Origin of the sequence: Prevotella sp. P5-50, assembly GCF_002251295.1 — a bacterium.
Lineage (GTDB): Bacteria > Bacteroidota > Bacteroidia > Bacteroidales > Bacteroidaceae > Prevotella.
The window spans coordinates 1-50630 of sequence record NZ_NPJA01000030.1 but is presented as its reverse complement, the minus strand read 5'-3'; the positions used below and the strand labels follow the sequence as shown (position 1 = coordinate 50630).

Below are 50630 nucleotides of genomic sequence, written 5' to 3'. Positions count from 1 at the left end.
TGGCCAAATGGTACAACAAGGTCGAAGAGGCTGGATTCCATTCCTTCAACGTTATTGCGGCTACGTTCTACGAGCACTATGATGACATACTCAACTTCTACAATAACAGGTCGTCTAACGCAGCAGCGGAGTCTTTCAACGCCAAAGTCAAGTCCTTCAGGGCAGCACTAAGGGGAATTAGGGATGAGAAATTCTTTCTCTACAGACTTTCCATGATATACGCTTACCCCCACTAATTATCTACTGAGCCACGATATAATCATCATGGTCAATAGGAAGCAACAGGCAGAAGAAAAAAAGAAAATCGGATTCCAAAAGATTGGAATCCGATGGTGGGCGCTGAGGGATTCGAACCCCCGACCCTCTGCTTGTAAGGCAGATGCTCTAAACCAGCTGAGCTAAGCGCCCTTAAAAATCCCGGAGGGTGAAAACCTCCGGGATTGAAGTCTATCGTTGGTTGAAATTATTTGATTTCAACAGTAGCACGACGGTTGTAAGATACAGGTGAGAGAGTATTTACACCACCAGCACTAACAACTTCGATGTTGTCGCGGCTTACGCCCATGTTAACGAGAGCGTCAGCAACGGTCTGAGCACGCTTCTCAGAAAGGTTCTTGTTGAATGCAACGCTACCAGTCTTGCTATCAGCGTAACCAGTTACAACGATCTTAGCGTTGTTAGCCTTTGCTGCGTCAGCAACAGCCTTAACATTCTGGAGATCCTTCTTAGAAGCAACCTTAGCCTTACCAATGTTGAAGAATACTGATACAGGAGCAGAAACCACCTTAGTAACTGCTGATACAGGAGCTACAGACTGCTGCTGCTTCTGCTCTGCGAGCATATTCTTCAGACGGTTGTTCTCAGACTGAGCGTCAGCAAGCTGAGCGTTCAGAGCATCGATCTGACCCTGTGAGAGAGCCTTGATAGCCTCTACGTCTGGAGTCTTGTTGAAGGTTGCCTTACCAAGGTTGTAGGTCAAACCAACTTCAACGTTCAGAGTACGGTCGTGATTTGCTACGAGACCCTTGAATGAACGAGAGTCGTAAGGTTTAGCACCGGGGAGCGAACCCTCGAAACCATCGTAGTCTGAAGTACCAAGCATGTAGTTAACGTCGAGGTTAACAGCCCACTTGTTGTTGATCTTGAATTCGTTCAGGATACCGATACCTGCTACAGGAGCATAGCAGTTAGCGCTCATGTTACGGTTAACACCTACGCTTGCGTAAGGAATGAAGTCCCAAACACGGCTCTCGTTGTAACCCAGCAGCATGTTGCTGAGGTTGAACATTACCTGCTCGCTGAGAGTCCAGTATTTGTTAGCATTGGTTTTCTTGTTCTCAGAAACGACTGTACGACCCCAAGCACCGTTGAACTTAGTGCGGAGACCGAGACCAGGAGTGAACCACTTACCAACAGCTACAGAGAAGCCAAGATTGTTGCGGAAACCCTTGAGAGGGCTCTTTGAGAAATTGTTACCTACTTCCTGGTTACCCCAGAATGCAGTACCAGCAACGTTAGCCTGTACGAACCAGTTGCTCCAGAATGAATTAGTAGAAACGCTGAACTTTTCAGTAGGATCAGCATTCTGTGCCATTGAGGCAGCAGAAACACCGGCAAAAGCCAGTACCATTAATAACTTTTTCATACCTATTTAATTAAATATACGTTATATACTTCTATGATTTGTTGTGCAAAATTAAACATTTATTTTGAATCCACAAACTTTTTTATTAGTATTTTGAGTTTTTTGTTGCAAAAATTGATTTTTTTTTAGTCTTTCCCCCATTTCCGCCTTACATTATTATATATTAGCCCAAAAGTTGCTCTATATCGCGCTGGGGGAGAATGCACAGTATGGCTTTGCCATCAGGGGTATAATTGACATTGGAACAGGCGAACAATTGATTGACAACTGCCTCCATTTCCTCATTGCTCAACACCTGTCCATGCGGTATGGCAGCATGGCGCGCCATGCTCAGCGCGAGGGCGGCATGGATGGCATCGGTCTGAGTGGCACCTTTTTCTATAGCATCACTTACCATGTCGCATAGCAATTGCACGCTGTCGAGACCTTCAAGACCGGCGGGAATGGCATTGATGGCATAGGAATACTGTCCCAGATCGGAGAGTTCAAAACCTATAGCTTCCAGTTCGGGCAGTATCTTTTGGAGCATGACAGCATCGGAGGGTGAGAAACGTGCCACTTCAGGAAAGAGCACGCGCTGGCTTGATGCCTGATGGGTGCGCAACTGTTCCATATATTGCTCATAACGAATTCGCACGTCAGCACGATACTGGTCGATTATCATCAGTCCCGATTTGACAGCTGTCATGATAAATCTGCCTTTGTACTGATAGTGCATCGGCGACTTGTCTTCGATGACAGCACGACTGCCCTGTTCTTCAAGTTCCTGTGTCCCGTGTGTAATCTTGTTGGAAGTGATCAGTTCTTCGGCATCATCCTGCGATGTTGGGAAAAGTTCTGGAGCAACAGGTTTCTGTGTAGGCAGATTGCCATAGAGTTGTTCCCATCCTTCCATTCTTGTCGGTTTGGCTGTTTGCTGACGGAATGGATTATAGTCAGGATTAAAGTTCAGAGTGGGTGGAGCCACCTGTTCATCGGGATTGAATACCGGGATATCAGGGCGTCCTTCGGTGTCAAAGTCTATCTGTGTGAGTTCGCAGAACTTGCCGATAGCATCCTTTACCGCAGCGGTAAGAATCTGCCAAATGGCTTGTTCGTTATCAAACTTGATTTCTGTCTTTGTCGGATGGATATTCACATCTATGTCGGCGGGGTTAACTTCGAAATAGATAAAATAGGGTACCTGCATGCCTATAGGCACTAAGCGTTCGTAAGCCTGCATGACTGCCTTATGGAAATAAGGATGCTTCATGAAACGGCCATTGACAAAAAAGTAGTTGTGGGCACCTTTTTTGCGCGCAGACTCAGGTTTCCCCACATAGCCCGAAACTTTGCAGATGGCAGTTTCTACCTCCAAGGGCAACACATCCTGACTATAGCGTTTGCCAAAGACATCGCTGATACGCTGGCGTACAGAGCCTGCACGAAGGTTCATCAGCTCTTGTCCGTTACTATGGAGTGTGAAGTTGATTTCAGGATATACCAATACTATACGCTCAAAAGCGGTGAGGATATTGCTAAGTTCGGTAGCGTTGGTCTTCAAAAACTTGCGGCGGGCAGGCACATTATAGAAAAGATTGTCAACCTTGAAATTGCTTCCCACTGGGCAGCTGACCGACTCCTGTCCTTCTACTTTTGAACCGTAGATGGTAAGACAAGTACCCAGTTCGTCGGCTGCAGTACGAGTACGCAGTTCTACCTGAGACACGGCAGCAATCGAAGGGAGTGCCTCGCCACGAAATCCCATGGTGGTTAGCGCAAAGAGGTCGTCGGCCTTGCGAATCTTCGAAGTGGCATGACGCTCAAAAGCGAGACGTGCATCGGTTTCAGACATGCCTTTACCATCATCGACAACCTGTATCGACGTGCGACCGGCATCAACCACCAGTACACTAATGGTGTGTGCACCGGCATCTACCGCATTTTCTACAAGTTCCTTGATGACCGATGCCGGACGCTGAATAACCTCTCCGGCTGCAATCTGGTTGGCCACAGAATCTGGCAGCAACTGTATTACATCACTCATTTCGGTCCTCCTTCCGCCTTCTTTACCGAGGCAGGTGCTGTGCGACGCACTTGCTCTTTCAACTCCTGTCCTTCTTTCTTTCCGCGCCAGTTGAAGATGTCGTCGCGGTTGAGTGGACGGACATAATCAAACCAAGCATAGCCTGGCAAGAAATATTTCGAAGGTGGTATCTGCGTCATGGGATAGAGCACTCCTGTTGGTTTCTCCATCCATATCTTCTTCATCTTGCGCTTTTCAAGGAACATACGCAGTTTGGGTGTCTCGGTATAGTTGAGTCCTATTAGGGTGCTGTCGGAATCATCCATCGGATAATAAACGATCAGCACATTACCCGTAGCATTGGTTTCATACACTTCACCCTTGTTGAAGAGTGCCATCATCTCTTTCGACGACACTTGGTTGAAGTGTACCGAATCGGCAAGTTGTTCTACAGAGAATGCCTGTCCCACCACATGTACATGGTCGATGGTAGAGTCTTTCATATAGGCACGTATCTCCTCACCAAAGAGTTGTTGGCCGTTGTTCCATACGATAGGGTCACGATACATCGTCATACATGAATCTTGGGAATTATACACCAACGAGTCACATACCGCCTGCACATCGACACGATAGGCGCGCACCTTATTGTAGGCATGGATTTTACGATAGACCGAGTCGGTATTGATATTGAACGTAAACACCTTGAAGGTATCGGCATGCATATAAAGAGAATCGCGCTGCGAATAATCGATAGCAACAGCACGCTTGGTGGTCATGGCATAGCCCGTCTCTTCATTGTATTCACAATAGTCGCCAGTCATCTTGTTTTTATTGACGGAATCAACATAGACTACATTACTATAGGCATGGCTGAGTCCGTTCTTACTGTCGTAATAAACGCTATCGCCCACCAACGAGCGGCCTTTATCTTTCATGACCGAACGACCAAACAGTTCTGACATCTCGGTCTTGGTATTGTAGTAGCCGTCCTCACTATAGATATGACTACTGCCCGATGTTATATTCGACGGTCCCACGATATGTGCACGTGAGAGACGGGTATCGTAGAAGAGAGAATCGGTTGTCAGATAGAACTTCTTGTTGCGCAGGCGTACATCATAATAAAACATCGCCATCTTCGAGTCGGTATGGTACTCACCCCAATCGCTGGTCAGCGTAGAACCGTTATCCACGAGTTTTCCACCTTCGAAGAAGTTGCCGAAACTATACATGCGGTCATAATCCAAACTATCGGTATAGAGTGTTGTCTTGCGATGTTTCAGCACCACATTATATCGCGCTTGTGCAATCTGCTCGTTACCATCATAGTAAGCATAGTCGCTGGTAAGGCTCAGCGTGTCGCCCTGCACCATGCGCACATGACCGAAAGCTTCGAAAGAGTTGGTCTGCTGGAAGAAATTGGCACTGTCGCAATAAAGATTGGCGCCAACATGACGAAAATGAACATGTCCCGTAAGGACCTGGGCATCACCATTCTGATACTGGTTATAACGCAGTTCGTCGGCATGTACCAGATAAACGCGCTTGTCGGGAGCCGTTCTATGATTTTTTGCTGTACGTTTACGCACAGGTTGCATAGCACCTATCAGGCCAATACCCAACAGGCAAAGCATAAAGATGGCAACAGCACGGAGTTTCATCGTATCCAACCCTGATATTCGAAATCACAATCCCGATAACGGTCATTGATACGGACGTAGGTGTTTTTGATCTTTTCCACCACCCACTGATGAATCTTCTCTTGGCGCAATTTCTCCAGCACAACATTCTTCATCACCTGAAAATCTTCGGTAATGGTGGCTTTATGACCTTCGCTGCGATTCTTCAGTTTGACGATGGCACATACTGTACGACCGTTTTTCATCATCTGGAATGGTTTGGTAACTTCCCCGATCTTCAATCCATCGATGGCACGAGCCACTTCAGCAGGAAGATCTTGCAGTTGGAAACGTGAAGTACGTGTGCCCATGTCATCGTGGAACATCACACCTTTGTTGTTACGGGTATCTTTATCGTCAGAGAGCACAGAGGCAGCCTGATCAAAGGTAAACTTCGCATCAGCAATATCGGTACGCAGAGAATCGAGTTGGCTCAACGACTTCTCAATAGCCTCGTTACTAACAACAGGGCGACGGAGAATATGGCGAACATTGGCTTTCTCACCACGTTTCTCTATCAACTGGATAATATGGAATCCAAATTCAGACTCCACAATCTTCGAGACTTTCTTCGGATCAGTCAGGTTGAAAGCCACAGCAGCAAAGGCTGGATCGAGTTCCATACGCGACATGAATCCCAGTTCACCACCACGACGTGCACTTCCTGGATCTTCAGAATAGAGACGTGCCAGCGTTTGGAACGAAGCATCGCCACGGTTGATACGGTCAGTATAGTCGCGGAGTTCACCTTTCACACGGTTGATCTCTTCCTGTGACACACGAGGAGTTTGTGTGATAATCTGCACTTCCACCTCGGTGGGAACAAAAGGAATACTGTCTGTTGGCATATCCTTGAAGTAGCGGCGCACTTCTGCAGGGGTCACGGCAATATCCTTGACCAGTTGCTGCTTCATTTCCTCTACCATTTGGTTTTCACGATAAGAGTCACGCAGTTCGTTGCGAATCTGTGTCATCGTCTTTTTGTGATACTCTTCCAACTTCTCACGAGATCCGACAACAGAAATCATATAGTCTATCTGGCGGTCAACACCTGCACTAATCTGTGCATCGGTCACCTCGATACTGTCGATGGCAGCCTGATGCAAGAACAGTTTCTGTACAGCTATCTGTTCGGGAATGGCACAGTCAGGATTGCCTGTCCAATGCACTCCCTGCTGCAGGGCCTGCATGCGCATGGCTTCGACATCTGACTTCAGGATAGCCTCATCGCCCACAACCCAGATGACTTCATCTACTGTGCTTTGCGCATTGATACTGTCTTTGTCAGTTTTTGCCTGCATGGCTGTACTTGCCAATGCCAGCATAGCAAATAATATACTGCGAATGCTCATATTCTGTGATGTTTGTTTATTGTTTTTAATACATCTTTATTTATTGTGACCGGATATTTTTCCTTCAAATCTGATATCCAGTGTTTCTCCATTTCAGTACACAAATCGGCTACCACCTGTTCTTCTACTTCAACATAGCTTTTAGGCTTGAAACCTTTCCTGCGATACTTCTTCTTGTTTTTCTTGAAATACCGAGCCATGGCAGTCTTGTCGGTAGCTGCCTGCCGGGCAAGCGATTTCTCTGACAACACGCAGAGCAGTAATCCTTCATAGATGTCGTCAGAAACTGTGGGTAGCGATGCGGTCGTCATTGGTGAAATGGGGCTATTGCCCATATTCGATTCCCGTTCTGCTGATGGCAGACTCGCTTGAACCGGCGATGACGAGATGCCACGCACCATAGACAGCCTTTTCTGTTCTGCTGCCTGCCATTGTTGCAGTTCTGCAAACTTATCGGCAGTTCGTCTGTCGTTAAGCAACAGGATATGATAACCATCGGCAGTAAGGAATGGGCGGCTATAGGTTCCTGGTTGAAGTGTGAAGGCATTGTCTTCCATCTCCTTAAGCAACTGGTTGCGACCATACCATCCCATCAGTCCGCCATTTGCAGCAGAGGCTTTATCCTGTGATACTTGTCGAGCCAACACAGCGAAATCAGCACCTTGTCGCAAAGCATTATAGATGGAGTCTGCCCGTTTGATGGCTTGTTGTAATTCATAACGTTGTCCACGCTGGCGCACCTTCAGATAAATATGCGACAAGCAGACCACTTCGTTATTCATCCCATTGCCGCAGCTTTGGACTATCCGCCTAAGGTCTTCTCCGGTCAAACTACCAGAGGCATTTGCGGTTGTCGATGCAGGCAGACTGTTAGTCGCACAAGCGGCAAGCATGCTTTTAAACATCGACGTTGTGTCAAGGCGCGACTCCCTGGCAGCCTTTACTCTCAACTTATAGTTGATATAAGACTCCAGAAAGTCATCGACCTTACACGGCGCACCAACACGGGCGCCACATATTTTACTATATGCTTGTACAAACTCCGAACGTTTCACGGCAGTTTCACCCACCATCAGAAGCGTAGGGTCATTCTGTGCCCGCACCATCATGGTGCTTGGCAGCAACATGAGTGCAAGCAACAGTCTTTGTATCATCTTAATCGTTGGGGCGTGAATAGTTTGGAGCCTCACTTGTAATGGTGATATCGTGTGGATGGCTCTCGTTCACACCAGCATTGGTGATGCGAGTGAACTTAGCGTCATGCAATTTATCGATAGTTGGAGCACCGCAATAGCCCATACCAGAACGCAGTCCACCTACCATCTGATAGATAACTTCCTGTACAGTTCCCTTATAAGGAACGCGTCCGGCAATTCCCTCTGGTACAAGTTTCTTGGTATCTTTGGTATCTGCCTGGAAGTAACGGTCCTTAGATCCGTGTTCCATGGCTTCGAGTGAACCCATACCACGATAGCTCTTAAACTTACGGCCATTATAGATAATAGTGTCGCCGGGGCTTTCTTCTGTACCTGCTACCAGCGAACCAATCATCACGCAAGAACCACCGGCTGCCAATGCCTTAACGATATCGCCAGAATAGCGGAGACCACCGTCAGCAATCAAAGGTACACCTGTGCCCTGCAAGGCCTGGTAAACATCATATACTGCGCTCAACTGGGGTACGCCGACACCTGCGACAACACGTGTGGTACAGATGGAACCCGGACCAATACCGACCTTAACAGCATCTGCGCCGTTCTCCACCAACATTTTGGCGGCAGTTCCAGTAGCGATATTACCTACTACGATGTCAATATTGGGGAACGAAGCCTTAGCCTCGCGCAGTTTTTCGATAACGCTCTTAGAATGTCCATGGGCAGTATCAATCACAATGGCGTCAACACCAGCATTGACAAGTGCCTGCATACGGTCGAGGGTATCAACGGTAACACCTACACCTGCAGCTACACGCAGACGACCTTTATCATCTTTGCAAGCCATGGGTTTATCCTTTGCCTTGGTAATATCCTTATAAGTAATGAGGCCTACCAAGTGGTTGTCTTTATCAACAACGGGGAGTTTCTCAATCTTATTTTCCTGCAGGATTTGTGCAGCAGCAATCAAGTCGGTTTGCTGGTGGGTTGTCACCAGATTCTCTTTCGACATCACCTCGTCGATAGTACGATCCAAGCGACGCTCAAAGCGCAGGTCACGATTGGTCACGATACCTACGAGATAATTGTTTTCATCTACAACAGGAATACCACCGATATGATATTCAGCCATCAAGGCCAAGGCATCCTGCACCGTAGATCCACGACGGATGGTAACAGGATCATAGATCATACCGTTCTCAGCACGCTTGACGATAGCCACCTCGCGAGCTTGGTTATCTATCGACATGTTTTTGTGGATAACACCGATACCGCCTTCACGTGCAATGGCAATCGCCATCTGACTTTCGGTCACGGTATCCATAGCTGCTGTCACGAAAGGAACATTCAGCTGGATGTTACGCGAGAACTTGGTTTTCAACTCTACCGTCTTAGGCAACACTTCCGAATAAGCGGGAATCAGGAGGACGTCGTCAAATGTAAGGCCGTCCATCACAATTTTGTCTGCAATAAATGATGACATAAATAACTCCTTAAAATTTTATTGCGTGCAAAATTACTCATTTTTTCCGATACCTACAAGCGTTTCACCGATTATTAATACGATTTAACGCAGTATAGTATCAATCGTTGAAATGAGTAAGTATCAGCGCACTCGTACAACAACCTGGCCGTTTTTGTTTGTGGCAACGGCAATCTTCACACGTCCTTGCTGATAGTTGACCTTATCGGTTGTGGTATAACCGTAAGTCTGCAAGTCGCAACGTACCGCATCGAGGTCATCGTTGGCAGTAATGACAAATGCCGTATAGTTTTTCTTAGAACGCGTGAAAACCACATTTGAGTGATAATCGCCAATGGTCAGGGTGGCCTGTGGCGACTTCATCTGGTTCATCTTACCAATCGAATAATCATAGGATGCCAAGAGAGTCTTGGCCGACACTAAGGTGCGGTTTTTAGTCAGGAAGAATACCAATCCCACCAGATCGGTATGTTTCAGCGGTTCTGCCAATCCGTTTGTCAAGACGCGTGGCTTGGCTTCGTATTCACGGTCTTCCATTTCCTGATAGGCCATCGCATAAGCCTTTGCGTCGTCTATGGTAATACCGATAGTATATGACTGTCCCACTCCCGAACTCTCATAATGGAGTGTGGTGGTTCCCAGTCTGCTGATGATGGTATAGGCCTCGCCTCCCCGATCCACATATCCTTGTCCATATACTTTGGCAAGTTGTTGTTTGAGATGCAGGAAGCGTCCTTGCACATCCTTTTTGGTAGGATAGACAGCAACTCCCTCCACATCAACGGCAAATACCCGTTCGGTGTCTTCTGAAGTATAAAGTGTTACGCGAGCTTTTGCACCATACACGTCTCCTTCATAGACATAAGTCTTTGCCGTTTGTTTTCCCTCGGCTTTACGTTCCGTAAATCCTTGTTCCAACAGTTGTTTTTCAAAGCGTTCAGCCTTGATTCCCAATGGTATTCCAAGGAAAGCGTTGCGGTTGTTGGAATTATCGGCAAAGGTTGTCACATCGGCAAGTGCCTGTTGGGCATCGTCGTCAATACCGTCTTTTCCCACTTTAGCTTTCCGCTCTGTACGCGCTTTTTTCTTAAACATTTTCTTTAAGAACTGCGCATCAGCAGGCTGCGCCATCAGCAATAGTGCAGCCAGAGCCATAAGATATGTCGTTGTCCTTTTCATAACCATTGGCAGTATTAGTTGGCCATTTCGCTAATAAACTTGATGCGCACCAGTCTGATTTCATCTTCCGAGCACTCAGAACCCAGTTCGTCAATAGCCGCATCGAGCGAGTCTGTATCGCTTTCAGCAAAATAGTCATAAATATCGTCAATATGGTCTTCGTCCATCACCTCATCGAGGAAATAGTCGATATTCAGTCGTGTACCACTATATACGATAGCCTCCACCTCGTCGAGCAGTTCGCTAAAGTCCAAGCCTTGTGCATTGGCAATATCGTCAAGCGCCACTTGTCTGTCGATGGCCTGAATGATTTTCACTTTCAGCATCGACTTCTTAGCAACAGTACGCACGCGCAGGTCAGCCTGTCGTGTGATGTCGTTCTCTTTACAGTATTTGGCGATCAGATCTACGAACTCCTTTGCATAAGGCTGTTTCACCTTTCCTTCTCCTACACCTTGTATGTTTTTGAGTTCTTCCAACGTGATAGGATAATCGGTAGCCATCTGTTCGATGCTTACATCCTGGAATATCACATAAGGTGGACGCTCCATTTTCTTGGCAACCTTTTTGCGCAAGTCCTTCAGCATGATGCTGAGCGTAGGATCGAGCGCAGTCATAGTTGCATCGTGTTCCGAAGCGTTCTCGTAGTCTTCGTCAAAGTCTTTATCCTCTACAATCATAAATGATTCTGGTTTCTTTAAGAATTTCTTTCCGGCAGCTGTTATTTTCAGCAAGCCATAGTTTTCCACATCTTTCTTTATGAATCCTGCTATCAGAGCCTGCCTGATAACGGGATTCCACAATTTCTCATCCATATCCTCGCCCGCACCAAACAGTTCGTTGTTTTGATGCTTATGCGCCAATATCTCCTCTGTTTCCTTTCCGGTAATAAAGTCGATGACATAGTCAGAACGGAAGTTTTCCTTGATGGTAATCACCGTATTGAGCAGGATTACCAGCTGTTCCTGTGCCTCTATCTTGGTTTTCGGATGCAGACAGTTGTCACAGTTCTGACAGTTGTCCTTGGGATATATTTCACCGAAATAATGGAGTAGCATCTTGCGTCGGCACACAGAAGTCTCGGCATAGGCTGCTGTTTCCTGCAACAGTTGTCTGCCAATATCCTGTTCTGCCACGGGTTTGCCTTCCATAAACTTATCCAGCTTCTGCAAGTCTTTTTTCGAATAGAAAGCGATGCAGACGCCTTCTCCTCCATCTCGACCTGCGCGTCCAGTTTCCTGATAGTATCCTTCCAACGACTTAGGGATGTCGTAATGGATGACAAAGCGGACATCTGGCTTATCGATACCCATTCCGAAGGCTATCGTAGCCACGATAACATCTGTTTTTTCCATCAAGAAGTCATCCTGCGTCTGCGAGCGCAAAGCCGATTCAAGTCCGGCATGATAAGCCTGTGCCTTGATATCGTTGGCGCGTAGGATTTCCGCCAATTCTTCTACTTTCTTGCGCGAGAGACAATAGATGATGCCGCTTTTACCTGGATGTTGTTTAATGAACTTAATGATGTCCTTATCCACATCCTTGGTTTTGTTTCTTACCTCATAATAGAGGTTCGGGCGGTTGAACGAGCTTTTGAATTCTGTAGCATCGCTCATGCCGAGATTCTTCTTGATATCAGTACGCACTTTGTCTGTTGCCGTAGCGGTAAGTGCGATGATGGGTGCCTCACCAATCTGGTTGATGATGGGTCGTATGCGACGGTATTCGGGTCGGAAGTCGTGACCCCATTCGGAGATACAGTGGGCTTCGTCTATTGCATAGAAAGAAATCTTTGTCTTTTTGAGAAAGTTGACATTATCCTCTTTGGTCAACGATTCCGGTGCCACATAGAGCAGTTTAGTCTTTCCGGAACGAATGTCGGCCTTCACCTGGTCTATCGCTGCTTTGTTGAGCGATGAGTTGAGATAATGTGCGGTACCCTCTTCACTCATCATACTGATGGCATCCACTTGATTTTTCATCAGAGCTATCAATGGTGAGATGACAATCGCTGTTCCTTCCATCAGCAGGGAAGGCAATTGGTAGCAAAGGGATTTGCCACCTCCTGTAGGCATCAGCACAAAGGTATCGTTGCCATCCAGTAGATTTTGGATGATGCGCTCTTGGTCACCTTTAAATTGGCTGAAGCCAAAAAATTGTTTGAGTGCTTGGGTAAGATTAACTTTCATTGCAATAGGCTTAATTACTGTAAATGCGATTTATCGAGTTGCTGTTGTGCGTACTCTGCAGTCACTTCAAAGGATTTGGCGCGTTTGGAAGGTACTTCAAACATGGCGTCCATCATAATAGACTCCACGATAGAGCGTAGTCCACGTGCACCGAGTTTGTACTCCATCGCCTTATCGACGATGAGTTTGAGGGCTTCTGGGGCAAATGTCAGTTTGATGCCGTCCATATCAAACAGTTTTTCATACTGCTTGATGATGGAGTTTTTGGGTTCCACCAATATTTTCTCCAGCGCGTCGCGATCGAGCGGATTGAGATAAGTCAGCACCGGCAGACGTCCGATGATTTCCGGAATCAGTCCGAACGATTTCAAGTCTTGGGGCAGAATATACTTCATCAGGTCGCCCTTGTCTATCTTGCGTACATTCTGTACCGAGTTGTAACCCACGACATGGGTATTGAGTCGTTGCGCAATCTTGCGTTCAATGCCGTCGAAGGCTCCTCCACATATAAAGAGGATATTGCGAGTATCCACATGGATGTATTCCTGGTCAGGATGTTTGCGTCCGCCCTGTGGTGGCACGTTAACCATTGTTCCCTCCAACAGTTTGAGCAGTCCCTGTTGCACACCTTCGCCACTCACGTCGCGTGTGATGCTGGGGTTGTCGCTCTTTCTGGCAATTTTATCTATCTCGTCGATAAAGACAATACCACGCTCGGCAGCCTCCACGTTATAGTCAGCCACTTGCAGCAGGCGTGAGAGGATACTCTCTACATCCTCGCCCACATAGCCGGCTTCGGTAAATACGGTAGCATCGACGATGGTAAAGGGCACGTCAAGCAGTTTGGCGATGGTGCGTGCCAGCAAGGTCTTACCGGTTCCGGTAGATCCCACCATGATGATGTTGCTTTTCTCGATTTCGACTCCGTTCTCATCTACAGGCTGTTGCAGTCGTTTGTAGTGGTTATATACTGCTACGGAGAGGAAGCGCTTGGCCTCATCCTGACCTATAATATATTCATCGAGATACTTTTTTATCTCTTTGGGTTTAGGAACTTTCTTGAGTTCCGGAACGGCTTGTTTCTTTTTCGCGTCCTTATCGAATCCGTTAGCCTGCAACACCTGATAGGCCTGAGTCACGCAGTCGCTACAGATACATCCATGGAGACCTGTTATCAACAGGGGGACTTCACGTTCGGTACGTCCGCAGAAATTACATTGTTTCTTCATGCCTTTCTGACCAGTATTTCATCTATCATACCATACTCTTTGGCCTCTTCTGCTGTCATCCAGTAGTTACGGTCAGAATCGTTCCACACCTTATCAAATGGTGTGTGTGAATGGTTGGAGATGATGGTATAGAGTTCTTTCTTGAATTTCATGATTTCTCTGGCCTCGATTTCAATATCCGATGCCTGTCCCTGTACTCCACCCAGTGGCTGATGAATCATCACACGGCTATGGGGAAGCGCCGAGCGTTTGCCTTCTGCTCCAGCCACGAGCAACACGGCTGCCATTGATGCTGCCATACCTGTGCAGATGGTGGCTACGTCGGAAGTAATAAACTGCATGGTGTCGTAGATGCCGAGGCCTGCTGTTACGCTTCCGCCTGGTGAGTTGAGGTAGATACTGATATCCTTGCCGCTATCTACTGAGTCGAGATAGAGCAGCTGTGCCTGTAGTGTATTGGCAGTATAGTCGTCAATCTGTGTACCGAGGAAGATGATGCGATCCATCATCAGTCGTGAGAACACGTCCATCTGGGTAACGTTCAGTTGACGTTCTTCCAAGATATAGGGGTTCAGATACTGTGCCTGTGCGCTCACCACTTCGTCGAGTACGAGACCGTTAATACCTAAATGCTTAGTAGCATATTTTCTAAAATCGTTGTTCATCATTCTTTGGTTTTGAAACAAAAAAGCGAGGTTACCAACCCTTTTTGCGTATATTATAAATACAAAATTACGAAAAAAGTTGGTAACCTCGCAATATTCATGAGGTTTTTTTCTTAAAAATGCTTATTTCTCTTGCAGCATCTTCTGAAAGTCTTCCATTGAAATCTCTTTCTCGTTGAGTTTCACAACATTCTTCAGAGCGTCGATGAGCTTCAGGTCAACGGCACGATCTACGAGTCCATCTACGTTTTCACGCTTTTTCAGCATCTCTGTAGCGTAGTTGTCGAGATATTCCTCTGGAATATTTGCCATTCCGTATTGTGCGAACTGTGCGCGAGCGGCCTCCTTGGCTACATTCTTGATGTCTGCATCGTCAACCTTGATGTTCTGAGCGGCAACGAGCTGCTCTTTGATAAGGTGCCATTCGAGTTCGTTGATGCTGGCCTCGAAGTTTTTTTCTACAAACTCCTCGCCCTTGTCCTTGTTGTTATTGAACATCACGCGCTTGAGCAGAGCCTCTGGGAATTCGAGCTTACCAACCTTCTTCTCCATGTGCTTGCGTACGTCGAGCAGGAACTTATAGTCTGAATCAGACTTGAACTGCTCGCTAATCTGCTCGCTAATCTTCTGACGGAATTCTTTTTCGTCTTTCACATTACCCTCGCCGAAAACCTGATCGAAGAGTGTCTGATTAACCTCTGCCTTTGTGAAGCGTGAGATTTCAGTTACCTGATAGGTAAAGTCTCCTGTGTGCTGAGCAACTTCCTCTTTCTTGATTTTGAGGAGAGAAGAAACCTCTGCGTCGTTTTCAGGATAGGCCTGACGGGGATTCCAAGTGATGATGTCGCCCAGTTTAGCACCATCGAAAAGCTTCTTCTGGTCTTCTACCTTGATGTACTGAGGCATTAGAGAAACGTCGGCAATGGTAATTCCATTTTCCTTAACGTTTCCGTTCTCGTCGAGTTCGCGCAGGTCGCCCTTGAGCAAATCGCGCTGTTCTGCGTCATACTGCTCTGCCTTCTCGTAGTTACCAGAACGCTGCTGATACATTTCCACCTGCTGGTCGATCAGTTTGTCGTCAACGGTGATGTTGTAGTAGTCAACTTTATCCTTGCCAGAGAGGGCTGCCTTGAATTCGGGAGCTACGGCAATATCGAACATGAACTCCAATGGCTCATCGCTTTCGAAGTTGAGTTCCTTCTGTTTGTCGCTGTTGAGGGGTTCGCCGAGCATCTGTATTTTGTTTTCGCGAACATACTTGTAGAGTTCCTCACCCAACATTTTGTTTACCACGTCAACCTTAACGGCAGTACCATACTGACGTTTGATCATACCCATAGGAGTCTGACCAGGGCGGAATCCGGGTACATTAGCGCGTTTGCGATAATCTTTCAGAGTCTTCTCGACTTCTGCTTGATAGTCTTCTTTCTCCAATACGATGGTCATCAAACCATTGATTTTGTCAGGAGCTTCAAATGAAATATTCATCTCTTCTTATACCTTATTTAATTATTATATGCAGTTTTGAGCGTGCAAAGTTACGAATAAGTGAGCAGAATACAAAGGAAAATCGAATTTTTCTTTGGATTATCGAACTGACGAGCGAAGTTTCTCCCACTATCTTCCCATCATCCTCCCATAGTTTTCCGCAAATAATGGGACTTACTTGGGACTTACTTGGGATCTCCCCATCAAGCAACAAACCGACATCCCGAAGGCATCCCGAAGGCATCCCGAAGGAAATACGTGAGTTTTATTGATCAAATACCCACCGAACACCTGTCAAACATCGGTCGTTGGAAAGAAAGTGACCCAATGTTGTTCTAAGATTTTGCCAAACCTCAGGCATGAAGGGTTTCATCTATTCTCTTCGTCTTCCTCCATTTCCTTTCGGCGTTTGGCTTCTGCCATCTCTTGGAAGTTCTTCTTTTTCAGTTCGAAGTTGGTACCCAGATATTTCTCTTTCACCACAGGATTGACCGCTAATTCTTCAGGACTACCTTGAAAGAGAATGCGACCTTCGAAGAGCAGATAGGCACGGTCGGTAATGTTAAGAGTTTCGTGCACATTATGGTCGGTTATCAGAATACCGATGTTGCGATATTTCAGTTGCCAAACTATCTGCTGAATATCTTCCACGGCAATAGGGTCAACGCCGGCAAACGGTTCGTCGAGCATGATGAATTTGGGCTCAATAGCTAAGCAACGAGCAATCTCTGTACGGCGTCGCTCACCACCAGAAAGCTGGTCACCCTTATTCTTTCTCACCTTTCCAAGGCGAAACTCCTTGATCAGGCTTTCAAGTTTTTCGAGCTGATAGTCACGTGGTTTGCCCGTCATTTCCAATACCGAGAGAATATTGTCCTCTACCGACATCTTGCGAAACACAGATGCCTCCTGTGCCAAATAGCCGATACCGGCACGAGCACGCTTATAGACAGGATAGTCTGTCACCTCCTCGTCGCCGAGATAGATGTGTCCGCCATTGGGAACAACCAATCCGGTTGTCATATAGAACGATGTGGTTTTGCCGGCTCCGTTAGGACCCAACAGTCCTACAATTTCACCTTGTTTCACATCGAAACTCACATCGCTCACCACGGTGCGCTTGCCATATTGTTTGACCAGACCCTCGGTGCGCAACACCAACTGTTCCGGCTTATTGTTCTTAATTTCGTCCATTGCCATGTATCTTTTCATGTGCAAAGGTAGTGTAAACTGCGTGAATTTCAAAGAAAAACTTGTTTTTTCTCTCAGTTTACACTACCTTTGCATTCAATTAAGCATATTATCCTATGAAACTATTACACAACTGGCTGACACATTTCGGCCAATTCATCATATTGATGGGGCGCACTTTTTCGCGTCCAGAGCGGATGCGTATGTTCTTCAAGGAATATACGAAAGAGATGGCGCAACTGGGCATCAACTCCATCGGCATCGTACTGCTGATCTCTTTCTTCATCGGAGCTGTCATCTGTATCCAGATGAAACTCAACATCCAGAGTCCATGGATGCCCCGATGGGTCAGCGGCTACACCACTCGTGAGATTATGTTGCTGGAGTTCTCATCAAGTATCATGTGTCTGATACTGGCGGGAAAAGTCGGATCAAACATCGCATCGGAGATTGGCACGATGCGCGTCACCCAACAGATTGACGCACTCGACATCATGGGTGTAAACTCAGCATGCTACCTCATCCTGCCCAAGATTCTCGGCATGGTGACCATCATGCCGCTATTGGTCATCTTCTCATCAGCAATGGGTATCATAGGTGCTTACGGTACAGCATACATAGCCCACATACTCCCACCCGACGACCTCACACTCGGACTGCAACACGATTTCCAACCATGGTTCGTATGGATGAGCATCATCAAGAGCTTGTTCTTCGCCTTCATCATATCGGCAGTACCCTCCTATTTCGGCTACAACGTAGAAGGCGGTTCGGTCAATGTGGGCAAAGCCTCAACAGACGCTGTCGTGTCGTCGAGCGTACTCATCCTATGTTCCGATGTATTCCTCACCCAACTGCTCTCATGAGCCTAACCACAATATTTCCAACATTCCAATACACTTGCAACAATGATTGAGGTAAAAGACCTATATAAGAGTTTCGACGATAAAGAGGTACTGAAAGGTATCAACACCATATTTGAAGATGGAAAAACCAATCTGATTATCGGTCAGAGCGGTAGCGGAAAAACGGTATTGATGAAAAATCTGGTGGGACTGCTTGAACCTACGAGTGGACAAGTGCTATACGATGGAAGAGACTTCGTACAGATGTCGAAACAGGAAAAGGTGATGATGCGCCGAGAAATGGGCATGATTTTCCAAAGTGCTGCACTATTCGACTCACTCACAGTACTGGAAAACGTGATGTTCCCACTCGATATGTTCTCGCCCATGACACTTCACGAACGCACACAACGTGCACGCGAATGTCTCGACCGTGTCAATCTGATTGGCGCTGAAAAAAAATATCCCGGTGAAATCTCAGGAGGTATGCAGAAACGAGTTGCCATCGCACGAGCTATCGCACTCAACCCACGCTACCTCTTCTGCGACGAACCAAACTCTGGTCTCGACCCTAAGACATCATTGGTCATCGACGACCTACTCCACTCCATCACCCATGAATTTGGCATTACCACCATCATCAATACACACGACATGAACTCCGTGACAACCATCGGCGAAAACATACTTTTCATCTACGAAGGTCACAAAGAGTGGCAGGGAGTTTCGGCAGACATCATGCAATCTACCAATAAGCGACTGACCGACTTCATCTTTGCCAGCGATCTGCTCAAAGAGATGCGATCACTCGTCAACGAGCATCGGGCTAAACAGTAACCATCTGCCCTACTGTTGCACACAGCATCAACAGCATGCCCCCCCATAAAGCACATCCACCTTATTATATATAAGGAAAACATAAAAATTCATTTCCAATACTATTCATAACCAAAACTTAAAATGATGAAAAAAACACTATTGACACTCGTCGCAGCAAGCGCACTCACAGCTACGGCACAAAATCCCATCAAGGTCAATCAAGTGGGCTATTATGTCAATGAATCCAAAGTTGCCGTTGTTGAACCAACGGGAAAAAGCAGCAACTTTATTCTGAAAGACCACAACGGACGCAAAGTGTGGAGCGGAAAAGCCGTACGAACACTCAAGTCCCCCTTCAACGACAAAGTACGACAGGTTGTAGATTTCTCTACCGTAACAAAACCAGGCACCTACACCCTGACTGCAGGTAAGAACAAACAAACCATCAACATCGCCGAACATCCATACAACGAGGCGCTGAAGGCTGCCATCAAGGCCTTCTATCTACAGCGCACAGGAACGGACATCGAAGCTAAATACGCTGGAGCCTTTGCCCGAAAAGCAGCTCATCCCGACACTCGAGTTCTCATACACCCATCGGCAGCATCACCCAAGCGCCCTGCCGGAACGGTCATTTCCTCGCCAAAAGGTTGGTATGATGCTGGCGACTACAATAAATATATCGTCAACTCTGGATTCACCATCGGCCTGATGTTACAAGCTTACCAGTTAAACAAAGAACATTTCGAACAGATCGATACGCAAATTCCAGAATCAAACAACAACGTGCCCGACCTCTTGGACGAAATCATGTACAATCTGGAATGGATGCTGACCATGCAGGATCCCGACGACGGAGGTGTCTATCACAAACTGACCACTCCCAATTTCGAAGCATTCGTCATGCCTGTGGATTGCAAACAAGACCGCTATGTGGTGCAAAAGAGCACGCAGGCAGCACTCGACTTTGCTGCTACAATGGCACTCGCAGCACGTATCTACAAGGATTATCCACAATATCAACCATTCTGCAAGATAGCTGCCAACGCTGCACAACGTGCATACGCATGGGCTGTGAGATTCCCCAAAAACTACTATACACAGCAAGACAACAACAGCAAGTATGACCCTGACGTCAACACAGGAACATACGATGACAACGATGCAGACGATGAATTCTTCTGGGCAGCTACAGAAATGTATCTCACAACAGGAGAACAAGGATACCTTGAACAGGCTCGAGCCTTCGCTCCCAAACAGTTCACCCTGCCCACATGGGGCAACGTTGCCGGACTGGGCATCTTCCAATGGCTCAATCAGGAACTGCTACAAACTAAAGAGGCTGGAAAACTCAAGACTTGCTGCATGAAGAAATCACTCAAAACATTCTGTGACGAAGATATCAAGGCGCTCGCCACATCACCCTTCTACTCTATCTTCGGCAACAGCGCATCCGATTTTATTTGGGGAAGCAACTCTGAAAAATGTGCAGGACGAGGCATTGCACAGATGTACCAATACGCCCTTACCAAAGACAATACCTACCGCAAAGCTGCCATCACCACTATCGACCACATCTTCGGACGCAATGCCACGGGCTATTGCTATCTGACTGGCTTTGGCACACAGCGCGTCATGCATCCTCACCAGCGTATTTCGGCAGCCGACGGCATTGAAGAACCACTGCCGGGATTTCTCGCAGGAGGTGCTAATAGTGGTCAACAGGATGCAAAGAATGTGCCTGCTTACCCATCGTCATCACCCGATGAATCATACCAAGATCACGAAGGCAGTTACGCTTCCAATGAAATTGCCATCAACTGGAATGCTTATCTCGTTGCCCTACTTGGTTTCTTGAAATAAGACAAACAGCTTCTATCATACAAGCGCACACCCAAGAATAATAGGTGTGCGCTTATATTTTTTCAAATCGTAAGATCGGGAATATGCTGAAAAACGGCAAACCGATTTCCTATCGGTCAAACAAGATAGAATCAAACGTTCTTTTTCTCCTGACGTTCCTCTTCTATATCCTTGCGCGACTTTGACTTAACCACCAGCCAAACACCGCTGAATACCAGCACCACAGCCAAAACATGAGTTAGCTTCATCGTACTAATACCCATGATGAGTGAAGCCGCAACAGCCACAATAGGTTGCACATAGTTATAGACCGACACCACCGTGGGACGCAACGTGCGCTGACCTATCATGGTCAGAATATAACAGAAGAACGTGCCACACACCACAACATAACCCACTTCTATCCAGGTCAGCAACGGAATAGGCTGGCTGATTACCCCATAGACATGGTAAGAACTAAGCGGGAGAAGCATCAACGTAGCCCATGAGAACATATACTTGTTGACCGTAAACACATTATAACGCTTGATGAGCGGATTGAATAACGATAAATAAAGGGCAAACGAGAACTGCGCAAACAAGCAAAGCAAATCGCCACGTATATCTCCAACACGTGCGTCAGCATGAGCTGCCGAACTCAGAATAAGAATCAAAGCACCGCTGCATCCCATCAACACTCCTAACGCCTTCTTGCCGGTAATGGGTTCACGCAGGATAAGTGCCGCCAATATCATGGCAAAGATAGGCATCGACGTGGTGACGATGCTCGCATTAATAGGTGAAGTGATGCTCAGTCCGATAGTAAAACAACATTGATTGAATAGCAAACCCGTAAGAGCTGCACCGATAAACATCAGACGGTCACGCCATGGCACCTGCTCTTTCGGAGCAAACAACGAAGCAATCCAAAACAGCAGACATGCTCCTGCCACACGAAAGCTAACCATCGTAATACCATCAAATCCATGGAGCATTGCATCTTTGCCTACTGGCGACATTAATCCCCAACCCGCACAAGCTCCAAACATGGCGAGATGGGCTATTAAGGCTTTACTTTTTTTCATGCGGCAAAAGTACTATAATCTGCCGGAATAATGAAACAGAAAGGATAAAATTAGAATCTGAATGGATAAAATTACCTAAAAACAATACTTTTTTCCACAAACATCGAGTGCGAATTTGGAAATTTTCACGAATTACACTATCTTTGCAACAGATAGCCACCCAACAAACCACATAGGTTTGAAAGCATGAAATAACGCTTCTATAAGCATTAACTTAGTGGCAGACATAATAGTGACAGACATAAAACTTAAGACTATGCAGAAGTATGCAGACTATATCAAAACGATAGAGATCGATGCTCTTTGGAGTGGCAAGAAACACATTGTCTGGGACCTCGATCCGAAAGTCAATGTCCTCAGCGGCATCAACGGCGTGGGCAAATCCACCATTCTCAACAAGGTGGTAAGAAGCGTTGGGGTAAACGGCGATATTGTCAACCATCTGTTGAAAGGCGTATATCTGACTACCGCACCCGAAGATGCCACACATATCCGCTTTGACTTGATTCGTTCACTCGACAGCAACCTCTCGCAGACATTCTCCGAGAGTGAGGGATTCATACACCAAGCCTTGTCAGTACTGGCTGGCGTAGGGGGCGGTTCACTACTCGATCTGCAACTCTACCAGCTTCAACGCAAATATCTCGACTATCAGGTGAACATCGGCAACCGTATTATCGAAGCCCTGCAACGGGGCGATGCCCACATGGCTCAGCAGTTGTCAGAACCTAAAAAGCGTTTCCAAGACATGGTTGATGAACTCTTTGCCGAAACAGGTAAGAAGATGGTACGCAAAGAGAATGAAATTCGTTTCACACAGATTGGCGAGACGCTACTGCCTTACCAGTTGTCGAGCGGTGAGAAGCAGATGCTTGTCATCCTACTCACCGTACTTGTAGAGGATCATCAGCCCTATGTGCTCTTCATGGACGAACCAGAAGTGTCGCTACACATCGAATGGCAGAAACGCCTCATCGAGCTCATCGTAGAGCTTAACCCGAATGTTCAGATCATACTCACCACCCACTCACCTGCCGTCATCATGAGCGGATGGTTGGATAAGGTGACAGAGGTCAGCGATATTACGGTATGAGCAGCAGACTGACAGATCATATCAACAGCCAGTATTTCGAAGCCGCCAACAGGCTGACATCGAAACAAGCACGTAGGCGCATTGTGGCTTACGTGGAGAGTTACGATGATATTTATTTCTGGCGGACGGTGCTCAGTCGCTATGAAAATGAGCAACGCTACTTTGAAGTGATGTTGCCCTCACACCGCAAACTGGAACGTGGGAAGAAGTCGGTGCTGATGAATTTTGTAGAAGGACATGTGGGCGAAGACATGATAGCTTGCGTTGATGCTGACTACGACTACCTTATGCAAGGCCGCACTCCTCAGTCGAAAAAGATATTGGAAAGCCCATACGTGTTCCACACCTATGCTTATGCTATAGAGAATATGCAGTGTTATGCGCCATCGCTCCATGAAGTTTGTGTGGCAGTAACCCTCAATGACCATCGTATTTTCGATTTCGAAGATTATTTCCAGCAGTACAGCCAAGCCATCTTTCCACTCTTCGTTTGGTCGGTATGGGCTTATCGCACCGGCAACCACAACCGTTTCTCGCTTACCGATTTTTCAAGAGTTACTGACCCTGGAGGCTTCAGCGTAGGACATCCACAAACCTCTATCGACCATCTGCGCCGTAAGGTTACTTCGCGCGTTCACCTCTTACAGAATCAATTCCCAGGCAATAAGGCTCAATACCTTCAGACCAAAGAAGACATCAAAGCATTGGGAATCACTCCCGACACTACCTATCTCTATATTCAGGGCCATTCGCTCTTCGACAATGTGGTGGTGCCCATACTCACTAAAGTGTGCAATCGACTGCGGCAGGAGCGACAGGATGAGATCATGCGCACTTCCTGTCACCATACCCAACGTAAAAACGAGATGTCCTGCTACGAACACTCGTTGCAGGACATCCGTCAGATGTTAAAGAAGAATACAGGGAGTCAGGTCTCACAACCATTCCTTCGGTTGCTTGCCGATCTGTCGGCTTATCTCGATGCGTCATCTGCTACAACCGACGATAGCGACTCCCCGAATCCCGATATAATGCAATCCTGATATTCAGGAGCACACTTTCTTTGCTCAAGAGAGCACGTAGGTTTCCAAGAATTTGATAGTTCCCTCGCTACGCACCTCATTGGCGGTGGCAGGTACCAATACAGTTTCTCCTTCGCGAAACGGCATATTCTCGCCATCAACAGTCAGCGTACCCTCACCCTTCATGCCTATCAAGATGACAAACGAGTCGAGTTCGCTGTAATCAATGGTCATGGGTTCGTCCAAATCATAGACAGCAGTATTGAAATAAGGACACTCTACCAGCAGTTCCCCCTCGTTTTTGCGTGCCTCATAGCGTGTACGATAGTCGGGAAGCACCGTATAATCAATACTCTCCGAAGCCTCTTGGGTGTGTAGCTGGCGGTAGTTTCCGTCTTTATCCTTTCGCTTAAAATCATAAATACGGTAAGTCACATCGCTGGTCTGCTGTATTTCAGCCAGGAAACATCCGGCGCCAATGGCATGGATGCGTCCCGCAGGAATGAAGAAGCAGTCGCCTTCCTTGACAGGATATTGCGCCAATGCATCACAGATAGTATCATTAGCCACCATCTCTTTATACTGTTCTGGTGTGATTTGCATCTTCAGTCCATTATAGAGTTTGGCCTCTGGTGCAGAATCCATCACAAACCACATTTCTGTTTTACCGCGACTCTTGCCTTGGCGATGGGCTATTTCATCGGTGGGATGCACTTGGATAGAGAGGTCCTGTCGTGCATCGATAAACTTGATGAGTAATGGGAATTCGGTACCGAAACGCTCGTAGTTGGCCTTTCCCACGAGTTTCTCCTTCATATCATTCACCAATTGATTGAGCGAACGTCCGTCACCCACGGCTATGGTTTCATTATCCTTCACTCCCGAAATCTCCCAGCTCTCGCCAACGTTATCCATTTTTGCGTCGAGATGCTTGAAGGGAATGATGCGGTCGCCACCCCAGAGTGTCTGTTTGAGCAGCGGTTGAAATTTGAATGCTTTCATTTTTTCTCTCGTTAATATAAGTTCTTTAGGGTATTTATTCTGCTGTATTCAATTGTCGGTCCAGAAGCCACGAGTGAAGAGCACCATAACCGACATGATTTCCAGACGTCCTACAAGCATGAGAAACGAACAGATCCATTTGATGCCATCAGGCAGTCCTGCCCACGACATCACAGGACCGATCTCTGTTCCGAGAGTTGGTCCGACATTGCTCATACAACTCAGCGCTATCGTAATGGCATTGGTATTGTCAATGCCGGCAGCAATCATAATAGTAGCGGAAATAAGACACATCACCACATAGAGTGCAAAAAAAGCCAATAGCGTCGCCACCTTTGAAGAAGGCACATTCTGTCCGTTGACCTTGATAGGCAGTACGGCACTGGGATGGAGTATCTGCCGAAACTCATTCTGCATGGCTTTGAGTACCATCGAACCGCGGATACATTTGAATCCGCCACTGGTACTTCCGGCACAAGCTCCAAGAAACATACATATGCCGAGTATCACCCAAGTGATATGGGGCCACGCTCCAGCATCGTCGTTGAAGAGTCCTGTGGTGGTAATAAACGACACCACTTGGAACAAGGCACATCGGAAAGCGCGTTCTGTGCCGTAACCATTATTATAGATCAGTATGGCCATGATAACGATAGCTGAGAAAGACACTACAAAGAGATAGAGTCTGAACTCCGAGTTTTGCACCAGTTGTCGCAGTTGCCGTTTAAAGATTACTATATATAATAAGGTAAAGTTGATTCCCGATAGAAATTGGAACAAGAGTGACACATATTCTACGGCAGCACTATGATAGTGTTCCACACTGTCGTTATGGGGTGCAAATCCTCCCGTTGCAGTAGTTGACATTGAATAGTTCACACTGTCAAACCATTCCATCCCCGCCGCATAATACGAAAGGATACAAGCTACAGTAAGCACAAGGTAGATGCTGCAAATCCATTTAGCATTGGTGCTCAACCGTGGGTGCATCTTGGTGCGCACAGGGCCAGTAGCCTCAGCGGCAAACACCTTGACGCTTCCACCCACCAACGAGGGTAGAATGGCAATGGTGAAGAATACGATGCCCAGTCCACCAATCCATTGTGACAGAGATCTCCAGAAGAGTAATGCATGGGGCAGTCGCTCCACGTCGTCGAGAATGGTGGCTCCCGTGGTGGTAAATCCCGACATGGTTTCAAAGTAGGCATCTGTCACGCTGTTGATGTATCCTCCGATGATATAGGGCAACATTCCAAACAAGCTATAGAGCAGCCACGATAGTGTGACTACGAGATAAGCAGTTCGCCGGCTCATGTCGTTGGTTGCGTTACGTCCCAAGTATTTGAATATGAAGCCGCAACATCCAGTGAAGAGAGACGAGATGAGAAATGCCATGATGTCATCCTCTTGGTAGCATCCCGCCATGAGGGCACATCCGCCCATCAGCAGTCCAAGCATGATGAGCAGTGATCCCAGAATCTTGTATAGTAACTTCGCCTCTACCATATTGTCGATGGTTTGAAGTATTTTTCGAGATTTTTCAGGTTGTGCTCATGACAGAACATCATGACAGAATCGCCCGGTTCTATCTGTGTGAATCCATTGACAAGGATTCCTTGATTGTTGCGCACCAGTCCACCGATCGTTACACCAATCGGCAGTCCGAGATCCTTCACTGGCTTTTTGGTAATCTTCGATCCTTCTGCAGCCACAAACTCAGCCACGTCAGAATCGACTATCATCAGCGATCTCACATTGCTGACGTCAGCGTCGAGCATCATCTGATAGATATGGCTGGCAGCAATGGTTTTCTTATTGATAATGGTACCGATGTCCAGACTCTCTGCCATCTCCACATAGTCGAGATTTTCCACCATGGCGATGGTTTTCCTCACGCCCAACCGTTTGGCGGTAAGACAGGCAAGGATATTTGTTTCTGCATTGTCGGTCAGTGCGACAAACGCCTGTGTGTTCTGTATTCCCTCTTCCTGAAGCAGTCCGAGGTCGCGTCCGTCACCGTGAATCACCATGGCATCGGTGTCCAACAGCAGTTCGTTGAGTCGTTCACAGCGTTGTTCGTTCTTCTCTATGATTTTCAGATTCATGTATTCAGGCAGTGTCAGTCCCACGCGCACAGCGGTTTTGCTGCCTCCCATGATAATCACGTTCTTCACATCGGCATAGTGTTCCTTTCCGGTGAATTTTCTCACATAGGGTATGTATTCACTGGTGGTCATGAAATAACAGAGGTCGCCTGTGCGGAGTTCATCATTACCACCGGGGATGAGTGTCTCTCCGTTGCGTTTCACAGCCACTACGTGGTACGGTTCTGTTGGTCCACATAGTTCGCGCAGTGGTTGGTTGAGTATCTCGCAGGTCTCTCGCAGTTTAATGCCGAGCATGACGAGTGCCCCGTTGTGCACATCCCATCGTTGTCTGACCCACGACATTTTGAGTCCGTTGGTAATATCTATGGCTGCCAGAACTTCTGGATAGATCAGCGAGTTGATGCCCATCTTCTCGAAGAAGGGTTTAAGGTTTGGAGCGAGATATTCATAGTTGTCGATGCGTGCCACGGTTTTCTTCGCTCCCAGCGAATGTGCAATGATACAAGCATTCATATTCTGGCTCTCGTCGGGAGTGACTCCCACAAAGAGGTCGGCTTTATCTACATTAGCTTCGCGCAGTATTTTGATACTTGTGGGAGATCCCACAACTGTCATGATATCAAACTTGCTATCGAGGTCAGCCAGTCGTTCGGCATTGGCATCGATAAGCACGCAATCCTGATGGTCGCGTGAAAGCAGTTTTGCCAGGTGCACACCTACGGCACCTGCTCCGACTATTACAATCTTCATGATATAATGGCTTTGCGGATGCCCTCGGCATCCAGTCCTACAAGGTGATCGAGTTGTGCCACAGTTCCATGTTCCACAAAATGGTCGGAGGGCAATCCCCGTCTGATTACTTCGGGATGGTAGTGATGATCTGCCATCCATTCTACTACGGCAGAACCGAGTCCTCCGTCTTTCACTCCATCTTCTACGGTGACGATGCGGTCGAAGTGTTCTGCCACTTCGGCAAGGATATTCTCGTCGATGGGTTTGAGGAATCGCATATCGTAGTGTGCCACATCAAGGTCTTCGATGGCTTTTGTCACATGATTACCAATCGGTCCGATGGAGAGCACTGCAGTATGGTGTCCGTCTTTAAGTTTACGTCCTGTGCCCACTGCGATTTCCTCAAGTGGACAACGCCAGTTGTGCAATACTCCTCCGCCACGTGGATAGCGGATGACAAACGGCCCTTTGTCGGGCAGTTGTGCGGTGTACATCAGCCGGCGCAGTTCATGTTCGTCCATGGGCGATGCGATAGTAAGATGTGGAATGGGTCTGAGTGCTGCCAAGTCGAAGGCTCCATGGTGTGTTGGTCCGTCTTCGCCCACCAGTCCTGCCCGGTCGAAACAGAACACTACATGCAGTTTGAGCAGTGCCACATCGTGTATGATATTATCGAAAGCACGTTGTGCAAAGGCGCTGTAGATATTGCAGAAGGGGATGAGCCCGTCTTTCGCCATTCCCCCTGAGAAGGTCACAGCGTGTCCTTCGGCTATTCCCACATCAAAAGTGCGGTCTGGCATGGCTTGCATCATGATATTCATGGAGCATCCTGTGGGCATGGCAGGAGTCACTCCCACTATCTTCGGATTCTGCTCTGCCAGTTCCAACAGCGTATGTCCGAACACATCTTGATAGCGTTGTGGTTTGTCGGGTGACTGGTCAACGAGTCTTTCTCCTGTGGCAGGATCGAATTTTCCTGGTGCGTGCCAAGTCGTTACGTCTTGTTCTGCTGGTGCATAACCGTGTCCTTTCTGTGTGTGGAGGTGCAACAGTTTCGGACCTTTCATGTCTTTCATCTGTTTCAGTATGCGCACCAGTTCTCCGACATTATGTCCGTCGAACGGTCCAAAATATCTGATGTTCATGCCATCGAAGATATTCTGCTGATGGCTGATGGCAGATTTCATGGCATTCGACAGTCGGATGAGTCCTTTGCGCCGGTCTTCGGGCAGTAGTCCCCATTGATGCAGTTTACTTGAAATCTTAAACCGCAGTGCATTATAGGTTTCGTTGGTACTGAGGTTGAGCAGATATTGCTTCATGCCTCCCACCGACTGGTCTATCGACATATTGTTATCGTTGAGAATGATAAGCATGTCGTTGGGCGACGAACTGACGTTGTTGAGACCTTCAAAGGCGAGGCCGCCGCTAAGTGCTCCGTCTCCTATAACAGCCACCACATGTCTGTTGGTATTTCCAGTTTTCTTTGCTGCAACAGCCATACCGAGTGCTGCCGAAATAGAGTTGCTCGCGTGACCACACGCAAAGGTATCGTATGGACTTTCCTCTGGCGACGGGAAGGGTTTGATGCCTCCGAGTTTTCTATTGGTACAGAACTTTTCGCGTCTGCCTGTCAGTATTTTATGGCCGTATGCCTGATGGCCTACATCCCATACGATGCGGTCTTCGGGAGTATTAAAGACATAATGCAGTGCTACCGTCAGCTCCACGACTCCGAGGCTTGATGCCAGATGTCCGGGGTTGACAGATAGTTCTTTAACGATATCGTTGCGCAGTTCTTTACATAGTAATGGAAGTTGTTCAACTTTCAGTTTGCGCAAGTCATCTGGATAAGTGATATGATTCAGTAAATCCACTTTTTCATTCTATTTGCCTACAAAGGTACGATTAAGTGAGAGAAAAACCAAATAAATTTGAGTTTTTCCGAGCGGGAGTATCTTCGCAACACGGTTGCCAAGGTAGTGCAAACCGAGAATTATCATTACTATTAAAGAGATTTCCATAATATATAATATGTTCGCGCGCAATGCATACAGAAATTTGAGTTTTCAAAAAATTTCGACCACTCGAACACCACTACCGTATAACACGCTGTAGTTCTGAGCATTAAATGGTGGTCGAAGCCCAAGAATTTCGACCACCCTTCGACCACATCGACCACACCTATTGCATCTATCATCAACCCGGACCAACTTAGCGAGCCATGTATATCGATGTATAAATGGGAGTTGTAAGTTTATCACCTTTTCTTCAAACCTTGATAATATTTTTATCAAACGTTGGATAATACCTTTATCAAACGTTGGATAATACTTTTATCAAACGTTGGATAATACTTTTATCAAACGTTGGATAATACTTTTATCAAACGTTGAAAATACCTTTGTCAAACGTTAGGTAATACTTTTGTTAAACGTTGGGCAATACCTTTACCAAACGTTGGACAATACTTTTGCTAACTATTGAACAACACCTTGTCAAAACGTTATTACCCAAAAATTTCAATCAGTTTTATTTCAGAGCGACATCCTTCATTATAGATGGGCATATATGAGGCGGATACGCTTACCACATTCTGTGGTCGATGTGGTCGGATATTTTTGAAAACTGAATTTTTGGTACTTTTATATCTGCCACAGGAGAAAATAAAAAAATATCCACCCCGCGTGTCACAAAACTCGCCCATCATACGTTATATAGATGAGTCACGGAAAGAAATAACATGGATCTCGAAGAGTTCAACAAGCGCATCGTTGTGCTGCGACCAACACTGATGGAAGCTGCTAAACACATGAATGGGAATGACGCCTCAGCCGAAGATTTGGTACAGGAGGTCATGCTCAAACTGTGGAGCATGCGCCAGCAACTCGACAGGCACCCTAACCCGAAGGCACTGGCACTGAACATGATACGCCATAAAACTATCGACGAGCAACGCCACAAGCAATTGGAATACGGGCGACCAACGGCAGAACCATCCTCAGAAGAAACCACCCGACATGTGGAACGACAAGACGAACTGCGACTCATATGCGAAATCATCAATCGGTTGCCTGCCCTACAAGCTCAAGTGCTACGACTGAAAGACATCGAGGGCTACGAGACCGAAGAGATTGCCTCCATCACGGGAGCATCACCAGAAAACATCCGCCAGTGTCTGTCAAGGGCACGAAAGACTATCAGACAGGAATTTATTAAAATGACAATAAGATGATGATCGACAGAAACAAAGTGAAGGTATTGATAGACCGATACATGAACGGCGAGACTACAGCTGACGAAGAGCGACAACTGCGCCACTTCTTCCGCACAGCACAATCTTTGCCCGACGAATGGCTACCGCTGCGGGCCCTCTTTGCCTACGTCGATAGCGAAGCGGAAAAGAGTTGTCTGCCTGCCGAAACACAGGTAAAACACAGAACCATCAGCCTCCACCACATCAGGAAATGGTGGTTGGCAGGAGCTGTGGCAGCATCGCTACTACTGGCTACTGGACTGTTTTGGCCCGATGAAAAAGAAAATCGCAACTTTGCCGTGATTGACGGACAGCGCACCACCAATCAGCACATCGTGGAACAAGAGGCTGAACAGGCACTGCAACTGGTAGCTATCACCGACGAGGAAGCCTTTGGCGCACTCGATGAAATCAACTGACAACGTAAAAATGATACGAGATATGATAAAACGGTTATTATTCACAGTATTATGGACCACCATATCAATGCTTACCGTCCACGCACAGACCGGACTCGAAATAGACAGGGCTTTCACCCGATACGGTCATGAGAAAGGATGCAAAATGGTGGAAATGTACGATGCTCGACTTCGGGGCTATCAACTCCACGTCTATAAGAGTCTGACCTATAAGACACAGGGGAAGGCCATCGACGCACTGCTGAAAACAGACCGAAAGAGGGCGAAGAAAATACGTGAAGTGGTAGAAGACGGACACATCACAGGGGGATACTACATGATGCCCACACTTCCGTCGGGCATGGAGCGCTACATTCTCTTCAGCAACGCTCCCGGTGGACGGGGTGCCCTCATCTATATTGAGGGAAATATCAAGCCCGACGACATCATGAAACTCTGTTACACACGATAAAACGAATCATAAAAGAAACACAAAATATGAAAAAAACAACATTTCTCGCTGCACTGCTCACCATCATAGGAGCAGGCTGCACAATGGCAGAAACTGCACAGGACACCACCTTTGTAGTCAACGACAAACAAATTGTGGTCAACGAAAAAGACGGAGCGACAACCGTGGGCGTTTATAACAACAACGGCAACGAACTGAAGAAAATCAGCGAAACAACCTACGTCGATGGACAGGAAGTGAGTCAGATCTACGTTTCGTCTCCCTTCCTCCGCTCATCATGGGAACGATCCAAACGTAAGAAATTCGAAGCACACAATGCCAACTTCTATTTCGGTTACCGCTATCTGACAAGCGATGCCTTTTCATTCTCTGCAGACCAATCGCTCTACACAAAAAATTCCAACTCCTACGAAATTGGCATTGGCGCCCTCAACGTAGCCATTCCCTTCAACCGTCAGAACAATATCGGACTGGCAATAGGCATGCAGGTGGGATACACACGCCACGCTTTCGACAGCGGACATGCGCTATTCATGGAGGATAATGTGGCAACCGTCAAACCTGTTGAAGCGGAAGAACGCATCCGCAAGAGTTATATGAGTTACTGGTCGATGCGCATCCCCGTCATGTTGGAATACCAGCAATATCTTGGTCGTCGCGATGCTTTCATCGGTGCTGGTTTCTCGTTTGAGTTTCGCGACAAAGAGCATGCACGCTACAAAACCAAGCACGACACCTTCAACTCCGCACGCGATCTGAGCATCCACACAGCAGGAGTCAATTTTGAAGCCTACATGGGATGTGGTGATTTCATGTTTCGCTTCACCACAGGACTCACACCATTATTCAAGGGAGGACAAGGCCCGAAGGCCCACACCTCCAGTATCGGCATCGGTTTCTGCCTATAATCTCTCACCATCCACTCTCAATAATTATTGCCGGAAAGTACAATCCACTTTCCGGCAATTTTATAATATTCTTCGTCTTACTTCATCTTCCATTGTCCTTTCACCTCAACCATGGGGATGGTGATTTCCTCTTTGGTGGAATCGGCAAAATGGAGAAGGAGGAAGGCATGTGTGAAATGGAGGGTGGTGTCGCGTTGCGCACGAACGGCAGTCACTTGATGGAGTCCGCCATGGTTTTCTTTTTGTTCCTCCATGTAGTTGCGATAAACCAGAATCATTTGGCTGCGGTAGTTCTGCGGCATAGAGTCGGCAGTGGCTTTACCGTTGAGAAAAGCCTCGTAGTTGCCCGCAAGGAGTTCGTCGTAGTAACCTTTGGCAGCCTGCAGGGCAAGGTCATCGGGATTAGGTTCCTCGTGGCAAGCGGTAAGTGGCCACAAGCAGAGAAGGCAAAGCACGGAGAGGTGCTTCGCCTTCAGGTGGGTTATCATCGTGATGATGTGTTTCATTGTTTCTGCGGTGTTATTTCTGACGCACAAAGACGTTGATGGGTGTTCCCGTAAGCGTCCAGTTGTCGCGCAATTTATTTTCCAGGAAGCGCTTATAGGGCTCTTTCACATACTGTGGCAGGTTGGCGTAGAACACGAAGGTTGGAATCTGCGTATTGGGCACCTGCGACACATATTTAATCTTGATGTATTTACCTTTGATAGAGGGTGGCGGAGTCGCCTCGATGAGTGGCAACATCACCTCGTTGAGTTTCGATGTTCCTATCTTGATGGTGCGGTTCAGATACACCTGCTTGGCAGTTTCCAACACTTTGAAGATGCGCTGTTTGGTCAGGGCTGAAGCAAACACGATGGGGAAATCGGTAAAAGGTGCCATGCGTTGGCGGATGGCATTCTCAAAGGTCTTCACCGCTATCTGCGACTTATCTTCCACCAAGTCCCATTTGTTGACCACTACTACAAGCGACTTATTATTCTTCTGTATCAATTGGAAGATGTTCATATCCTGAGCCTCAATGCCTCGTGTGGCGTCGATCATCAAGATGCAGACGTCGCTGTTCTCAATGGCACGGATGGAACGCATCACACTATAGAACTCCAGGTCTTCCGACACCTTATTCTTACGGCGAATACCGGCAGTATCCACCAGATAGAAGTCGAATCCGAATTTATCGTATTTCGTATAGATAGAGTCGCGCGTTGTTCCGGCAATATCTGTCACGATATTACGGTCTTCACCGATAAAGGCGTTGATGATGCTCGATTTACCGGCATTAGGTCTGCCCACCACGGCGAAGCGTGGCGTTCCGTCTGCCACGTCGTCAATCTCATCGGTAGAGAGTTTCGACACCACGAGGTCGAGCAGGTCGCCTGTTCCCGAACCCGTTGCTGCACTCACGCAGTAGGGGTCGCCCAGTCCGAGTCTGTAAAACTCATACTGGTCGTAGAGGTGTTTACCGTCGTCTGCCTTGTTTGCTACGAGCACAACGGGCAGTTTCGAACGTCTCAGAATATTTGCCACATCCACGTCGAGGTCGGTAAGTCCGTTTTGGATATCTACGAGGAAGAGCACGAGGTCAGCCTCTTCGGTAGCCACCAGCACCTGTTTGCGGATTTCTTCCTCAAAGATGTCGTCGCTGTTGACAACCCATCCTCCTGTATCTACTACGGAGAATTCGCGTCCGTTCCATTCACATTTGCCATACTGTCGGTCGCGTGTGGTACCTGCCTCATCGCTGACGATAGCGTGACGGGTATTGGTCAGACGGTTGAAAAGTGTGGATTTGCCCACATTAGGGCGTCCAACGATAGCTACTAAATTTGCCATATCTGTTTTTGCTCTTGTTGTTTCTGTTTTTTGTTGTACATGGGCCTTGTGAGGGCCTCTTGCTGATAGGGTAAGAGGGGGTACCGACTGTCTTTTCCGAATTCTTTTTTATTCCGGATTATAACCAAACGAGTCGAGTTCGCGTTGCGATGATCGCCAGTCTTTATCCACCTTGACGAAGGTTTCAAGGTAAATGGGTTTGCCGAAGAATTTCTCTAATGCCTTGCGAGCCTCGGTATTCACTTTCTTCAGCGCCACACCCTGGTGGCCGATGATGATGCCCTTCTGGCTGTCGCGCTCCACATAGATCACAGCATTGATATGGATATTCCGGTCTGTCTCCTTGAAGCGTTCCACGCGAACCTCCACTGCATAGGGTATCTCCTTATCGTAGTAGAGCAGGATTTTCTCGCGGATGATCTCCGACACGAAGAAGCGAGCGGGTTTATCGGTCAACTGCTCTTTGTCGAAGTAGGGCGGTGAGTCGGGCAACAGTTCTTTGATGCGTTTCAGGAGCATATCCACTCCAAACTTGTTTTTCGCGGAGATGGGCAGAATTTCTGCGTTAGGCAGTAGCGTGTGCCATTTCTCCACGATGTCTCCCAGCGTCTTCTGGTCGCTCTCGTCAATCTTGTTGATGAGTAGCAGCACAGGGATTTTCATCTTCTGCACCTTCTCCAGAAAATCCATGTTCTTCTCTGGGTTCTCCACCACATCGGTCACATAGAGCAGCACGTCAGCATCCTGCAATGCCGATTCCGAGAAGGCGAGCATCGACTCCTGCAGTTTGTAGTTGGGTTTCAACACTCCTGGTGTATCGCTAAACACGATCTGCATATCGTCTGTATTGACAATACCCATGATTCTGTGGCGAGTGGTCTGTGCCTTAAAGGTAGCGATGCTGATGCGTTCACCCACGAGTTGGTTCATGAGCGTCGATTTTCCCACGTTGGGGTTGCCTACTATGTTTACGAATCCTGCCTTGTGCATCTGTTGTAGTTTCTTTGTGGATGGATGGTGCGGACCGCAGATGGGTCCATTTCAGTTTATGAAGAAACCGACGGGAGCCATTGAGCCCTTAGGTTCAACAGCCCCCGTCAGGGTCTTGACGTGTATTATTTCGCGCCGTCGTAAGCCCACTTGTAGTAGCTTGCTCCGTGAACGAATCCTGCACCGAAGGCAGTGAAGATCATGTTGTCTCCCTTCTTCAGTTTGGCTTCGTTTTCCCAGAGTGCCAAGGGGATAGTGGCGGCAGAAGTATTGCCGTAGTGTTCGATGTTGACCATCACCTGATCCATAGGAAGCTCGAGGCGTTTGGCAACAGCTTCGATGATGCGCATATTTGCCTGATGAGGAACCACCCACTGGATATTGTCCTTGTTCAGTCCGTTGCGCTCTGCCACGAGGGCACAGTCATCGCTCATATTGGTCACAGCATAGCGGAACACGGTGCGTCCCTCCTGATAGAGGTAGTGCAACCGGTGATCGATGGTGAAATAGCTTGGAGGACAAACAGAACCGCCGGCTTTCAGGTGCAGGAACGGAAGTCCCTTACCGTCAGCACGGAAGTAGGAGTCCATCACACCGATATTCTCTTCCTCGGTGCCTTCTACCAGCACAGCGGCAGCACCGTCTCCGAAGAGCGGGCAGGTAGCGCGGTCCTTGTAGTCAACCACCGACGACATCTTGTCGGCTCCAATCACGATAATTTTCTTATAGCGTCCACATTGAATCATAGACGCTGCCACGTCGAGCGTATAAAGAAATCCGCAGCATGCAGCCCAGAAGTCGAATGCGAAAGCATTCTTCAGGCCAAGCTTACCAAGCACAATGCTGGCTGTTGACGGGAATTTATAATCGGCCGTCGATGTGGTTACAATCACGGCGTCAATGGTATCGGGATCTACGCCGGTCTTCTGCATCAGCTGCTTGGCTGCTTTACGTGCCATGTAGCTGGTGCCCAGACCTTCCTCCGTAAGGATGCGGCGCTCCTTGATGCCAACGCGTGTCATAATCCACTCGTCATTGGTGTCAACCATGCGCGACAACTCCTCATTGTTGAGCACGTAGTCGGGCACATATCCGCCAATACCAGTGATTATTGCGTTGATTTTTCCCATCTTTCTTACTCAGCGCCTTCGTCCATTACGATAGCAATCTTACCACGGTAGTATCCGCAAGTGGGGCATACGGTGTGGTAGATGTGATAAGCGCCACAGTTAGGGCATACTGCCAATGTGGGAGCTACTGCCTTGTCATGGGTACGACGTTTGAGAGTACGGGTCTTTGACTGTCTTCTTTTAGGATGTGCCATAATGCTTTAATCTTTTTTTTTGTTATTTTTCTAATTTCAGTTTCGCCAGTGCGGCCCAGCGAGGGTCTGCTTCCTTTGCCTCCTCTTTGCCGCTTCGGACAGCACCGCTCAGCTCAGCGAGCTTCTGCGTCATCGCACTATTGCATTTTCCAGGTGCATGAACGTGCTTGATGGGTATGGCAAGTGCCACAAACTCATAGATGAGCCATGACGTGTCGAGTATTCCTTCGTTCTCGTCCACTATCACAACCTCATCATCGTCGGTATTGGTCTCCGCACCCAGTTTCGCAATCAGCATATTGTCGGTCACGATGGGTTGACTCATGTCATCAAGACACAAGTCACAAGGTACGGTGACTGTGCCCTCGGTATGAAACTGGAGTTCGAAAAAGCCGGTTGCCTTGCGTATAGACACCGACACATGCAATGCTCCGCCCTTCACTTCCGAGGCGTTGAGAGCCTTGAAAAATGCATCGTCAAGGGTGTACTCCCGATGCATTTCATCGGTTTTCATTGCCTTCAGATCTATTTTGAAAGTCTCTAAACTACACATAATCGCACTATTACGGACTGCAAAGGTACAAATTATTTATGAATTATAGAGTAGTTCACTCTTTTTTTTCACTTTTTAACGTCATTTCTTCATCATTTCCATACATTTCCCCCTGTTTTCCACTGTAACTTTGACTTTAACCTTGAACTTAACCGTATCAATAGCGCTTCAGAAGTCACCGCAGTTTTTTACGCATTTCCACAAAATTCCTTATCTCCCCAAGTAAACACGAAACCAAGGAATCACGTAGTTAACATCCAAGGGCACGACGATGGTTAAGGGTAAAAAAAGAGCCACGCCTACACAATATTATATATACACGTGCGTTATATTAAAGATGACATGGATTAACCGACAACAGCAATTCAAAACTGCCCTTGTCGCTGCCGCACTACTGGTGGCAGTGACCTCACTACTGGTGTCCAAATGGCTGGCAAACGACCTCGCAGCAGAAGAATACAAGCGCATGGAGCTATGGTCGGATGCACTCCACACCCTCAACAATGCAGACCAGAACACCGATCTCTCCCTGGTGCTCCATGTCATCGAAGACAATAACAATATCCCTGTCATCGTCATCGACCAAGACGGCAACGTCACCGACCACCGTAACATCAGCATCCAAGCCACCGACCGTGCCGACACCATCGCGCAACTCACCCGACGCGCACAACAGATGAAAGCTGCAGGTCGTTACGTCAAGATTGACGGCAACAAGCCAGGAGGTTTCCAACTCGTCTGTTACGACGACTCTACCATGATACGCCGCATCACCGTATGGCCACTCATCCAACTCGGTATTGTGGGAGGCATTGTCATCATCGCCATCCTCGCCCTCGTCTCCTTCAAGCGCACCGAACAAAACAAGCTATGGGTGGGACTCTCCAAGGAGACCGCCCATCAGTTGGGCACCCCCATCTCCAGCATCATGGCATGGGTAGAGATCCTCAAGGAGGAATACCCCACCGACCCTTATGTGGGGGAGATAGAGAAAGACGTCTCCCGTCTCAACACCATCGCCGACCGATTCTCCAAGATTGGTGCCGTTCCTGAGCTGCTGCCCACCGACATCTGTCGTCTCCTCACCGACGTCACCACCTATATCCGCAAGCGCACCTCATCGCATGTGTCATTTCAGGTCAGTCTCCCCTCCCATCCCGTCATGGTCCCCCTCTGCCCTTCCCTTTTCGAGTGGGTGACAGAGAACCTATGTAAGAATGCCATCGATGCCATGCAGGGGGAAGGCTCCCTATCCCTCGTCCTCACCGACCGTCCCACATCCATCATCCTCGACGTGACCGACACCGGTTGCGGAATGACCAAATCCATCGCCAAGCAGATATTCTCCCCTGGATTCACCACCAAGAAACGCGGTTGGGGACTCGGCCTCTCCCTCTCCAAGCGCATCATCGAGAAGTACCATGCCGGCCGCCTCTTCGTCAAAGCCACCGAACCTCATCACGGCACCACCTTCCGCATCATCGTCAAGAAGTAATCCACGGAGCGCACGGAGTGTTTAGTTTATGGGTTATGGGTTAGAGATTTTTTAAAGATTTTATTTCTGCATAAATTCCGTCTAAATTCCAATGATAGATTTCTGGCCAAGGCCATATTTTTATAAAAGATTTCCTCCAAAGATTTACCTATGGTTTGTTTTGTCGTGACTCAGCATAGTGAAAGCGAACGTTTTCGTTAAGCCAGATGAGCAGAATAAAGCTCGCTTTAATTCTGCCATGGCGAGAAAAGGTGCCATGAAATGGAACTCTCACTCTGTCTTCGCTACTCCAAAACATCTTGCCGTAGGCAACTAAAAAAATCCACGGAGCACACGGACAACACGGAGAAAGATTTTTGTTTATTATTTTACTTAAAATTGGCAACATTGATCTATCCCCGTGTCAATTGTCCCTATGTCATTTTTGAGGTATTGTTCATCTTTGTGCCATGACAGACACTGCTGTTGTTCCTGATATGGCTTGATTTGCGGATGATGCCTTGATTGTGGCCTTGCCAGCATTCATTCCGCTCTTAACGACAATGATTGCTCGTCCTTTGTATGTTGTCACATTGGCAGAAGTCTTAGGCTCAATGTCTTTCAAATTTGCAGAGGCAGCAGCAAGGAGCGAGGCTTTACCATATACGCTTACAGTCAGTTGGATGTCTGCGTCTGACACGACATTTCCTTTGGCATCAGTCACCTCGAGCGTGACATAGGCAAGGTCTTGCCCGTTTGCGTGTATTTGTCTTCGGTCTGGTGTGAGTCTAATGGCTGCAGGCATTCCGCTTGTGCGCAGTATGCTTTCCTTCACTTCGTTGCCATCTGCATCAAGCGACACAGCTTTAAGGGTGCCTGGTTGATATTGCAGCGGGATGACTGCCTTGTATTGTGAGGCTATGCTGACATTCCTTTCCGCCACGAGACTATCGTTGAGATACAGGCGCACCTTTGGTGCTTTGGTGTATATTTCGGCTTCGATGGTCTTGTTTTCCCATCCGCTCCAGTTCCACGACTCCCATGTGGGCCATACAGACCACAGCGTTTCTGTGACATGTCCGTTGCGGTAGTTGTCGGGCTCTTTCACAGCAAGGTAAATGTCTGGAGAGCCATCCTTAGCGTTCCACAGCATGTCGCGGTAGTGCGATATAGGTTTGCGCCAGCCAGTGATGTCGACATCGCCGCAATATGCCCCGTGGTAAGGAAAGTGCTTGGCTTGGTAGTGCTCGCCCCGTTGTTCCCCTTCGTAGTGGAACTGCCCGATGGCCGACTCGCCGAGATAGTCGAGTCCGGTCCATACCATATCGCCAATGATGTATGGACGCTCAGAGGTGTGTTTCCAATTGGCGAACGCATCGCGCGGATAACTCTCTGTCTGCCACATCACACGTTCGGGGCATCGCAGGTGGTCGCTTTCTGCCTTGTGCATCATGTAATTGTAGCCCACTATGTCGAGCACTGCCGCATGCGGGTCGAATATCTCCCAGTCGCTATCCCATGAGCATAGTGCCTCTGTGACAGGACGTGTTGGATCGAGAGATGTCACAACATCCTTGAAAGTTTGCGCTGTGTGTATGACACGTATGTCCTTTCGTTCGATGACTTCATTTCCGATACTGTATGATATGACACATGGGTGATTGCGGTCGCGCAGCACCATGGCGGTAAGATCCTCCCTGTAACATGAGTCGATGACGAGGTGGTAGTCGTACTTGGTCTTTTCAGACCTCCATCCGTCGAACGCCTCATCGATGACCATCATGCCGATGCTGTCGCAAGCATCGAGCATAGCTCGTGTCTGAGGGTTGTGCGATGTTCGTATGAGGTTGAATCCAGCCTCTTTCATCAGCCTGACCTTACGTATTTCTGCCGCATCGTATGCCATGGCTCCGATGACTCCATCGTCATGGTGCACGCAGGCTCCATTGATGAGCGTTGGCTGCCCGTTGAGCAAGAATCCTCTTTTTGCATCATAACTGAAAGCTCGCACTCCATGCCTTATGGTTAGCTGTCCAACTTTTATGTCGTAAAGTTTAGGATGCTGCGGTGACCATAGCTCCACATCTTTGAGCACTCGTCTTTCTGTTTGTCGTCCCTCATATGCTATGCTCACGGTAGCTGAATCAGCATGGGTACCATCTTCTGACATGCCATAGATGCTGTCTGTGCGCACGAACAGCTTTTCAGGATTGTCTATCTTGTTTTCATCATATTTTTCGAGCCACACATGGCGATATATGCCCGAACCGCTGTACCATCTGCAGTTAGGTTGATGTGAGTTGTCCACTCGCACAGCAATGGTGTTGGTGCCTTTTTTGACAAAAGGAGTGATGTTGACTTTGAATGGCGTATATCCATAAGCATGACCGCCTGCACGCTCACCGTTGACATACACCTGGCAATTCTGATACACGCCTTCGAAATGAAGCCATATTGTCTCGCCTTTGTCTGTTTTCAGTTCTGATTCCTTCACCTGCTTGCGATACCATCCGATGCCTCCGGGGAAGTATCCTCCGTCATTGCCTGATGGTGCGTCTTTTGCGGGCGCATGGAATATGTCCCAGTCGTGCGGCAAGTTTATTCGTTTCCATTTGGAATCGTCCAACTGTACGTCTTGCGCATTCTTTACGTCTTGTTCGATGAATCGCCAGTTGAAATCAAAATTGTCTTTTTTACTTTGCCCACATGCTGCAGATGACATGCAAAGGAAAAGAATTGTTGATAATAAGGATAGTTTCATTTTTTTAGTCAATTATTTATTAATATAACCTAATTTCCGTAATACTATAATTTAATGTTTTTATAAGCCCCTAAGCGACAAAAGTTCTTAGCTTAGCTAAGCGGCACAGCCGGTTACTTGCTTTGACAAACAGAAGTGTCGATTTGCTCAGGATTTTGCAATGTCAGAAATTATACCTATTTAGTATTGGATTTAGAAATAAATAAATAAGACTCTGACACTGCAAAAGTATAAAAATATTCTGAGAAACTCACAGCTTTTAGAGTATTTTTTTTCGATTATGAAGCAATTTGATGCTCTTTCAGCTCAAACCATAGATTCCAGCTTCGTAGTGGCAAGGAACGCATCTTCGTCAAAGCCACCGACCCCCATCACGGCACCAACTTCCGCATCATCGTCAAGAAGTAATCCACGGAGCACACGGATGACACAGAAAAGATTTTCGTTAAAGATTTAAGATTTTCGTGATTTCTGTGCGACATTAAAAAATCCGTGTGATCCGTGTGATCCGTGGATAAAAGATTTCCGTGATTTCTGTGATTTCGACATCATCCAGACATGATATGATGCCTTCATCAAAGAGGAGTTGGACAAAAGAGGGCTTCCGTGAAATAATGGATTGAATTGATGCCAAAATCCATTGTTCTGTAAATATATCGAACTTGCATTATGCTTCATTTGTAAAGTTACAATACCAATATTGAACAAAATGATAATATTGAGGGTTCTTGTAAGGCTTTACATGATTTTTATGGTTTGACCAATGGTTGAGCCTATAAAGATGGGCTGTTGGGCTTATGGTAGGGTGTTTGGGGGTGGACTCTGGATTCTCTCCGTCGGTTATTTGGAGGATAACAAGGGATTAAAACCCGTGGAGGGAGTTTCGGCATGGTTGGAGCATAGGATCCGTCGGGATGGACGAAATGGTTTTACTCGCCTAGAAAATGCTCAGTGTGGGACAGGAAGTGCAGGATTCTACCTCGGCAGGTTTAAGGCAAAAGGCATTTTTCTGGTTTGTGGTTGCTGAAGGGTACTTTGCCAGCCATGAGCCAGCCATAACGGTGGCTACTCGTCGAGTTTTCGATAGTTTCTCGACCGACATTCGTTGCTCTTTCGTTCGTTTTTCGCTTGTTCCTCGTTCGGTTCTCGATCGGTCTTCGATAGACTAACGAATAACGAACGAGAGACGAACGAGAGACGAACGAGGACCTAACGAGAAGTTAACGGGAACCGAACGAGAAGCGATCGGGAAACCGTGGTCTTTCTGTCGGGACCAGATGGCGTGTTGAATTACTTGTTTTGTAAACATAAGTGGCTTTTTAGTTGTTAAATTATTTATTTGATTTTTTTGGTTTAAAGGTTTTTTTCTTGTTTTGGAAATCATCCTCGGCTTGAAATACAAAGATACAACATGACACCCCCGAAATGCAAGAGTTTTGGCAGTTTTAATTCGATATTTAATATTATTTAACTTTATTATAGATATTTTTATTTTCACCCTCGCATAGTTTTTTATAATTCTCTCCTGATAATATAAGCCAAGCGCATATCACAGCAAATAAATCAAAGACGAAAATGCACTCGAACACCTTCCTCAGAGCGTTTCTTTAACTTTAATCTTTTCCGTGTTCTCCGTGTGTTCCGTGGATAATAAATTTCTGTGATTTGCCTTTGGCTTATTCTGACGCGACTCAACAGAGCAAAACCGAACTTTCACTCTGTCTTCGCTGCTCCAGAATATCTGTGTGATATTAAAAAGGGAGGGAACTTGCAAATAAAAATCCGTGTCATCCATGTAATCCGTGTGACATTTTCGGAGCCCAACGCAAAAATATGGTTTATGGAAACTGTTATACTGTTATATTGTAACGCTTGGATGATTTTTTGCTTTTCCCAAACTGTCAACTGTCAACTGTAACGCTTTAGATTGCAATTCCAATCATACAATTCATTTCCACATCATTGGTATTCTCCCTTTCTGTTCCTTGTACCTCCAATCATTGTCCGCCAATTTTGGGACTTAGTGCGGAGTTAGTTATGACTTACTTATGAGGAAACCATGAAACAGGGGGATGTAAAAGGGGAACAGATACTGTTTCACTTGTTTTCATATTCCGGAGCATACCCGTCCAGCTTTCCGGAGTTGCAGTCTGCAGCCATGTCATGAATACAGATCAATGTCATTCCAAAACTATCCGTAGTCAATATCATCATTCCCAAGCGTTACAGTTGACAGTTGACAGTTTCCTAAAACGATTTTTTTTCGTTACAAGCGTGACAATATAACAATATAACATTTTTTGAAAAGCAAAAACGAAGGAACTGAGTGAGACTGGCCCCTTGTTTTTATGCATAATACGCAATAAAAAAGAATTATGTATGCTTCTTTTTAGATATTATTGCACGTTTTACAAGATATTTTCATAATTTTGCAACTATCTATCATTAATAAAGTGTCCATATGGACGGCAAGATAAATAGAATAAATAAAGGTCATGTTGGTTGATAATGGAAAAAACAACCGCTGGTTAGCCATGCAATAACAAGATGAAAAATCAACAGAATATGACAATAGAAGAAATACTGGCTCGCAAAGAATGTCAGACATTCGATTGCAAGAGCATACAGATTGACCCCAAAACGTTAGCGATACCCATTGTGGCTATGGCTAATGCCGATGGTGGTATGCTTGCCATTGGTGTTTCCGACAAGACTCGCAGAATAGAGGGGATTGATGGAAACGAAGAGCGACTGAATGAGTTGCTTCGCGCTCCTTTCGATTTCTGCAATCCGTCTGTAAGGGTCAGGTGTGAATATTTGCCATGTACAGACTATAAAGGTCGAAAGAACCGCATCCTGCTTATGCACATTCCTGCAAGCGTTCAACTTCATACCAACCAAGCAGACGAATGTTTCATGCGTGTAGACGACAAAAGCAAAAAACTCAATTTTGATGAGCGTATGCAGCTTCTCTACGACAAAGGCGAACGCTACTACGAGGACAAAGATGTTTATGACGCCACTACCGATGATATTGACATGAATCTTGTGAGTGACTATATGAATGTCATAGGCTATGGAAAGTCTGCCATGGAGTATCTGAGAGAGAACAACGATTTTGTTACTGAGAAAGATGGTCAGCAGAAGGTTAGTACCGCTTGTATTCTCCTTTTCGGAAAGAATCCTCAGCGTTTCTTTCCACGTGCCCGCACTCGCTTCATCCGCTATGAGGGTACAGAGGAAAAGGTTGGTACTGAGATGAATGTTGTCAAGGACGTGACATTCGAAGGAACCATACTTCAGCAGGTTAGAAGAACCATTGACTATCTGGAAACGCAGGTTCGTGAGCACTCATTCCTTGGAGAAGACGGTCGGTTTATTACAAACCGCAACTACTCAAAATATGCTATACAAGAAATGGTAGTGAATAGTTGCTGCCACAGAGCATACAACATCAAGGGAACAGAGATTCAGATTAAGATGTTCGACGACCGTATAGTCTTTGAGACTCCAGGAGATTTGCCAGGATTGGTGCGTCCAGACAACATTCGCCACACTCATTTCTCACGAAATCCCAAGATAGCCCAATACCTCAAGGCATATAAGTATGTCAAGGAATTTGGCGAAGGTATCGACCGTATCTGCAATGAGCTGGAAACAAAAGGCTGCGCAATCCCATCGTTCCATATTGATGCGTTCATTCTGAAGGCAACATTGATGGCTGAGTGGACAAGTGAAAAAGAGTTTGACCGACAAAGTACCGCCCAAGTACCGCCCAAGTACCGCCCAAGTACCGCCCAAGTAGAAAAGTTAGTGGCAGTTATGAACGATGATTATGTTGATGTTTCAGAGATGATGAAACTATGTGGAATTGTCAGACGTAAAACAATGCATGATAGTTATATAGCCCCTGCTCTAACAGATGGCAGTATTGAACGAAAATATCCAGAACAGCCAAATCATCCAAAACAGATGTACCGTCTAACGGAGAAGGCAAAGATATGGAAGAAATTAGATGTTTTTTGACTTAAAATTACAATTATGTTGAATAATCGCACTTGGCTTGCCTTTGCCAACAGAAAAAGGTGCAGACATACAGATGCAATCCATTATCTTGGATTCATCAATTGGAGAATGGGAAGAGTACGTTTTTCTATTGGAGATATAGTGTATCTTTTTATGTCAGATGAGCGCTGTGTACGATTCAAGATGGTGGTAACTGCTGAGAACTGCAAACGTGAAGACCAATCGTTTTGGGTCGTTACACCACCCAATGAAATTACTTATAAACTTGAACTACTTGAAGAATATGAAGGCACAATGCTTTCTGAAAAAGAGCTATGTAAATATGGCTTAAAAGGAGGTAGGTCTCTTGAAGTTCCTAATTGCAACAATAAAGAGCTTATTGGTTACATCATATCAATTTTCTAACTATGAAAGGCGACGCACAACCACTGATAAAATTCTTTGATGGATCTGACAAGCGATTCATCATTCCTCTGTATCAGCGCAACTACGACTGGAAGGAGGAAAACTGTGAGCAGTTGTTTCAAGATTTAATGAAGCTCCATAATAGTAACCGCAGGAGTCACTTCTTTGGTAGTATCGTATCAAGCATTCAGTCGGGAACTGAAGACAGATTCATCATTGATGGTCAGCAGCGAATCACAACCGTTTCGTTGCTGCTTATAGCTATGGTCAATGCCAAGAAAGAAGGACTAATAGAGGCTACTGATGCAAAGCTTGTTGAGAAAATCTTCAAGCGTTATCTTGTGGATGAATATCAGGAGGATGAGCGTAAGGTGAAACTTAAGCCCATCAAGAAAGATATGCAGGCATTTGATGCGTTGCTATATAAGCAAAAAGACCAATATATCAAGGAATCAAACGTGACTCGCAATTACGACTTCTTCTATAACAAGATAACTAGTATTGGTCTAACCCTCGACGAGCTCTTTGAGACCATAAAGAAACTTGAAGTTATCAACATACGTCTTGACGAAGATGATGACCCACAGTTGATTTTTGAAAGTCTGAACTCTACAGGTCTTGATCTGAGCGAAGCAGATAAGATACGCAACTATCTCTTGATGTCACTCGCACCTGCAGAACAGGACGATCTTTATACTCGGTTCTGGAATCCAATAGAAGAATTTACCAAGTACGACCCATCCTCTTTTGTACGTGATTATCTTACTATGAAGCAGGGTAAGATTGGTCGTATTGATAAAATCTACTTTATATTCAAAGAGTATGCAGAGACTGCAGACATTGATAGGGCAACACTCTTGGAAGACATGCATCACTATGCTAAGATTTACAGCCAAGTTGACAATGCAGAAGTAGGTACAGCCAAGCTAAATAGAAAGTTGAATCAGCTTCGGACGTTGGATTCTACTATTGCTTATCCTTTCTTTATGGCATTCTTCGACTATGCAACTAAAGTAGGATTAGCAGAAACAGAAATCTACCAAGTTCTTGATGTCATAGAAGCCTACTGGGCACGCAGAATCATTTGCAATCTTCCATCGAATGCTTTGAATAAAGTTTTTGCCACACTTCACCGGGATGTGTTGAATCACGTCAACAGATCGAGTGACGAGACTACACCTTCATATATTGACGTACTGAAATACGTACTGCTAAAGAAGGGGCACTCTTCGGTGTTTCCATCAGACGAGGAGGTGAAGGGCGATTTCAAGACACGCCAAGTATATAAGATGCCAGTCAATGCTCGTATGTTTATACTTGAGCGCATGGAGAACCAAGACAATAATGAACGCCATGATGTGGTGAAGGAACTGACCGAAAAGAATATCACGATAGAGCATATCATGCCACAAACCTTGTCAGACAAGTGGAAAACTGCGTTGGGTGATGATTGGGAAAGAATTCATGAGCAATATCTTCATACAATGGCAAACCTTACCCTCACTGGATATAACTCTCAATATAGCAATCTTACCTTTATAGAGAAAAGAGACATGGAGAAAGGTTTCAAAGACAGTGCGTTCCGATTGAACAACTCTGTGAAATCGTGCGAACAATGGACCGAAACGGAGCTGAAAGCACGTCAGAAAGAACTACAGAATGTGTTTATGCGACTTTGGCCTATGCCTACAACATCATTTGAGCCGTTGAACCGTGAGGCGGAATCTGCATCACTTGACGATGAGGATTATGAGTTCACCGGCAAGAAACTTCAGGCGTATATACTTCATGGGGTTAGATATACGGTCAATACATGGAAGGAAATGCTTATTCAAGTATGCGGACATATTCTGATAGAAAAGCGTTCAACCATAGAATGGCTTTGCGCAAATGAAAAGTGCGGTTTCTCAACAACACAAGATGGTTGGAAACGCGAACTTGCACCAGGAAAGTATGTATGGACTGATAATAGCACAGCTTCCAAAATAAACATACTTCATGGAATGTTTGAAGAATGCAACATCCCAGCATCAGAACTCGTCTTTGAATTCCGTTCAGAACAGGAAGAAGAGGAGGAGAAATGATAGCATAATTACCACGGAGACAGGTCAATATCATCCCAAACCGTTACAGTTTGTAACGGTTTCTAAAACGATTTTGTGTTTCAAATAACAAATAACAGTTAACAGTTTTCAAAACGATTTCGCGTTACAAGCGTGACAATATAACAGTATAACAGTTTTGAAAAGCAAAAAATACGCATGGTTTTTACTTTTGTCCTTACAGGACGTGGTTAGATGTGCTGCATCATGTCCGCAGGGCGGTGCCCTGGGCTATGGAAGACATTGGGCTTTCAGCCCGTCGTTGATTGTTAGGAATTCCTCCGCTTTCTATGTTAAAATCCAAATATTTTGACCATTATTTTTAATTTATGCTGATATTTTATATTCTGGTGTGATCCGTGTGATCCGTGGATAAAAAATTTCTATGTGTCCTTTTCCGGAGCACCAACGTTTCCGTGTCATCCGAATGTCACGGGATCAGGTCATTGACATCATGACTTTCAATTCTTACAGCTTATAGTATTACAGTTTTTGGAAAGGAAAAATAGGTTTCACGAGGACTGGTTCCTGTTTTTGGGGACAACGCCAATTCACACCAGGCGTTACAGTTTGACAGTTGACAGTTTGTGGAAAGACACGGATGAACACGGATCTTTTTAAAGTCACACGGAAATCATGTAAAACAGGGGACAGATACTGTTTCAGGGGCCTGTTTCACTCTTCGCGGTATTGCTGACTCTTCCTCCATGTCGTCCACCAATGGCATTAACATACGCACGGTTTTATCATCTATAATATAATAAGGTGTAGAATCTTAAGTTATTCTGTTGTCATAATATATCTGTTATTTGGGCATAAAATTACAAAACAAATGGTAAATTTCAGCAAGCTAAGCGTACAAATATGTCGCAGTACCGAAATTTACTATCTGTTTGCCGATATTTATTTTGCTAATTTAATGATTATCAGTAACTTTGCATCAGATAAAGAAAACAATAACATTTTTTAAAAAATACGACTATGGCAAACAAATATTCAGGCACACAGACAGAAAAGAACCTCGCTGCTGCTTTTGCAGGCGAATCACAGGCTCGCAATAAATATACATATTTCGCATCTCGTGCAAAAAAGGACGGATTTGAGCAGATAGCTTCTATCTTCCAGCAAACTGCCGACAACGAGAAGGAACATGCCAAGATGTGGTTTAAGGAGCTTAGTGGCATTGGCACTACAGCTGAGAATCTTGCAGCTGCTGCTGAAGGCGAGAACTATGAATGGACAGATATGTACGAAGACTTTGCCAAGACTGCCGAAGAGGAAGGCTTCAATAAATTGGCACAAAAGTTCCGCCTTGTAGCTGCTATTGAGAAGCGTCACGAAGAGCGTTATCGTGCACTACTGCGCAACGTAGAAGCTCAGGAAGTGTTCAAGAAGAGTGAGGTTAAGGTATGGGAATGCCGCAACTGCGGACATATTGTAGTAGGAACCGAAGCTCCAGAGATATGCCCTATATGCTCACATCCAAAGGCTTACTTTGAGGTACATGTAGATAATTTCTAAATATAAACCACTAAAAAAACAACGAACTATGAAGAAGTATGTTTGCGACGTATGCGGTTGGGTATACGACCCAGCTGTAGGAGTACCAGAGGCTGGAATACCAGCAGGTACACCATTTGAGGATCTTCCCGATGATTTCGAGTGTCCGCTTTGCTCAGTAGGAAAGGACGAGTTCTCTCCTATAGACGACTAAGTTAATAAAAACATATCTACAACCCATAATGCTTCAAACGTGTTATGGGTTGTTTTTCCGTATAATAAAATGCCACGGAGGACAGAATAATGCCATCCCCACAAGTTATCCGTATCATCAATCACAGGCGTTACAGTTTGACAGTTGACAGTTTTGGGAAATAGATTTTTTTAGTTGCCTACGGCAAGATGTTTTGGAGTAGCGAAGACAGAGTGAGAGCTCGCTTTCACTATGCTGAGTCACGACAAAACAAACCATAGGTAAATCTTTGGAGGAAATCTTGTTTAAGAAGTTGCTTCGCAAGAAATAATCTGTAATTCAGGGAGGCAACAAACAAAATCTTTAACGAAAATCTCGACTAAAAATGCGCTCGAGTTCCTCGCTTCTGGGAAGGGCTTTATTATGGATCGCCTTACAGGCTCGAAATCTTAACGAAAATCTTAAGAAAAATCTTTAACCAGAATCTTTCCATGTACTCTGTGTGTTCCGTGGATCCGTAAAGGGAGGAAACGAAAAAAGCACCTTGCTTCATTGCTGAAACAAGGTGCTTTGTAAAAGATGGCGGCCTCCTACTCTCCCGCATTGCATTGCAGTACCATCGGCG

The 50630-nt window shown here is 46.3% G+C and carries 40 protein-coding genes and 1 tRNA gene; 16 read left to right on the top strand and 25 right to left on the bottom strand.

Features of this window, described 5'->3' with window-relative positions:
* A partial coding sequence (locus tag CIK88_RS07075; protein WP_144269594.1) for a transposase occupies positions 1-236 on the top strand: 236 nt, incomplete at its 5' end.
* Between the two features lie 94 nt (positions 237-330).
* On the opposite strand, the gene CIK88_RS07070 is transcribed toward CIK88_RS07075, so the two are convergent.
* The 13 genes from CIK88_RS07070 to lptB form a co-directional block, all read right to left on the bottom strand.
* A tRNA-Val gene (locus CIK88_RS07070) sits at positions 331-408 on the bottom strand.
* 55 nt (positions 409-463) lie between these two features.
* Positions 464-1645, bottom strand: coding sequence for an OmpA family protein (locus tag CIK88_RS07065; RefSeq protein WP_094435454.1), 1182 nt, complete (start codon positions 1643-1645; stop codon positions 464-466).
* A 163-nt stretch (positions 1646-1808) separates the two neighbouring features.
* The gene (mutL, locus tag CIK88_RS07060; RefSeq protein WP_094435452.1) at positions 1809-3671 is read right to left on the bottom strand and encodes a DNA mismatch repair endonuclease MutL; all 1863 of its coding nucleotides are present in this window, start codon (positions 3669-3671) and stop codon (positions 1809-1811) included.
* Positions 3668-5314 (bottom strand): OstA-like protein, encoded by a 1647-nt coding sequence (locus tag CIK88_RS07055; protein WP_094435450.1) that lies wholly within the window; start codon positions 5312-5314, stop codon positions 3668-3670. Before CIK88_RS07055 ends, mutL begins: the two co-directional genes overlap by 4 nt.
* Entirely contained in the window at positions 5311-6684 is a 1374-nt protein-coding gene (locus CIK88_RS07050; protein WP_094389516.1) for a peptidylprolyl isomerase, read from the bottom strand. Before CIK88_RS07050 ends, CIK88_RS07055 begins: the two co-directional genes overlap by 4 nt.
* Positions 6681-7838, bottom strand: a complete 1158-nt coding sequence (locus tag CIK88_RS07045; protein WP_094435448.1) for a peptidylprolyl isomerase — start codon at positions 7836-7838, stop codon at positions 6681-6683. The genes CIK88_RS07050 and CIK88_RS07045 overlap by 4 nt, the downstream gene beginning before the upstream one ends.
* Position 7839: 1 nt before the next feature.
* A complete protein-coding gene (gene guaB / locus CIK88_RS07040; protein ID WP_094435446.1) occupies positions 7840-9321 on the bottom strand; it encodes an IMP dehydrogenase in 1482 nt (493 codons plus the stop codon).
* Between the two features lie 123 nt (positions 9322-9444).
* A complete protein-coding gene (locus tag CIK88_RS07035) occupies positions 9445-10500 on the bottom strand; it encodes a hypothetical protein (protein ID WP_144007470.1) in 1056 nt (351 codons plus the stop codon).
* A gap of 14 nt (positions 10501-10514) precedes the next feature.
* Positions 10515-12695 (bottom strand): DNA helicase RecQ, encoded by a 2181-nt coding sequence (gene recQ / locus CIK88_RS07030; RefSeq protein ID WP_094435442.1) that lies wholly within the window; start codon positions 12693-12695, stop codon positions 10515-10517.
* A gap of 8 nt (positions 12696-12703) precedes the next feature.
* Positions 12704-13918: an ATP-dependent Clp protease ATP-binding subunit ClpX gene (clpX, locus tag CIK88_RS07025; RefSeq protein ID WP_094389511.1), complete on the bottom strand. Its 1215-nt coding sequence runs from the start codon at positions 13916-13918 to the stop codon at positions 12704-12706.
* On the bottom strand, positions 13915-14583 hold the full coding sequence (gene clpP / locus CIK88_RS07020) for an ATP-dependent Clp endopeptidase proteolytic subunit ClpP (RefSeq protein WP_094389526.1): 669 nt from the start codon (positions 14581-14583) through the stop codon (positions 13915-13917). The genes clpX and clpP overlap by 4 nt, the downstream gene beginning before the upstream one ends.
* 123 nt (positions 14584-14706) lie before the next feature.
* Positions 14707-16071: a trigger factor gene (gene tig, locus CIK88_RS07015; protein ID WP_094389510.1), complete on the bottom strand. Its 1365-nt coding sequence runs from the start codon at positions 16069-16071 to the stop codon at positions 14707-14709.
* Between the two features lie 369 nt (positions 16072-16440).
* Positions 16441-17265 carry an LPS export ABC transporter ATP-binding protein gene (lptB, locus tag CIK88_RS07010; RefSeq protein ID WP_371591525.1) on the bottom strand — a complete coding sequence of 275 codons (825 nt, stop codon included), beginning with the start codon at positions 17263-17265 and terminating at the stop codon, positions 16441-16443.
* Positions 17266-17378: 113 nt separating this feature from the next.
* On the opposite strand from lptB, the gene CIK88_RS07005 reads away from it, so the two are divergent.
* The 3 genes from CIK88_RS07005 (at position 17379) to CIK88_RS06995 (ending at position 20789) form a co-directional block, all read left to right on the top strand.
* A complete protein-coding gene (locus CIK88_RS07005; protein WP_094389509.1) occupies positions 17379-18128 on the top strand; it encodes an ABC transporter permease in 750 nt (249 codons plus the stop codon).
* A gap of 42 nt (positions 18129-18170) precedes the next feature.
* Entirely contained in the window at positions 18171-18944 is a 774-nt protein-coding gene (locus CIK88_RS07000; RefSeq protein ID WP_094389508.1) for an ABC transporter ATP-binding protein, read from the top strand.
* Positions 18945-19067: 123 nt separating this feature from the next.
* Positions 19068-20789, top strand: a complete 1722-nt coding sequence (locus tag CIK88_RS06995) for a glycoside hydrolase family 9 protein (protein ID WP_254046865.1) — start codon at positions 19068-19070, stop codon at positions 20787-20789.
* Positions 20790-20920: 131 nt separating this feature from the next.
* On the opposite strand, the gene CIK88_RS06990 is transcribed toward CIK88_RS06995, so the two are convergent.
* Positions 20921-21853, bottom strand: coding sequence for a DMT family transporter (locus CIK88_RS06990; RefSeq protein WP_094435438.1), 933 nt, complete (start codon positions 21851-21853; stop codon positions 20921-20923).
* Positions 21854-22109: 256 nt separating this feature from the next.
* Between CIK88_RS06990 and CIK88_RS06985 the strand changes: the two genes are divergently transcribed.
* Entirely contained in the window at positions 22110-22946 is an 837-nt protein-coding gene (locus tag CIK88_RS06985; RefSeq protein WP_094435462.1) for an AAA family ATPase, read from the top strand.
* A complete protein-coding gene (locus tag CIK88_RS06980; protein WP_094435436.1) occupies positions 22943-23989 on the top strand; it encodes a DUF4435 domain-containing protein in 1047 nt (348 codons plus the stop codon). Before CIK88_RS06985 ends, CIK88_RS06980 begins: the two co-directional genes overlap by 4 nt.
* Positions 23990-24013: 24 nt before the next feature.
* Here CIK88_RS06980 and CIK88_RS06975 read toward each other — a convergent pair whose 3' ends face one another.
* From CIK88_RS06975 to dxs, 4 genes are read right to left on the bottom strand one after another with little or no spacing between them, the layout of a single operon-like run.
* Positions 24014-24970, bottom strand: coding sequence for a type I phosphomannose isomerase catalytic subunit (locus CIK88_RS06975; protein ID WP_094435434.1), 957 nt, complete (start codon positions 24968-24970; stop codon positions 24014-24016).
* 48 nt (positions 24971-25018) lie between these two features.
* On the bottom strand, positions 25019-26476 hold the full coding sequence (locus CIK88_RS06970; RefSeq protein WP_094435432.1) for a TrkH family potassium uptake protein: 1458 nt from the start codon (positions 26474-26476) through the stop codon (positions 25019-25021).
* Complete coding sequence (trkA, locus tag CIK88_RS06965) at positions 26470-27828, bottom strand: Trk system potassium transporter TrkA (RefSeq protein ID WP_094435430.1); 1359 nt, start codon at positions 27826-27828, stop codon at positions 26470-26472. The genes CIK88_RS06970 and trkA overlap by 7 nt, the downstream gene beginning before the upstream one ends.
* Positions 27825-29687 (bottom strand): 1-deoxy-D-xylulose-5-phosphate synthase, encoded by a 1863-nt coding sequence (dxs, locus tag CIK88_RS06960; RefSeq protein ID WP_094389502.1) that lies wholly within the window; start codon positions 29685-29687, stop codon positions 27825-27827. Before dxs ends, trkA begins: the two co-directional genes overlap by 4 nt.
* Positions 29688-30553: 866 nt before the next feature.
* On the opposite strand from dxs, the gene CIK88_RS06955 reads away from it, so the two are divergent.
* Genes CIK88_RS06955 through CIK88_RS06940 form a run of 4 tightly spaced genes read left to right on the top strand, consistent with a single transcriptional unit; the run spans position 30554 to position 32844 of the window.
* On the top strand, positions 30554-31045 hold the full coding sequence (locus CIK88_RS06955; protein ID WP_094435428.1) for an RNA polymerase sigma factor: 492 nt from the start codon (positions 30554-30556) through the stop codon (positions 31043-31045).
* On the top strand, positions 31042-31485 hold the full coding sequence (locus tag CIK88_RS06950) for a hypothetical protein (RefSeq protein WP_094435426.1): 444 nt from the start codon (positions 31042-31044) through the stop codon (positions 31483-31485). Before CIK88_RS06955 ends, CIK88_RS06950 begins: the two co-directional genes overlap by 4 nt.
* 22 nt (positions 31486-31507) lie before the next feature.
* Positions 31508-31936 carry a hypothetical protein gene (locus CIK88_RS06945; protein WP_254046864.1) on the top strand — a complete coding sequence of 143 codons (429 nt, stop codon included), beginning with the start codon at positions 31508-31510 and terminating at the stop codon, positions 31934-31936.
* 26 nt (positions 31937-31962) lie between these two features.
* A complete protein-coding gene (locus CIK88_RS06940; protein ID WP_094435424.1) occupies positions 31963-32844 on the top strand; it encodes a hypothetical protein in 882 nt (293 codons plus the stop codon).
* Between the two features lie 77 nt (positions 32845-32921).
* Here CIK88_RS06940 and CIK88_RS06935 read toward each other — a convergent pair whose 3' ends face one another.
* The 6 genes from CIK88_RS06935 to CIK88_RS06910 form a co-directional block, all read right to left on the bottom strand.
* Positions 32922-33350 carry a hypothetical protein gene (locus tag CIK88_RS06935; protein WP_094435422.1) on the bottom strand — a complete coding sequence of 143 codons (429 nt, stop codon included), beginning with the start codon at positions 33348-33350 and terminating at the stop codon, positions 32922-32924.
* A 13-nt stretch (positions 33351-33363) separates the two neighbouring features.
* Positions 33364-34677 carry a ribosome biogenesis GTPase Der gene (der, locus tag CIK88_RS06930; RefSeq protein ID WP_094435420.1) on the bottom strand — a complete coding sequence of 438 codons (1314 nt, stop codon included), beginning with the start codon at positions 34675-34677 and terminating at the stop codon, positions 33364-33366.
* Positions 34678-34785: 108 nt separating this feature from the next.
* A complete protein-coding gene (era, locus tag CIK88_RS06925; RefSeq protein WP_094435418.1) occupies positions 34786-35667 on the bottom strand; it encodes a GTPase Era in 882 nt (293 codons plus the stop codon).
* A 125-nt stretch (positions 35668-35792) separates the two neighbouring features.
* Complete coding sequence (locus tag CIK88_RS06920) at positions 35793-36797, bottom strand: beta-ketoacyl-ACP synthase III (RefSeq protein ID WP_094389496.1); 1005 nt, start codon at positions 36795-36797, stop codon at positions 35793-35795.
* Positions 36798-36802: 5 nt separating this feature from the next.
* Entirely contained in the window at positions 36803-36991 is a 189-nt protein-coding gene (gene rpmF / locus CIK88_RS06915) for a 50S ribosomal protein L32 (RefSeq protein ID WP_094389495.1), read from the bottom strand.
* A gap of 22 nt (positions 36992-37013) precedes the next feature.
* A complete protein-coding gene (locus tag CIK88_RS06910) occupies positions 37014-37505 on the bottom strand; it encodes a DUF177 domain-containing protein (RefSeq protein WP_371591523.1) in 492 nt (163 codons plus the stop codon).
* Positions 37506-37881: 376 nt separating this feature from the next.
* Here CIK88_RS06910 and CIK88_RS06905 point away from each other — a divergent pair, with 376 nt between their 5' ends.
* Positions 37882-39039 (top strand): PAS domain-containing sensor histidine kinase, encoded by a 1158-nt coding sequence (locus CIK88_RS06905; RefSeq protein ID WP_173815652.1) that lies wholly within the window; start codon positions 37882-37884, stop codon positions 39037-39039.
* A gap of 436 nt (positions 39040-39475) precedes the next feature.
* On the opposite strand, the gene CIK88_RS06900 is transcribed toward CIK88_RS06905, so the two are convergent.
* A complete protein-coding gene (locus tag CIK88_RS06900) occupies positions 39476-41779 on the bottom strand; it encodes a glycoside hydrolase family 2 TIM barrel-domain containing protein (RefSeq protein ID WP_094435414.1) in 2304 nt (767 codons plus the stop codon).
* Between the two features lie 2565 nt (positions 41780-44344).
* Here CIK88_RS06900 and CIK88_RS06885 point away from each other — a divergent pair.
* The 5 genes from CIK88_RS06885 to CIK88_RS06865 all read left to right on the top strand — a co-directional run bounded on the left by CIK88_RS06885 (position 44345) and on the right by CIK88_RS06865 (position 50026).
* Positions 44345-45805: an ATP-binding protein gene (locus CIK88_RS06885; protein ID WP_094435456.1), complete on the top strand. Its 1461-nt coding sequence runs from the start codon at positions 44345-44347 to the stop codon at positions 45803-45805.
* Between the two features lie 15 nt (positions 45806-45820).
* Positions 45821-46210: a hypothetical protein gene (locus CIK88_RS06880; protein ID WP_094435408.1), complete on the top strand. Its 390-nt coding sequence runs from the start codon at positions 45821-45823 to the stop codon at positions 46208-46210.
* Positions 46211-46212: 2 nt separating this feature from the next.
* The gene (locus CIK88_RS06875) at positions 46213-48294 is read left to right on the top strand and encodes a DUF262 domain-containing protein (protein WP_094435406.1); all 2082 of its coding nucleotides are present in this window, start codon (positions 46213-46215) and stop codon (positions 48292-48294) included.
* A gap of 999 nt (positions 48295-49293) precedes the next feature.
* Positions 49294-49833 carry a rubrerythrin gene (gene rbr, locus CIK88_RS06870; protein WP_094435404.1) on the top strand — a complete coding sequence of 180 codons (540 nt, stop codon included), beginning with the start codon at positions 49294-49296 and terminating at the stop codon, positions 49831-49833.
* Positions 49834-49861: 28 nt separating this feature from the next.
* Positions 49862-50026: a rubredoxin gene (locus tag CIK88_RS06865; RefSeq protein WP_094390822.1), complete on the top strand. Its 165-nt coding sequence runs from the start codon at positions 49862-49864 to the stop codon at positions 50024-50026.
* Positions 50027-50630: the final 604 nt, after the last annotated feature.

Excerpts from the sequence above, each read along its gene's own strand:
- lptB (WP_371591525.1), bottom strand. The coding sequence starts at position 17,265 with ATGGACGAAATTAAGAACAATAAGCCGGAACAGTTGGTGTTGCGCACC.
- CIK88_RS06880 (WP_094435408.1), top strand. The coding sequence starts at position 45,821 with ATGTTGAATAATCGCACTTGGCTTGCCTTTGCCAACAGAAAAAGGTGC.
- rpmF (WP_094389495.1), bottom strand. The coding sequence starts at position 36,991 with ATGGCACATCCTAAAAGAAGACAGTCAAAGACCCGTACTCTCAAACGT.
- CIK88_RS06955 (WP_094435428.1), top strand. The coding sequence starts at position 30,554 with ATGGATCTCGAAGAGTTCAACAAGCGCATCGTTGTGCTGCGACCAACA.
- CIK88_RS06920 (WP_094389496.1), bottom strand. The coding sequence starts at position 36,797 with ATGGGAAAAATCAACGCAATAATCACTGGTATTGGCGGATATGTGCCC.
- guaB (WP_094435446.1), bottom strand. The coding sequence starts at position 9,321 with ATGTCATCATTTATTGCAGACAAAATTGTGATGGACGGCCTTACATTT.
- CIK88_RS06990 (WP_094435438.1), bottom strand. The coding sequence starts at position 21,853 with ATGAAAAAAAGTAAAGCCTTAATAGCCCATCTCGCCATGTTTGGAGCT.
- CIK88_RS06980 (WP_094435436.1), top strand. The coding sequence starts at position 22,943 with ATGAGCAGCAGACTGACAGATCATATCAACAGCCAGTATTTCGAAGCC.
- CIK88_RS06905 (WP_173815652.1), top strand. The coding sequence starts at position 37,882 with ATGACATGGATTAACCGACAACAGCAATTCAAAACTGCCCTTGTCGCT.
- trkA (WP_094435430.1), bottom strand. The coding sequence starts at position 27,828 with ATGAAGATTGTAATAGTCGGAGCAGGTGCCGTAGGTGTGCACCTGGCA.
- CIK88_RS06900 (WP_094435414.1), bottom strand. The coding sequence starts at position 41,779 with ATGAAACTATCCTTATTATCAACAATTCTTTTCCTTTGCATGTCATCT.
- CIK88_RS06865 (WP_094390822.1), top strand. The coding sequence starts at position 49,862 with ATGAAGAAGTATGTTTGCGACGTATGCGGTTGGGTATACGACCCAGCT.
- tig (WP_094389510.1), bottom strand. The coding sequence starts at position 16,071 with ATGAATATTTCATTTGAAGCTCCTGACAAAATCAATGGTTTGATGACC.
- CIK88_RS07055 (WP_094435450.1), bottom strand. The coding sequence starts at position 5,314 with ATGAAACTCCGTGCTGTTGCCATCTTTATGCTTTGCCTGTTGGGTATT.
- CIK88_RS07065 (WP_094435454.1), bottom strand. The coding sequence starts at position 1,645 with ATGAAAAAGTTATTAATGGTACTGGCTTTTGCCGGTGTTTCTGCTGCC.
- CIK88_RS06975 (WP_094435434.1), bottom strand. The coding sequence starts at position 24,970 with ATGAAAGCATTCAAATTTCAACCGCTGCTCAAACAGACACTCTGGGGT.
- CIK88_RS06875 (WP_094435406.1), top strand. The coding sequence starts at position 46,213 with ATGAAAGGCGACGCACAACCACTGATAAAATTCTTTGATGGATCTGAC.
- CIK88_RS07050 (WP_094389516.1), bottom strand. The coding sequence starts at position 6,684 with ATGAGCATTCGCAGTATATTATTTGCTATGCTGGCATTGGCAAGTACA.
- clpP (WP_094389526.1), bottom strand. The coding sequence starts at position 14,583 with ATGAACAACGATTTTAGAAAATATGCTACTAAGCATTTAGGTATTAAC.
- CIK88_RS06935 (WP_094435422.1), bottom strand. The coding sequence starts at position 33,350 with ATGAAACACATCATCACGATGATAACCCACCTGAAGGCGAAGCACCTC.
- CIK88_RS06985 (WP_094435462.1), top strand. The coding sequence starts at position 22,110 with ATGCAGAAGTATGCAGACTATATCAAAACGATAGAGATCGATGCTCTT.
- CIK88_RS06910 (WP_371591523.1), bottom strand. The coding sequence starts at position 37,505 with ATGAAAACCGATGAAATGCATCGGGAGTACACCCTTGACGATGCATTT.
- rbr (WP_094435404.1), top strand. The coding sequence starts at position 49,294 with ATGGCAAACAAATATTCAGGCACACAGACAGAAAAGAACCTCGCTGCT.
- era (WP_094435418.1), bottom strand. The coding sequence starts at position 35,667 with ATGCACAAGGCAGGATTCGTAAACATAGTAGGCAACCCCAACGTGGGA.
- CIK88_RS06940 (WP_094435424.1), top strand. The coding sequence starts at position 31,963 with ATGAAAAAAACAACATTTCTCGCTGCACTGCTCACCATCATAGGAGCA.
- CIK88_RS06995 (WP_254046865.1), top strand. The coding sequence starts at position 19,068 with ATGATGAAAAAAACACTATTGACACTCGTCGCAGCAAGCGCACTCACA.
- CIK88_RS07000 (WP_094389508.1), top strand. The coding sequence starts at position 18,171 with ATGATTGAGGTAAAAGACCTATATAAGAGTTTCGACGATAAAGAGGTA.
- clpX (WP_094389511.1), bottom strand. The coding sequence starts at position 13,918 with ATGAAGAAACAATGTAATTTCTGCGGACGTACCGAACGTGAAGTCCCC.
- CIK88_RS06950 (WP_094435426.1), top strand. The coding sequence starts at position 31,042 with ATGATGATCGACAGAAACAAAGTGAAGGTATTGATAGACCGATACATG.
- mutL (WP_094435452.1), bottom strand. The coding sequence starts at position 3,671 with ATGAGTGATGTAATACAGTTGCTGCCAGATTCTGTGGCCAACCAGATT.
- CIK88_RS07005 (WP_094389509.1), top strand. The coding sequence starts at position 17,379 with ATGAAACTATTACACAACTGGCTGACACATTTCGGCCAATTCATCATA.
- CIK88_RS06885 (WP_094435456.1), top strand. The coding sequence starts at position 44,345 with ATGACAATAGAAGAAATACTGGCTCGCAAAGAATGTCAGACATTCGAT.
- der (WP_094435420.1), bottom strand. The coding sequence starts at position 34,677 with ATGGCAAATTTAGTAGCTATCGTTGGACGCCCTAATGTGGGCAAATCC.
- CIK88_RS06945 (WP_254046864.1), top strand. The coding sequence starts at position 31,508 with ATGATAAAACGGTTATTATTCACAGTATTATGGACCACCATATCAATG.
- CIK88_RS07035 (WP_144007470.1), bottom strand. The coding sequence starts at position 10,500 with ATGAAAAGGACAACGACATATCTTATGGCTCTGGCTGCACTATTGCTG.
- CIK88_RS06970 (WP_094435432.1), bottom strand. The coding sequence starts at position 26,476 with ATGGTAGAGGCGAAGTTACTATACAAGATTCTGGGATCACTGCTCATC.
- CIK88_RS07045 (WP_094435448.1), bottom strand. The coding sequence starts at position 7,838 with ATGATACAAAGACTGTTGCTTGCACTCATGTTGCTGCCAAGCACCATG.